Annotated in this window: 56 protein-coding genes (2 of these 56 only partly in view); 29 read left to right on the plus strand and 27 right to left on the minus strand. The window is 63.4% G+C overall.

What is annotated here, in order from left to right; translation table 11 throughout:
* The 5 genes in view from ACP16H_RS16945 to ACP16H_RS16965 are tightly spaced (at most 9 nt apart) and all read left to right on the plus strand, a layout consistent with a single transcriptional unit that may run on beyond the window.
* A protein-coding gene (locus ACP16H_RS16945; protein ID WP_425073434.1) for a sugar ABC transporter ATP-binding protein crosses the window boundary here: on the plus strand, positions 1-385 show its final stretch. Its footprint begins 1,100 nt before the window's first position; the window shows 385 of its 1,485 coding nt (coding positions 1,101-1,485); the start codon falls outside the window, past its left edge; the stop codon is at positions 383-385.
* Positions 386-394: 9 nt separating this feature from the next.
* A complete protein-coding gene (locus tag ACP16H_RS16950; RefSeq protein WP_425073435.1) occupies positions 395-1,378 on the plus strand; it encodes an ABC transporter permease in 984 nt (327 codons plus the stop codon).
* A complete protein-coding gene (locus ACP16H_RS16955; protein WP_425073436.1) occupies positions 1,375-2,358 on the plus strand; it encodes an ABC transporter permease in 984 nt (327 codons plus the stop codon). The genes ACP16H_RS16950 and ACP16H_RS16955 overlap by 4 nt, the downstream gene beginning before the upstream one ends.
* Positions 2,358-2,672, plus strand: coding sequence for an L-rhamnose mutarotase (rhaM, locus tag ACP16H_RS16960; protein ID WP_425073437.1), 315 nt, complete (start codon positions 2,358-2,360; stop codon positions 2,670-2,672). The genes ACP16H_RS16955 and rhaM overlap by 1 nt, the downstream gene beginning before the upstream one ends.
* Positions 2,669-4,057: an FGGY-family carbohydrate kinase gene (locus ACP16H_RS16965; RefSeq protein WP_425073438.1), complete on the plus strand. Its 1,389-nt coding sequence runs from the start codon at positions 2,669-2,671 to the stop codon at positions 4,055-4,057. The genes rhaM and ACP16H_RS16965 overlap by 4 nt, the downstream gene beginning before the upstream one ends.
* Positions 4,058-4,087: 30 nt before the next feature.
* Here ACP16H_RS16965 and ACP16H_RS16970 read toward each other — a convergent pair whose 3' ends face one another.
* From ACP16H_RS16970 to ACP16H_RS16985, 4 genes are all read right to left on the minus strand, one after another.
* Complete coding sequence (locus ACP16H_RS16970) at positions 4,088-4,279, minus strand: hypothetical protein (RefSeq protein WP_425073439.1); 192 nt, start codon at positions 4,277-4,279, stop codon at positions 4,088-4,090.
* Between the two features lie 102 nt (positions 4,280-4,381).
* On the minus strand, positions 4,382-5,056 hold the full coding sequence (locus ACP16H_RS16975) for a DUF1045 domain-containing protein (RefSeq protein WP_425073440.1): 675 nt from the start codon (positions 5,054-5,056) through the stop codon (positions 4,382-4,384).
* Positions 5,057-5,086: 30 nt separating this feature from the next.
* Positions 5,087-6,082 carry an NAD(P)H-dependent flavin oxidoreductase gene (locus ACP16H_RS16980; RefSeq protein WP_425073441.1) on the minus strand — a complete coding sequence of 332 codons (996 nt, stop codon included), beginning with the start codon at positions 6,080-6,082 and terminating at the stop codon, positions 5,087-5,089.
* Positions 6,083-6,456: 374 nt separating this feature from the next.
* The gene (locus ACP16H_RS16985) at positions 6,457-6,906 is read right to left on the minus strand and encodes a MarR family winged helix-turn-helix transcriptional regulator (RefSeq protein WP_425073442.1); all 450 of its coding nucleotides are present in this window, start codon (positions 6,904-6,906) and stop codon (positions 6,457-6,459) included.
* Between the two features lie 180 nt (positions 6,907-7,086).
* Between ACP16H_RS16985 and ACP16H_RS16990 the strand changes: the two genes are divergently transcribed.
* Together ACP16H_RS16990 and ACP16H_RS16995 are read left to right on the plus strand one after the other, a co-directional pair.
* Positions 7,087-7,893 (plus strand): enoyl-CoA hydratase/isomerase family protein, encoded by an 807-nt coding sequence (locus ACP16H_RS16990; RefSeq protein WP_425073443.1) that lies wholly within the window; start codon positions 7,087-7,089, stop codon positions 7,891-7,893.
* Complete coding sequence (locus ACP16H_RS16995) at positions 7,894-9,267, plus strand: hypothetical protein (protein ID WP_425073444.1); 1,374 nt, start codon at positions 7,894-7,896, stop codon at positions 9,265-9,267.
* Between the two features lie 199 nt (positions 9,268-9,466).
* Here ACP16H_RS16995 and repC read toward each other — a convergent pair whose 3' ends face one another.
* The 10 genes from repC to ACP16H_RS17045 all read right to left on the minus strand — a co-directional run bounded on the left by repC (position 9,467) and on the right by ACP16H_RS17045 (position 20,594).
* Positions 9,467-10,639 carry a plasmid replication protein RepC gene (gene repC / locus ACP16H_RS17000; RefSeq protein ID WP_425073445.1) on the minus strand — a complete coding sequence of 391 codons (1,173 nt, stop codon included), beginning with the start codon at positions 10,637-10,639 and terminating at the stop codon, positions 9,467-9,469.
* 181 nt (positions 10,640-10,820) lie between these two features.
* Complete coding sequence (gene repB, locus ACP16H_RS17005; protein ID WP_425073446.1) at positions 10,821-11,774, minus strand: plasmid partitioning protein RepB; 954 nt, start codon at positions 11,772-11,774, stop codon at positions 10,821-10,823.
* Positions 11,774-12,952: a plasmid partitioning protein RepA gene (repA, locus tag ACP16H_RS17010; RefSeq protein ID WP_425073447.1), complete on the minus strand. Its 1,179-nt coding sequence runs from the start codon at positions 12,950-12,952 to the stop codon at positions 11,774-11,776. Before repA ends, repB begins: the two co-directional genes overlap by 1 nt.
* Positions 12,953-13,280: 328 nt before the next feature.
* Complete coding sequence (locus ACP16H_RS17015) at positions 13,281-14,051, minus strand: SDR family NAD(P)-dependent oxidoreductase (protein ID WP_425073448.1); 771 nt, start codon at positions 14,049-14,051, stop codon at positions 13,281-13,283.
* Positions 14,038-14,775: an ABC transporter ATP-binding protein gene (locus ACP16H_RS17020; RefSeq protein ID WP_425073449.1), complete on the minus strand. Its 738-nt coding sequence runs from the start codon at positions 14,773-14,775 to the stop codon at positions 14,038-14,040. The genes ACP16H_RS17015 and ACP16H_RS17020 overlap by 14 nt, the downstream gene beginning before the upstream one ends.
* On the minus strand, positions 14,776-15,480 hold the full coding sequence (locus tag ACP16H_RS17025; RefSeq protein ID WP_425073450.1) for an ABC transporter ATP-binding protein: 705 nt from the start codon (positions 15,478-15,480) through the stop codon (positions 14,776-14,778).
* Positions 15,464-16,483: a branched-chain amino acid ABC transporter permease gene (locus ACP16H_RS17030; RefSeq protein WP_425073451.1), complete on the minus strand. Its 1,020-nt coding sequence runs from the start codon at positions 16,481-16,483 to the stop codon at positions 15,464-15,466. Before ACP16H_RS17030 ends, ACP16H_RS17025 begins: the two co-directional genes overlap by 17 nt.
* Positions 16,480-17,466, minus strand: a complete 987-nt coding sequence (locus ACP16H_RS17035; protein ID WP_425073452.1) for a branched-chain amino acid ABC transporter permease — start codon at positions 17,464-17,466, stop codon at positions 16,480-16,482. The genes ACP16H_RS17030 and ACP16H_RS17035 overlap by 4 nt, the downstream gene beginning before the upstream one ends.
* A gap of 69 nt (positions 17,467-17,535) precedes the next feature.
* Positions 17,536-18,783 carry an ABC transporter substrate-binding protein gene (locus ACP16H_RS17040; RefSeq protein ID WP_425073453.1) on the minus strand — a complete coding sequence of 416 codons (1,248 nt, stop codon included), beginning with the start codon at positions 18,781-18,783 and terminating at the stop codon, positions 17,536-17,538.
* A 218-nt stretch (positions 18,784-19,001) separates the two neighbouring features.
* Positions 19,002-20,594, minus strand: a complete 1,593-nt coding sequence (locus tag ACP16H_RS17045) for a GMC family oxidoreductase (protein ID WP_425073454.1) — start codon at positions 20,592-20,594, stop codon at positions 19,002-19,004.
* Positions 20,595-20,791: 197 nt separating this feature from the next.
* Here ACP16H_RS17045 and ACP16H_RS17050 point away from each other — a divergent pair, with 197 nt between their 5' ends.
* The 9 genes from ACP16H_RS17050 (at position 20,792) to ACP16H_RS17090 (ending at position 31,811) form a co-directional block, all read left to right on the plus strand.
* Complete coding sequence (locus ACP16H_RS17050; RefSeq protein WP_425073455.1) at positions 20,792-22,213, plus strand: AfsR/SARP family transcriptional regulator; 1,422 nt, start codon at positions 20,792-20,794, stop codon at positions 22,211-22,213.
* A 284-nt stretch (positions 22,214-22,497) separates the two neighbouring features.
* Positions 22,498-23,037: a toxin-activating lysine-acyltransferase gene (locus ACP16H_RS17055; protein WP_425073456.1), complete on the plus strand. Its 540-nt coding sequence runs from the start codon at positions 22,498-22,500 to the stop codon at positions 23,035-23,037.
* A 3-nt stretch (positions 23,038-23,040) separates the two neighbouring features.
* The gene (locus tag ACP16H_RS17060) at positions 23,041-23,925 is read left to right on the plus strand and encodes an alpha/beta fold hydrolase (RefSeq protein ID WP_425073457.1); all 885 of its coding nucleotides are present in this window, start codon (positions 23,041-23,043) and stop codon (positions 23,923-23,925) included.
* 110 nt (positions 23,926-24,035) lie between these two features.
* Complete coding sequence (locus tag ACP16H_RS17065) at positions 24,036-24,647, plus strand: glutathione S-transferase family protein (protein WP_425073458.1); 612 nt, start codon at positions 24,036-24,038, stop codon at positions 24,645-24,647.
* Positions 24,648-24,871: 224 nt separating this feature from the next.
* Positions 24,872-25,093 (plus strand): SH3 domain-containing protein, encoded by a 222-nt coding sequence (locus ACP16H_RS17070; RefSeq protein ID WP_425073459.1) that lies wholly within the window; start codon positions 24,872-24,874, stop codon positions 25,091-25,093.
* A gap of 117 nt (positions 25,094-25,210) precedes the next feature.
* A complete protein-coding gene (locus ACP16H_RS17075; protein WP_425073460.1) occupies positions 25,211-26,398 on the plus strand; it encodes an efflux RND transporter periplasmic adaptor subunit in 1,188 nt (395 codons plus the stop codon).
* A gap of 3 nt (positions 26,399-26,401) precedes the next feature.
* Positions 26,402-29,494, plus strand: coding sequence for an efflux RND transporter permease subunit (locus ACP16H_RS17080; RefSeq protein ID WP_425073461.1), 3,093 nt, complete (start codon positions 26,402-26,404; stop codon positions 29,492-29,494).
* An 89-nt stretch (positions 29,495-29,583) separates the two neighbouring features.
* Complete coding sequence (locus tag ACP16H_RS17085) at positions 29,584-29,913, plus strand: hypothetical protein (protein ID WP_425073462.1); 330 nt, start codon at positions 29,584-29,586, stop codon at positions 29,911-29,913.
* 8 nt (positions 29,914-29,921) lie between these two features.
* Positions 29,922-31,811 (plus strand): pyrroloquinoline quinone-dependent dehydrogenase, encoded by a 1,890-nt coding sequence (locus ACP16H_RS17090; protein WP_425073463.1) that lies wholly within the window; start codon positions 29,922-29,924, stop codon positions 31,809-31,811.
* Here ACP16H_RS17090 and ACP16H_RS17095 read toward each other — a convergent pair.
* Together ACP16H_RS17095 and ACP16H_RS17100 are read right to left on the minus strand one after the other, a co-directional pair.
* A complete protein-coding gene (locus ACP16H_RS17095; RefSeq protein WP_425073464.1) occupies positions 31,793-32,746 on the minus strand; it encodes an aminotransferase class IV in 954 nt (317 codons plus the stop codon). The two genes, ACP16H_RS17090 and ACP16H_RS17095, sit on opposite strands and share 19 nt — an antisense overlap.
* Positions 32,743-33,465: an HAD family hydrolase gene (locus ACP16H_RS17100; protein WP_425073465.1), complete on the minus strand. Its 723-nt coding sequence runs from the start codon at positions 33,463-33,465 to the stop codon at positions 32,743-32,745. Before ACP16H_RS17100 ends, ACP16H_RS17095 begins: the two co-directional genes overlap by 4 nt.
* A 194-nt stretch (positions 33,466-33,659) precedes the next feature.
* On the opposite strand from ACP16H_RS17100, the gene ACP16H_RS17105 reads away from it, so the two are divergent.
* From ACP16H_RS17105 to ACP16H_RS17130, 6 genes are all read left to right on the plus strand, one after another.
* Complete coding sequence (locus tag ACP16H_RS17105) at positions 33,660-33,857, plus strand: hypothetical protein (RefSeq protein ID WP_425073466.1); 198 nt, start codon at positions 33,660-33,662, stop codon at positions 33,855-33,857.
* Positions 33,858-33,984: 127 nt separating this feature from the next.
* Complete coding sequence (locus tag ACP16H_RS17110) at positions 33,985-34,767, plus strand: hypothetical protein (RefSeq protein WP_425073467.1); 783 nt, start codon at positions 33,985-33,987, stop codon at positions 34,765-34,767.
* Between the two features lie 83 nt (positions 34,768-34,850).
* Entirely contained in the window at positions 34,851-35,324 is a 474-nt protein-coding gene (locus ACP16H_RS17115; RefSeq protein WP_425073468.1) for a MarR family winged helix-turn-helix transcriptional regulator, read from the plus strand.
* A gap of 75 nt (positions 35,325-35,399) precedes the next feature.
* Complete coding sequence (locus ACP16H_RS17120; RefSeq protein ID WP_425073469.1) at positions 35,400-36,575, plus strand: cytochrome P450; 1,176 nt, start codon at positions 35,400-35,402, stop codon at positions 36,573-36,575.
* A 175-nt stretch (positions 36,576-36,750) separates the two neighbouring features.
* Entirely contained in the window at positions 36,751-38,910 is a 2,160-nt protein-coding gene (locus ACP16H_RS17125; RefSeq protein ID WP_425073470.1) for a malate synthase G, read from the plus strand.
* Positions 38,911-39,076: 166 nt separating this feature from the next.
* A complete protein-coding gene (locus ACP16H_RS17130) occupies positions 39,077-39,907 on the plus strand; it encodes a bifunctional allantoicase/(S)-ureidoglycine aminohydrolase (protein ID WP_425073471.1) in 831 nt (276 codons plus the stop codon).
* 119 nt (positions 39,908-40,026) lie between these two features.
* On the opposite strand, the gene ACP16H_RS17135 is transcribed toward ACP16H_RS17130, so the two are convergent.
* Entirely contained in the window at positions 40,027-41,442 is a 1,416-nt protein-coding gene (locus ACP16H_RS17135) for a uracil-xanthine permease family protein (RefSeq protein ID WP_425073472.1), read from the minus strand.
* A gap of 57 nt (positions 41,443-41,499) precedes the next feature.
* Entirely contained in the window at positions 41,500-42,912 is a 1,413-nt protein-coding gene (puuE, locus tag ACP16H_RS17140; protein ID WP_425073473.1) for an allantoinase PuuE, read from the minus strand.
* Positions 42,913-43,058: 146 nt separating this feature from the next.
* Between puuE and uraH the strand changes: the two genes are divergently transcribed.
* Positions 43,059-43,412 carry a hydroxyisourate hydrolase gene (uraH, locus tag ACP16H_RS17145; protein WP_425073474.1) on the plus strand — a complete coding sequence of 118 codons (354 nt, stop codon included), beginning with the start codon at positions 43,059-43,061 and terminating at the stop codon, positions 43,410-43,412.
* Here uraH and ACP16H_RS17150 read toward each other — a convergent pair.
* Entirely contained in the window at positions 43,397-44,326 is a 930-nt protein-coding gene (locus ACP16H_RS17150) for a LysR family transcriptional regulator (protein WP_425073475.1), read from the minus strand. The two genes, uraH and ACP16H_RS17150, sit on opposite strands and share 16 nt — an antisense overlap.
* 98 nt (positions 44,327-44,424) lie before the next feature.
* Between ACP16H_RS17150 and ACP16H_RS17155 the strand changes: the two genes are divergently transcribed.
* Positions 44,425-45,675 carry a urate hydroxylase PuuD gene (locus ACP16H_RS17155; RefSeq protein ID WP_425073476.1) on the plus strand — a complete coding sequence of 417 codons (1,251 nt, stop codon included), beginning with the start codon at positions 44,425-44,427 and terminating at the stop codon, positions 45,673-45,675.
* 96 nt (positions 45,676-45,771) lie between these two features.
* On the opposite strand, the gene ACP16H_RS17160 is transcribed toward ACP16H_RS17155, so the two are convergent.
* The 8 genes from ACP16H_RS17160 to ACP16H_RS17195 all read right to left on the minus strand — a co-directional run bounded on the left by ACP16H_RS17160 (position 45,772) and on the right by ACP16H_RS17195 (position 52,865).
* Positions 45,772-47,016: a flavin-dependent oxidoreductase gene (locus ACP16H_RS17160; RefSeq protein WP_425073477.1), complete on the minus strand. Its 1,245-nt coding sequence runs from the start codon at positions 47,014-47,016 to the stop codon at positions 45,772-45,774.
* A gap of 4 nt (positions 47,017-47,020) precedes the next feature.
* Complete coding sequence (locus ACP16H_RS17165) at positions 47,021-47,467, minus strand: cupin domain-containing protein (RefSeq protein ID WP_425073478.1); 447 nt, start codon at positions 47,465-47,467, stop codon at positions 47,021-47,023.
* A 23-nt stretch (positions 47,468-47,490) separates the two neighbouring features.
* Positions 47,491-48,177, minus strand: coding sequence for an ABC transporter ATP-binding protein (locus ACP16H_RS17170; RefSeq protein WP_425073479.1), 687 nt, complete (start codon positions 48,175-48,177; stop codon positions 47,491-47,493).
* On the minus strand, positions 48,177-48,929 hold the full coding sequence (locus tag ACP16H_RS17175; protein ID WP_425073480.1) for an ABC transporter ATP-binding protein: 753 nt from the start codon (positions 48,927-48,929) through the stop codon (positions 48,177-48,179). The genes ACP16H_RS17170 and ACP16H_RS17175 overlap by 1 nt, the downstream gene beginning before the upstream one ends.
* Positions 48,926-49,915, minus strand: a complete 990-nt coding sequence (locus tag ACP16H_RS17180; protein WP_425073481.1) for a branched-chain amino acid ABC transporter permease — start codon at positions 49,913-49,915, stop codon at positions 48,926-48,928. Before ACP16H_RS17180 ends, ACP16H_RS17175 begins: the two co-directional genes overlap by 4 nt.
* Positions 49,912-50,832: a branched-chain amino acid ABC transporter permease gene (locus ACP16H_RS17185; RefSeq protein ID WP_425073482.1), complete on the minus strand. Its 921-nt coding sequence runs from the start codon at positions 50,830-50,832 to the stop codon at positions 49,912-49,914. Before ACP16H_RS17185 ends, ACP16H_RS17180 begins: the two co-directional genes overlap by 4 nt.
* 29 nt (positions 50,833-50,861) lie before the next feature.
* Positions 50,862-52,049 carry an ABC transporter substrate-binding protein gene (locus ACP16H_RS17190; RefSeq protein ID WP_425073483.1) on the minus strand — a complete coding sequence of 396 codons (1,188 nt, stop codon included), beginning with the start codon at positions 52,047-52,049 and terminating at the stop codon, positions 50,862-50,864.
* Positions 52,050-52,184: 135 nt separating this feature from the next.
* Positions 52,185-52,865 carry an alpha/beta hydrolase gene (locus ACP16H_RS17195; protein ID WP_425073484.1) on the minus strand — a complete coding sequence of 227 codons (681 nt, stop codon included), beginning with the start codon at positions 52,863-52,865 and terminating at the stop codon, positions 52,185-52,187.
* Positions 52,866-53,313: 448 nt separating this feature from the next.
* Here ACP16H_RS17195 and ACP16H_RS17200 point away from each other — a divergent pair, with 448 nt between their 5' ends.
* The 5 genes from ACP16H_RS17200 to ACP16H_RS17220 all read left to right on the plus strand — a co-directional run.
* Positions 53,314-53,781, plus strand: coding sequence for a MarR family winged helix-turn-helix transcriptional regulator (locus ACP16H_RS17200; protein WP_425073510.1), 468 nt, complete (start codon positions 53,314-53,316; stop codon positions 53,779-53,781).
* Positions 53,778-54,575 carry an enoyl-CoA hydratase family protein gene (locus tag ACP16H_RS17205; protein ID WP_425073485.1) on the plus strand — a complete coding sequence of 266 codons (798 nt, stop codon included), beginning with the start codon at positions 53,778-53,780 and terminating at the stop codon, positions 54,573-54,575. The genes ACP16H_RS17200 and ACP16H_RS17205 overlap by 4 nt, the downstream gene beginning before the upstream one ends.
* Position 54,576: 1 nt before the next feature.
* A complete protein-coding gene (locus ACP16H_RS17210; RefSeq protein WP_425073486.1) occupies positions 54,577-55,728 on the plus strand; it encodes an acyl-CoA dehydrogenase family protein in 1,152 nt (383 codons plus the stop codon).
* Positions 55,729-55,820: 92 nt separating this feature from the next.
* On the plus strand, positions 55,821-56,270 hold the full coding sequence (locus ACP16H_RS17215; RefSeq protein WP_425073487.1) for a cupin domain-containing protein: 450 nt from the start codon (positions 55,821-55,823) through the stop codon (positions 56,268-56,270).
* On the plus strand, positions 56,267-56,785 hold the 5' portion of the coding sequence (locus ACP16H_RS17220; RefSeq protein ID WP_425073488.1) for an AMP-binding protein. The gene runs 1,101 nt beyond the window's last position; 519 of the gene's 1,620 nt are visible here — the first part of the coding sequence; the start codon lies at positions 56,267-56,269; the stop codon falls past the right edge of the window. Before ACP16H_RS17215 ends, ACP16H_RS17220 begins: the two co-directional genes overlap by 4 nt.

Raw genomic sequence — 56,785 nt, forward strand, 5'->3', positions numbered from 1 at the left:
GATGTCCAAGGAATTCGCGCTGGCGCGGGAGTATGTCGAGCGGCTCGACCTGCGCGCTGCTTCGCTTGACACCGCCGTGGGCGGCCTCTCCGGCGGCAACCAGCAGAAGGTTGTCATAGCAAAGTGGCTGGCGATCCAACCCAAGGTCATCGTCCTAGACGAACCGACCAAGGGCATCGACATCGCTTCTAAGGCCGCCGTCCATAGTTTCATGGCTGAACTCGCCGCGCAGGGCTTGGCGGTCATCATGGTCAGCTCGGAAATACCCGAGGTGCTGGGTATGTCCGACCGCGTCATCGTCATGCGCGAGGGGCGGATCGCCGCCGAACTGTCGGGCCCGGACATGACTCCCGAAACCCTTGTCCGCCACGCCGCCGGCATCTGAGGTAAGCCCATGTTTCACCGCCTTACCTCCTCTCGCGAGGTCCTCTTGTCGGGGGCAATCGCCGTGCTGCTGGCGCTGGTCGCCACGCGTTTTCCCAGCTTCGTCGCCCCCTCGAACCTCGCAGACGTATTCAACGACACCTCGCCCCTGATCCTGCTGGCCATTGGCCAGATGATCGTGATCCTGACCAAGTGCATCGACCTTTCGGTCGCTGCGAACCTCGCGCTGACTGGCATGGTCACCGCGATGATCAACGTGGCTTACCCCGGCGTCCCGGTCGCCGTGATCCTGCTCGTGGCCATTTCCCTCGGCACGCTGATGGGGATGCTCAATGGCCTGCTGGTTTGGAAGCGGACCATTCCGCCTATCGTGGTGACACTGGGCACCATGACCATCTTTCGGGGTATCATCTTCCTGATCTCGGACGGCAAGTGGGTGAACAGCCACGAGATGAGCAACGCTTTCAAGGCCTTTCCGCGCGCCGAAATCCTCGGCCTGCCGACCCTTAGTTGGGTGGCCATCCTGACGGTCATCGCCTTTTCCGTCGTATTGACCCGGACGACGCTGGGCCGAGCCTTCTACGCGGTGGGAGGCAACCCGCACGCGGCGACCTACACTGGCCTGGAAGTTGGGCGCACGCAATTCTGGGCCTTCACCATCTCGGGGGCGCTTGCCGGGCTTACGGGTTACCTCTGGGTCTCGCGCTATGCCGTGGCCTATGTGGACATCGCCGGCGGGTTCGAACTGGACGTGGTCGCGGCCTGCGTGATCGGCGGCATCTCCATCGCGGGCGGCATCGGCACCGTCGGCGGGGCCGTGTTGGGCGCACTGTTCCTCGGTGTCATCAAGAACGCCCTGCCGGTGGTCAACATCTCGCCCTTCTGGCAGCTCGCAATCTCCGGTGCTGCGATCATCATCGCAGTAGCCGTCAACGCCCGTGCCTCGCGCACCAAGGGCCGGATCATCCTCAAATCGGCGGAGCACGCGGCATGACCGACATCACAAGGACCATCCCCGACCGCCTGCGGTCCCCGATGGAGGCGCGGCTGAAAAGCTGGGAAAGCCTGCTGCCTCTGGTCGCCGTGGCGATCTTCATCGCCAGCAGCTTTGCCTCGCCTTACTTCCTGAATGCCTGGAATCTGTCGGACGCGACCTTCAATTTTACCGAGAAAGCGATGATCGCCTTCGCCATGGCACTGCTCATCATCGCCGGCGAAATCGACCTGAGCGTCGCCGCGATCATCGCCTTGGCCTCTACCGCCATGGGTGCCGCCGTTCAACTGGGCGCGGGCACCACTACTCTGGTGCTGATCGGGCTGGCCACGGGGCTGGCCTGCGGAGCGTTCAACGCGGTGCTGGTCACTGTCATGGGCTTGCCATCCATCGTCGTGACCATCGGCACCATGAGCCTTTTTCGCGGAATCAGCTACATCATCCTCGGTGACCAAGTCTGCAAGGGCTACCCTTCGGACTTCGCGTTCTTCGGGCAGGGCTACGTGTTCTGGGTGATCTCCTTCGAACTCGTGCTTTTTGCGACGATGTGGGTGATCTACGGCGTTCTCCTGCACAAGACCAACTTTGGCCGGGCGGTCTATGCTATCGGAAACAATCCAACCGCCGCACTGTTCTCGGGTATCCGGGTAGCGCGTATGAAGTTCATCCTGTTTCTTCTGACCGGGCTCATGGCCGGCGTAGCTGCGATCTGCCTGACCTCGCGTCTGGGCTCGACCCGCCCCTCCGTCGCAGTAGGTTGGGAGCTGGAAGTCGTCACCATGGTGGTGCTGGGCGGCGTAAACATCCTCGGCGGATCGGGATCCATCCCCGGCGTGGTGATCGCCGCCTTCGTGATGGGACTGGTGACCTTTGGTCTGGGCCTTCTGAACGTCCCGGGGATCGTCATGTCCATCGTCATCGGCGCACTGCTGATCGGGGTCATCGCCCTGCCCCGCCTCTGGTCCCTGTGGAGACATTGATGCAAAAACATGCCTTCAGGATGCGGCTCAACCCCGGCTGCGAAGCCGAATACCGCAAACGCCACGACGAAATCTGGCCCGAATTGGAGGCGCTGCTGAAAGGCGTTGGGATCTCGGACTACTCCATCCACCTCGACCGCGAGACGGGCATCCTGTTCGGCGTGCTCTGGCGTACCGACGATCAAAGCATGGACACCCTGCCTGCGACAGAGATCATGCAACGCTGGTGGGCGCATATGGCGGACATCATGGACACCCACCCCGACAACGAACCTGTGGCTGTTCCTCTGGAAGCGGTGTTTCACCTGCCATGACAAACACCACCGGGCACGTGGCTGTCATCGACATCGGCAAGACCGACGCTAAACTGGCGCTGGTCGCGCTGTCCGACCTGTCCGAGATCGCGGTCAGGATAAGGCCCAACCACGTCCTGACCGCGCCACCCTATCCTCATTTCGACACCGAGCAGATCTGGGAATTCTTGCTGGATGCTCTGACAAAGTTCCACGCGGCATACGGAATCGACGGGATTTCGGTGACCGCGCACGGAGCCTGCGCGGCACTTCTGGGAACCGACGGCGGCCTGGCAACCCCTATCCTGGACTATGAACACGACGGCCCGGACGGGGTTGCGCAGGACTACGACGCCCTGCGTCCCACGTTTGACCAGACCCGCTCGCCCCGACTTGCCATGGGCCTGAACCTCGGGGCGCAGTTGTACTGGCTATTCCGCAATGATCCGACGCTTCTGGACCGCACCGCGACCATCGTCACCTATCCGCAATACTGGGGGCATCGCCTGACCGGGGTGGCCGCGACGGACATGACCTCTCTGGGGTGCCACACAGACCTGTGGAACCCGCACGAAGGCCGGTTCTCTGCGCTGGTCGAGCGGCTGGGGATCACTGATCGCATCGCACCCGCGCGCAGGCCCGGTGAGGTGATCGGCCCGATCCTGCCGGCCATCGCCGCGCGCACCGGCTTGCGTCCCGAGACACCCGTTCTGTGTGGCATCCACCATTCCAACGCCTCGCTGTTGCCGCATGTCCTTGGCAACAGGCCACCCTACTCCTTGGTGTCGACCGGGACATGGGTCATCGCCATGGCAATCGGCGGCCAGCCCGTGGCGCCCGACCCCGCGCGCGACATGCTGATCAACGTCAATGCCCTTGGCCAGCCTGTGTCCTCCGCACGCTTCTTGGGAGGCCGAGAACACGACCTGATCGCGGGTGATCGCTCCACCGAGGTGTCAGAAGAAATCCTGCGCGCGGTGTTGGTGGATGGCCCAATGCTGCTCCCAGCCGTTGAACCGGGCTCCGGCCCGTTTCGCGGGCGGCAGGCGCGCTGGATCGGTACGGAACCGGCTGCAGGCAGCCCCGAGCGCTACGCTGCGCTCGCCCTGTACCTCGCGCTTGTGACCGAGGTCTGCCTGAGCGGCATCGGCCACCAAGGCCGGATTATTGTCGAAGGTCCCTTTGCCGCGAACCGCCCCTATTTGCGGATGCGTGTCGCGGCTACTGGATGTGCGGTCTCGACCTCGCGGAGCGCGACGGGCACCAGCCAAGGCGCGGCCCAGCTCTGGCGCGGCGCAGCGCTGAAGAGCCCCGAGGCAGAGCTGCCCTTTGACCCCATGAAAGACGCGTTTATCGCATACGGTGTCCGATGGACGCAGCACGTGAACGAGAAGGCCACGGCATAGCGCAGTCCCTGCACTGCGGACCCTGTGCTCTCAGCCACGCGCTACCCGGTCGAACACGCCACACTGGCGGTCGGTGTCGATCAGCCAGCCCTCCGGCCCGCATATATCATCGGGCAGCAACGCGCCAGACAGGCGCACGCCCCAGCAGACCAGCCGCTCAACGAGCAGCAGCAGCGTCATAAAAGCGGCCAACCCGGCCAGTGCGTAAAGAAGTCCCAGCATGGCGTCCCCCCGGACGTTGCGAAACCCGCCGATGCTCCGGCGCGGCAGTTCCTCCGCTTTATCAAACAGATTCGTACAACAATTCCGTGACAAAGCTGGCCCTCAGCCGGTCAGGGCAAACCGCTCCAGCAGTTCGAACCGCCCGTCCGCACGTTCCCCGCACAGGCAAATGTCCTCGACCAAGAAGGGCGTGGGAAGGTCCGGCAGATGCGCACGGATCGCCGCCTCAATCGCGCCGGCCCGAGCCCTGGCAGCGCTGCCGGTCAACGTCAGGTGAAAACGGAACTGGTCCAGCACGTAAGGATAGCCCCAGCGTTGCAGATGGGCCTCCTGCGCGGCGTTCAACACGCCCTTACGTCTCTTTGCCATCTCGGCCTCGGTAGGAAGGGCGCGGAATCCGTCCAACGCGGTTACGCAGGTCGCGGCGACCCGCGCAATATCGTCCCCCTCCCCGGTGGGCGTCAACGCAAACCACCGCCCCAACTGCGTCAGGGTCAGCCCCTCGCTTCTGGCCCCCGCCGTGCAGGCCGCTAGTGACGCCACCGCCTCTCGCAACCCCTCGACAGAACAACCGGCCGCAAGCCGGAACGGCGCTTTCAGTGTGCCGTGAAAGCCGTATTTTTGCGGACCACGCGTTAAGTCCGCCATCCCTTCGATTTCGGGCTGGACGCACTCGCGGGCCGCTTGCGCATCCCAACCCAGCCATTGGGCGCCGAAGGTTGCCAGCGCACTGGGGCGCGGCATGTAGTAGACGGCATAGCGGGAGTGCTGTGACATGACCTCTCCGATTTCTTCAATCGTCCTTCTTCACGCGCCCCAATTCACCCCTGCCACCTGCGCATCGAGACGTTGCTTGGCAGCGCGGAACTCCGCTTCCAGCTGCGCGACACGTCGTTCCACGCTGGTGATCTCGCGCACCGCGCCGATGCCCTGCCCTGCTCCCCAGATCTCGGACCATTTCTTCGGGCGGTGCTTCTCGCGGTCCTCCGAAAAGCTCATCCTCGACGGATCGGAAACGTCGAGGTTCATTGGATCGAGGCCAGCCGCGACGATGGACGGCTTCAGATAGTTGCCATGCACACCGGTGAAGGCGTTGGAATACAGGATGTCCTCTGCGCTGCATTCCGTCACCATTTGCTTGTATCGGGCGACAGCATTGGCCTCCTCGGTGGCGATGAAGGCCGATCCGGCATAGCCGCCATCGGCGCCCATGGCGAGAGCGGCAAGCAGCGAGTCCCCCTCCGAGATGGCACCGGACAGCAACAGCGGCCCGTCGAACCAATTGCGGATCTCGCGGATCAGGGCCAGCGGTGACTGGGCGCCCGCGTGGCCACCAGCCCCGGCGGCCACGGCGATCAGGCCGTCGGCACCCTTTTCGATGGCCTTCTTGGCAAAGGTATTGTGGATCACGTCGTGGAACACCACACCACCGCAGGAATGCGCGGCCTCGTTCACGTCCGGTCGGGCGCCGAGCGACGTGATCCAGATCGGCACCTTGTGTTGCATGCAGATCTCGATGTGCTTTTCCAGCTGTTGGTTCGACTTGTGCACAATATGGTTCACGGCATAGGGCGCGGCAGGCTGGTCGGGGTTCGCCTGATTGTGGCGATCCAGTTCATCGCCGATCCGCGTCAGCCACATATCCAACGACTGGCCGTCCTTCTCGCGCGCATTGAGCGCAGGAAACGACCCAACGATGCCGGCCTTGCACTGGGCAATCACCAGTTCGGGTGTCGAGACAATGAACATGGGGCTGCCGACCAGCGGCAGACGCATGCGCTTCATGACATCGGGGAGACCCATTGTGGTCCTTTCCTTGCGTATAGCGCCGTCAAACCGTCACGCCCTTGGTAGAAATGTCATCATGAGCCGCGCAGCGACGCAAGAGAGCGGCTCAATCATGGGCCTTTCGCAAGCATCGCAATCCCCGAACCGGTGGTGTGCAAGAACCCAAGTTTGCGCACGCCAATGTGCAAAGACCAATTTCCGGTAGCGCACACGTGCAGAGTCCGGCGCAAGGCGGGCCAGGGCATTGGGGTACATCATGTCCAGCACGATGGATCGGCGCCCCTTCTCAAAGAAAATCTGTCGGTGCAGACAGCTTCCCGAAGTTAGCGGCCGAGCCATAATGCTTCCTTTTTTGCGGCGGGAAATGTCGTCTCGTCTGTAGACTGGCCCTACGTGATGCTACGTTTAAGGTTCGCGCGCATCTGGTTCAGCACCTTCAGTGCGACTTCCAGTTCTGCCGGATCGACGCCCGCGTTGGCAATCGTATCAACCCGGCTCTGAGTGCTGGCGATGGTTTTGAACAGGGCGCAGGCCTTTTCCGTGGGGAAAAGGCGTTTGCTGCGACGGTCGTCAGGGTCTGCCTGACGAGTGACGAAACCTCGCGCCTCCAGGCGGTCGATCAACTTCGATGTGGTCACGGTAGCAATGTCCAAGCGCTCCGCGAGATCGGCCTGCCTCAATCCGTTCTCGGCGATGAGATGCATGATGGCCAATCCTTGCGACATGGTGATGTCATGCGGGCGCAAAAGGCTGTCAAATACGATGCCGCGAAACCGGGCGATATCCTGAAAGATGGGACCACTTCGGTCGGCGGCGTCCTGCGATCCGTTCTTGACCATCTCTCCCCCCTCACTGTTTACCGCAGCAGCAATCAAGTTTCCGCCTCCGGCGGCAATCCTAGGCGTCAGATTTTATTTATCTTGCTTACTATAAGCAAGATAAATACATCTTCTGTAATTTTGAAATTCAACACGCGCGGCCCCCAAGGCGAAAGGCGCGGCGAGATGGGGAGAACCGCCTTGACCGAGAGAACCGAGGCTCTGCGCCTGACCCGAGACGGCGGCATAGCCCTTATCGAGATGACCAGGCCGCAACAGCGCAACCCGCTGAATGCCGAGCTGAAGCTCGCCTTGGACGAAACCCTGCGCGGTCTCGAGGGTGACCGAAACTTGACGGCAGTGATCCTGACTGGATCGGGAGGCGTCTTCAGCGGTGGTGGCGACCTCAAGGCAATGGCGCGTGAACATGCCACTGGCGAATATGACGGCGCCGAGGATTACCTCGACCGGATGCGGCATACCCACGGCTGGCTACGCGTGCTACGCAACCTGCCGGTGCCGGTCATCGCGGCAGTGGATGGCCCCGCAGCAGGGGCTGGTCTGGCCATGGCGCTGGCTTGCGACCTCGTCCTGATCACCGAGCGGGCCAAGTTTTCCTGCGCCTTCTGCAAGGTGGGACTAGTTCCGGATGTGGGCTTGTTCCACGCCCTGCCCCGCGCGGTCGGACTGCAACGGGCCCGCGAATTGATGTACACTGGACGTACTGTCGAGGCCGAAGAAGCCTTGCGCATAGGTCTCGCACTGGAGATCGTGCCTCATGAACAGCTATTGACGCGCGCACAGGATATGGCGCGTCAGATGGAACAGGGCTCTCGCTCTGCATTTTCCCTTACAAAGGACATCCTGAGCCGGTCCTTGGACACCGATGCGGAAACGCTTCTCTCGCTGGAAATGCAGGCTCAGGCAATTCTTCTGGCCAGCCGCTACAACCAGGACGCTGTCACCCGGTTCGCCAATAAGGAACCTTTGCGCTTCAACTTTATCTGAGTGCTGTCCGCCAGTTTCCTCCTGTTGGCCTGTGTTGGCGCGGTCGGCGAAATCTTCGCCGATGCGGTCCCCCTTCGCATCATGGAAGCCATCGGGCTGGTGGGCTTTATCGTCCTCGAAGCGCGTGGCATGTCCAAGGTTGCACTGATCTTGGCGACGCTTTGTATCGCACTGCCAATGTGGGAATTGTCTCAGGGCAATTTCGATCTTGCGCTGGCGGGGCGAGCGGTAGACCGGGCCGCCTTCTTCGCCTTCTTCCTCACCTCTCTGGCGTTCCTGCAATTCGCAGCTGCTCGGTCGCCCTTGATTATGCGTTCGGGTGCAATCCTCGTTTATCAGCCCCCTGGGCGTCGTTACCTGGTGCTGACATTCGGGGCGTCGTTCTTCGGCATACTCTTGAACTTTTCGACGCTTGGCCTGCTTGGAACGATGATCGCCAAAGGCACTGAAGGTGGTGCTGATGCCGAGGCGCGGCGCATTGCAGGAATACGGCGGCGCCGCATGACGCTGGCAATGCTGCGAGGGTTCTCATCGCTGCCCATGTGGTCGCCGATCACCGTGACCATGGCGCTCATCACCGCGGCTATTCCAGCCGTGAACTATCTGCAAATCGCCATACATTCAGCACCGCTGGCCGCCATGATCCTTCTACTGGGCTGGGGGATCGACCGATTCAGCTTTCCCCGTCGCGCGCTGCCAGGCTTGCCGGAAACGCCGTCGTTACTGGGCCTGCTGCCACTTCTGGGCATCGTTGCGTTGGTGCCCTCTCTGGCGTTTTTGGTGTCCCGTTTGGTCGGAGTCAGCCTGATACAGTCACTTTTGCTGATCATACCCTGGATCTCACTGGGCTGGCTCGTCATCCAGAAGCCCGATCATGGCGTCGCCTTCGCCTTTCGCAAAAGCCTTATGGAGCTTTCAGGCGAGATGCTGCCGAACCTTCCGTCAATGCGATCAGAGATTGGTTTGTTCGCGTGCTCCGCCTTTCTTGGCGTATTGGTCCTGCCGCTCATCGACACCGACGCTTTGGGGCAAATCGTTACATTGGCAGGGTTGTCGGGCGGGATGGTCCTGGTACTCGCCATGTGGCTGGCCTTTGCCCTGTCCATCGTTGGGGTCAGTCCGATCATCTCGGTTACGATCCTTGCAGGCACCCTGCCCCAGTTGTCCGGACTGGCGATCAACCCGGTCTCTGTTGCCGTTGCCATGGTGGCCACATGGTCCATTGTGGTCAATGTAACGCCCTTCTCCGCCTCTGTTCGACTTTCAGCGCGGATGATCGACGAGGACCCAGCAAAAGTGGGTCTGCGGTGGAACATGCCCTATGGTCTGGCAGCCTTGGCTGTGGTGTCGGTTTTCCTGCTCTGGACGACTTGATCTTGAGTGAAGTGGACGCAGCGCCGTTCGACGGGTTCCGGTGGTGAGCATATTCACCTATTGGCTTCATGGCTCTGCAGACTGGTAAGCGCTGCCGTCGTCTGCACGGTTTTTTCTTTCTCAGATGAGTTTAACAGCTGTTAAGTCTGATTTCTGCCCGCATTGAGTGCCTACCGACAAGCGCTGCCGTTCAAAGATCTTATGACCTCAACAGCGCGGCGATCATGGGGCCGCTGGTGAACTGCCCAAGCACAGCCTTGCGTACCAAGACGCGAAGGTAAGCGCCTGGCGAGCGGATCACATCAAACCTTTCAAGCATGGCGGCCAAAACGATAGCCGCTTGTTCCCGACCCAATGCGCGTTGGGCATTGGCCCAAACCTCCGAAGACAAACCAAGTGCCGGTGCCAGGTGTGAGGCTACATCTACCAGATCCCGATAGCACCTTATCTCGTCATTGCTGAATGACTTGATTTGGGGGCAGGCGGCCAAAATCACATGTAACGGGTAAACAAGCGCTTCCGGTTTCTCCGGGACACTGTCTCCATTGAATTTCTCTCTGGTGATTGAAGGCGCCGCTACTGCTTCTTCAGAGCAATTTAGGTCTTTGTCTGAATTCTGAAGGTGCTGCTCATTTCGGGACTCACTGGTGCTCATATCAGCCATCTCCAACAACAAGCGCCGCGCCAGTTCCATGGCGGAGACGACTTGCTCACGGATTGCGTTAAGAGCTGCCAGATCGTTGCGGCGCTTCAACGCACGCGCGGTCAACATCAGGACGTCTGAGACTTCCCCCCAATCCGTCACATCCTCCTCAATGTTTTCAGCGCAGGTCAGCGCGGCCAACAGATCGCGTCGCATCAACGAAATCGCTTCTCGTAGATCCCGTGCCTCTGCCTCCTCACGGCGCACAGCCTGAGCGGCGTCGGTGATTTCGCTCCATCTCGCCAACAAAGGCGACAGGTCGAATCCGAAAGCCACGGTCTCCCCGACAGTGGGTCGGGCGTAGCGCTTTCCGTTCGGGCTGTCCTGTCGCCGTAGGAAACCGCTTCGGATCAATGCCGCCAGATGCCGCCGCATAGTGGAGCACGCCATCCCGTGCAGCCGCTCGCATATGGCCTTGTTGGACGGAAAAACGATCAACGCCTTGCCGGGGATCAGGTCGTCCTCGGGGTGAAAGCTCAGAAGCGCCTGCAACACGGACAAGGCGCGTTCGCCGAGGTCAAAGACTTGCCGAGACTTGCTCAGTTCCCGCAGGATAAGCCACTTGCTGACAGGCACCAGCGGGGCAGGGGAGGGAACCTCCTGCGACAGCGCGCAAAAATCCGACAGGCGCATGGCGCCCGCAAAGGTCGAAACAGGTCTGTAATGCATGATACCGGTCACGCAGGCGCAAATGAACAGGCCCCACAAGCAGATTAAGCTTGTGAGGAAAGCAGGTGCTCGCTATAACCGGAGGTGCAAAAACAGGTTGGCGAGCGTCAGCTTTCTAACAGAAGGGTCTCGGAGGGTAACTTCCGGGACCTTTTCTTTTGGCCGTGGTCTTTCGTGCCCTTCAGTGCTCCCTTTCTGTCGTGGTTTCTTCCAAAGAGCGCGTCCAGCGCCCGTGCAGTTCACTCAGCAGGGCAGGGGCATTGGCCTCCAACCAACCGATGAAGTTCTTGTCTTCGGCGCGTAGGTCCAGCGTCAATCGCTTGGCGGAGGTCTTTACCTGCGCGGTGCCGACGCCTTTAATGACCTGTCGTGCGTCAGGCCTCTTTTCGCGCGGTGGGGCAGGGGAGGCAGTATCGCCGCCGCTGCGTTCCTGCGCCACGCCCAATACGGCCAGGAAAACTGTGTCCGAAGCTTCGGAGCCGGACAATCCTAGGGTATCCACTTGCGCGGCCGCATCCAACAGATCGTCCGCCTGACCATTCGCCACGGCCCGTTTCAACTCTTCCCAGCGTGGCCGCCCGATGCCGGGCGCTGCGCCGATTGCCTGGATCAGCGGCTGCCCGACCACGCGGACGACGCTCAACATCTGGGAAACGCCCGCTTCCGTAAGGTTCAGAATGTCGGCCACGCCCCTGTTGGTGCGTTCGTTACCGGCCAAATGATCGCCGTCGAGCAGGGCTGCCGCCACCAAGGCACGCTCGATGAAGGACAAATCGCGCCGTGCCTGGTTCTCTATCAACTGATCCCGCAGGGATTGGCCGTCGTCCAAGTCGGTTACGATGGCCCGGACCTTCAGACCCAGTTGTCGACATGCCTCCAGACGCCGCCGCCCATAAATCAGGGCATATCGCTCCCCGACAGGCCGCAACAGGATCGGCACCCGCTGGCCGTTCTTCTCGATCGACTGTTTCAGATCCTCGACTTCGAGTGCAAGCCGGTCCTCCAGCCGCCCATCAGTGTCTATCTCCGAAGGGTCGACCTCTGCAATGCCACCGCGCAAGCGCCTGTTTTCGCGTACATCCGGCGCGTTGTACAAAGTGCTCAGGGCCGGGTTCAGTTTCGCCTTGCGTGCCATCAACGCCCCCAAGTGGTCTGGATCAGTTGGGATATTTCGTCGTTGACCGCGTTCATCGCCTCGACAGCGCGGTCATATGTGGTGCGGGTGAAATCCTTGCGGTCCACTTCATAAAGGGTCTGCTTCGTCAGACCGGCATCTGCAATGGCAGTAGATTCCACCATTTGATTGGTCAGCACCGACCGCCCGAACAGGGAGCGGATAAAGGTAATCATCTCCGTTTGGGGCGCATCACCGACCTTGTAACGTGTAGGCAGAAACTTCAGCCACTCATAGCGCAGGTTGGCGCCCGCATCGCGGATTACCCCCAGCAGGTCCGAGGTCATGCGCAGGAACTGCGACATGGACATGAGATCCAGCATTTGCGGATGAACCGTCACCAGCACCCCGGTCGAGGCCGACAGCGCCGACATTGTCAGGAATCCCAGCTGCGGCGGGCAGTCGATCACCACGACGTCGTAGTCGCCGTCAACCTCATCCAGCGCATCGCGCACCCGGCTGAAGAACGACCGCGCGCCGCCGTTCTGGATGGCTGCCGGGGTCTCGTGCTCGAATTCCATCAATTCGAGGTTTCCCGGGATCAGGTCCAGCCCCCGAATATAGGTTTTTCGGATGACATCTTTGATCGACGCCGGCTCGTCATAGCGCACCACGTCATACAGCGTGCCGCCTTCCATCAGGTCAATCTCGGGCTGGATGCCGTGCAAGGCCGACATCGACGCCTGCGGGTCGAGGTCGATGGCCAGCACCCGGTAACCCTTGAGCGCCAGCCTCTGCGCCAGATGAGCCGACGTTGTCGTCTTGCCCGAGCCACCTTTGAAGTTCACCACGGAGACGACCTGAAGAGCGTCGCCATCGCGCCGCCCTGGCACATAGCTCGTACCCCGATTTGTGCGCGATTGCAGGGCCTCGCGGATTTCCCAGATGTCGTCCAGCGTATAGCGTCTGTGGTTTCCCGCCGTGGTGTCGACCTCGGGGATCTTGCCTTCGCGGTGCAGTTTCCGAAGATAGGTGTCGTCGATGCCGAGCAGGTCCGCCGCTTCGCCCGATGACAAGCTGCGCATCACTTTCTGGGCATTGGGCGGAAAATGTGCTGCTCTTTGCGCGTGCAGGTTGGCCGCGAGCAGTTCCGCAAAATGCCCGATCGCAAGATCAAGGTCCTGTTCCATATGTACCATGTGCCCGCCGTCACTGCCGCTTTATACGTGGTCGCGGTTTTTATGATCTACCGCGCTATTTTTCGAGACTATTGCCCGCCCTCCCGGATTCGTGCAAGTGTTTTCCACAGGCCAATTCAAGGTTTGTTCATCACACTTCCGTCTCGAAATCAGCTGAAAGGCGAGGGTCCAAGGCCGGATCACCCGATCAAACCACCCCCGCGTCCCGATCCAGGCACTTCAACCAACGGTGGAGAATTACGGCATAACCCGCTGAATTTAAATGCCTTACGTTTGAGAAATGGACCCAACCTCCACTGTTTTCAGAATACTTGTACTGCCGACGCGTCTAGCGAGCGGTATAACCGCCATCAACGTCGACGACGCTGCCGGTCATGAACAGCGCCGCGTCGCTGAGAAGGAAAAGCACGGCCTCCGCCACTTCATGAGCCAAGCCAAGGCGATTCACAGGGTGTCGCTGCGCAAGCGCGGCCAGCTGCTCGGGCGTGCGTTCCGACAACAAGGGCGTCTCGACATAGCCCGGTGCTACGGCGTTTACGCGGATGCGTTGTTCGGCGTAGTCCAGTGCAGCCGCTTTGGTCAGTCCGATGACACCGTGTTTCGCCGCGACATAGCCCGCGCGTTGCCCGGACCCCACGCGGCCGAAAATCGACGACACATTCACCACGCTTCCCCCGCCGCGTTCCAGCATCGCCGGAATCTCGGCCTTCATGCAGTTGAACACCCCGGTCAGGTTCACGCCGATCTGCCTGTGCCATTCCCCGTGCGGCAGGTCGGCGAGTGCGAAATGCGGTGTGGCCACGCCCGCGTTGTTCACCGCCAGATCCAGCCCGCCGAACAGCGCGCGCGCCCGCGCGACCGTTGCCGCCACGGCGTCGAAATCCGTCACATCCAGCACACAGGCCTCGGCCCGGCATCCGGCGTTGGCAATCGCCGCTGCCACATTGCCCGCCGCCTGTCCGTCGATGTCGGTGACCATGACACGGGCCCCCCGGGCGCCCAGCAGGCGCGCTGTCTCGGCCCCGATGCCAGAGCCCGCGCCGGTCACCAGTGCGACCTTCCCGTCAAAGGGCAGGGGCATCGCCTCACGCTCCGACATGTGCGCGGTCCTGAGCGGCGTCGATACCGAAATAGGCCTCGTCCAGAAGGATGCGGTTGCGCAGCAGCGTCTCCGCGCGGCCCGAATACCGCATCCGCCCGCCGCGCAGCACGACCGCGTCGTCGGCCACCCCCAGCGCCATGTCGGTGAACTGCTCGATCAGCAGGATGCCGGTGCCACGCGCCTTCAGCGCCTCGACAAAGCGCATCAGCCGTTTGACCACCAGCGGCGCGAGGCCCAGCGACATCTCGTCGATCAACACAAAGCGCGGTCGGCTCATCAATGCGTGGGCCAGCGCGACCATCTGCTGTTGCCCACCGGACATGGTGCCCGCCAGTTGCCCTTTGCGCTCGGCCAGTTCTGGGAACAGTGCGTAGGTATCGGCGAGGGTGTCCTCCAGCCGGTCGCGCAGCAGCGACCCGGCGGCGCGCAGGTTGTCGTCCACGCTGAGGCGGGTCAGCACGCGATGGCCCTCCGGCACCGCCGCGACGCCCGCCGCGCGGATCACGTTCGGCGCCAGCCCGGTCAGCGCCTTGCCGTCCAGCGTCATCGCGCCACCGGCCACCGGCATCATGCCCGCCATCGCCAGCACCAGTTCCGACTTGCCCGCGCCATTCGCGCCCAGCACCGCCGTCACCGTGCCGGGGTGCAGCGTCAGCGACACGTCGGACACCACCGCGCGCGAGCCGTCGCGCACCGTCAATCCCTTGAGTTCCAAAGCCATTCAGACCTCCTCCGTGCCAAGGTAGGCGGCCTTGACCTTTGGGTCGGACAGCACCGCGTCGGTCGGGCCAAAGGCGATGCGCCGCCCGAAATCCAGCACCAGCGTGTCTGTGCAGACGCGCCGGATCAGCTCGACGTCATGGTCGATCACCAGCACCTGCGCGCCGGTCTCGGCGTGGATGGCCAGCAGCAGGTCGCCAAGCAGGGCAGTTTCCTCCATCGGCAGGCCGCCGCCGGGCTCGTCGAACATGATGAGCTTTGGCTGCCCGACAAGGCACTTAGCAATATCCGCCAGCCGCCGTTCAAAGGTGTTCAGCCGCGCGGCAGACTCGTCGGCGCGCCCGGCCAGCCCGACGAGGTCGAGCATCCGCAACGCCTCGGGCCGGCCCTGGCCCCGGGCGTGATCCAGCTGCACCAGAACGTTGTCACAGACGGTCAGGTCCTCGGCGATCTCTTCCTTCTGGAACGACCGGCGCAGGCCCCAGCGGGCGCGGCGGTGCGGCGCGAGGCGCAGCAGGTCCTGCCCCTCCATCGCGACGCGCCCCGCCACAGGCCGCACAAACCCCGAGATCACGTTCATAAGTGTCGTCTTGCCCGCGCCGTTCGGCCCGATGATGCCGCTCACCGGGGCAGTGAACTGCGCCGACACGGAGTCCAGCGCGACCACGCCGCCAAAGCGGACCGTCACGTCAGATACGTCGAACATCGCCCACCTCCTGTTCCGCAGTCGCAGCGGGTTTGCGGCGCAGGCTGCCGAACAACCCCATCACCTGCCCGGCGATCCCGTCCGGCGCGGTGATGACCGCATGCAGCAGCCCCGCGCCGAAGATGACAAAGGACAGGTCGGCATCGACGCCCCAGTTGTTCAGCAAGGCAGGGAGGATACGGTAGAGCGCGGCTCCGATCACGGCGCCCAGCCAGTACCGCGACCCGCCCACCACGGCGAGCGCAAAGAGCATAACGCTTTCGCCCGCCCGGAACGTGCCATCGTCCAGCAGCCCAAGGCTGCCGGCCAGAAGCGCCCCGGCGGCCCCCGCCAGCAGGCCCGAGATCCCGAAGGCCCATGTCTTGTAGAGGGTCACGTTCACGCCCGCCGCCATGGCCGCCGCCTCGGACCGGCGGATCAGCGCCCAGGCACGGCCGGGTGCCAAGCGGCGATGCGCCTCGATCAGCAGGAAGCCCAGCACGGCGCAAAGGATGACGTAGCGCAGGTAGGCCTCCTGGCTGACGGCCAGCACCGGGCGCGGCATGGGTGTGGTCGACCCGATCGCCACGCCCCAGAAACCTTCTCCGCCGTTGGGGAACTGGTAGGTGGCAAAGACGATCTCGATCCCCGCCGCGGCCATCAGCGTCACCAAGGCGAGGTACAGCCCGCGCATCCGCAGCGCGGGCAGGGTCAGCAGCCAGCCGAACGCCATGGTCACCAGCGCCGCAAGGATCAGGTTCACCTCGAAGGGCAACCCGAACGCGTAATGCAGCCGCAGCATCACCCAGCCGCCCACGCCCATCAGGCCGACCTGCGTCAGGCTCACCATGCCAAGGCGCGCGTACATGAAGGACACCCCCGCCAGCGCCAGCACGAAGCACCCCGTCGAGATGAAGACCGACAGCCACAGTTGCCCCGCCAGCATCGGCAGAAAGACAAAGGCCAGCGCCGCCAACCCCAGCCCCGCAGCGCCCGAGGGCGTCACCCGGAACAGCCCCGTCATTCCCGGCCTCCAAACGTCAGTTGCGTGCCGCGCTGGTTCCACAGCAGCACCAGCACCGCGATGACAAAGGGTGCGATGGGCCGCACACCCTTGAGCAGCGGCGAGAAGGTCAGCATGGACTCGATCACCCCGATGGCCAGCCCGCCCAGCAACACGAGGCCGCGGCTCTCCAGCCTGCCACAGATCGCGGCGGCGGCGGAGGGGATGACCATGAAGGTGATGACAGAGGCGTCGAGCCGGATCAGGTCCGCGAACATCAGCCCGGTAAAGCCCGCGATGACACCGGCGATGCCCCAAGCGATAGTCTCGACCCGCAGGATCGGAATGCCGATCAGGGCGGACAGCTCGCGGTCATTGGCAAGGCTGCGCATCTGCAAGCCGACCGTGGTCCGCGCGAGGTACAGCCAGATGCCCACCACCAGCCCGACCGAGGTCAGCAGCACCAGCGCCCGCGTCGCGGTAACCTTCATGCCCAGCACCTCGAACCGCATGGCGTCCGTGGGTAGCGACAGCGTGCGCGGCGTGTCGATCCAGGCCCAGGCCACCAGCCCCAGCACGATCAGCGCGTAACCCAGCGTGGCCACGGCCTTGACCACGGGATCGCGCCAGGCCAGCCCCGGAGCGATAAAGCGCCCGTAGAACAGGGTGATCGCGGTGGCGAGGGCGATGCAGACCAGCCAGGTCAGCGGCGGCCAGACGCCCCATTCGCCCAGTTGCCAGGCCGTCATGGCCCCCGCTGCGCCAGCCGCCCCCGCCGACAGGTTCAGCACCCCCGTCGCACGGTAAAGCACCACCATGCCGATGCCCCCCAAGGCGTAAAGCGAGCCGACCGCCAAGCCGGCCACAAGGAACCGCCCCACCATGGAAAACTTCATGCCCCAGCCCAGCCAGACCACGAGGCCCACCACCAGCGCGGCGACCATCAGCCCGTTCAACAGCTTGCCCCAGGGGATACCCGCGCGGGCGACACCTGCCTCTGCCACGATCTCAATCCTTTGTCTTGAAACGGAAAGGCGCGGCAAGGTCACCCCCGCCGGGCACAGCCTTGCGCCTCAGCGCAGGCCCATTTCCGCTTCCAGCGCCTTGTGCTTGTCGAAATACGGCGCGTCGTATTCGAAACACTCGCGCACGATCTCGTAGCCCTCGGCCACGATCTTCAAGATGTAGCCCGCGTGGTTCGGCATGTGGAAATCCGCGTCGCCCACGTAGTACGGCCCGCACATCAGGTCGCTTTCCTTGCCCTTGATGGCACGGATCGCGTCGGCGACCTTGGCGCGGTCATCCACGTCGGCGGGGTCCATCTCCAGCAGGGTCTCGGTAAAGAACTTGGCGGACAGGTAGCCCGCTTGGCTGAAGGTGTCGCGCGGGTCTTCGTCGCGGGCGTAGCCGTCCATGACCTTGATCCAGTTCTGCGCATCCGGGCCGTTCACGCTGAAGGGCGCGAGTTCCGCCGAAACATAGACATGACCGTCCCAGTAGTCGGACAGCTGGTCGGGGATCGCCAGATCATAGAGCGGGGTCGGCGCGATCCAGTTGAAATCGTCGCGCAGGTCCTGCTCCTCGGCGGCCTTCAGGATCGCCAGCGCCAGACCGGCGGGCTGGTTGATGAGGATGGTGTCCGCACCGCTGGACATCGCCTCCAGCAGGACCGAATTCACGTCCGGCGCGGCCGGGTTCAGCAGCGCCATGGACCCGTCGCCGCCATTGGCCTTCATGTAGTCGATGGAGGCCTGGCAGGACCAGATGCCGTTGTTGGGGATGTTCAGGCCGATGCAGGCGACATTCGTCGCGCCCAGCTCCTCGCGGGCATAGATCACCGCGCCAAGGTTGGAGGGCAGGGGGCCTTGGTTGGTCGACACTATGTTCGGCGTCTCGAAGCATTCCGAGATTGCGCAGGCCGAGGCCATGACCATGATGCCCGCGTCCTCGTAGGTCTTGGCGTTCACGCCCATCTCGATGAAGGACCCGTTGCCGACCAGCGCCACCGATGCCGTGTCGTTGACCAGCTTGGCGGCGGCCTGCGCGGCGGCCTCGGGGTTCCACTGGTCGTTCTCGACGCGGTAGTCGATGGGCCGCCCGTGGATGCCGCCATTGGCGTTCACGCGGGCGAAATAGGCCGCCGCCGAATCCGTCGCCGCCGAGAAATCGCCCGGTGCGGCGTTGCCGTGGATGCCGCCCACGATGATCGGCTCGCCCGAGGCGGCCTGACCGGTGTTCGCACCACATTCCTGCGCCATGGCAGGGGCGGCCAGCGTTAGCCCGGCAAGGGCCGAGACGATGGCAAAAGTCTTGTTGGTCATGTGTATCCTCCCGGTTTTATTGGTATGTCCCGCGACCACGGCCCTGCCGGGATCACGTTTCGTCCGATGCGTCGTGGCGACGGTCCAAGGGTCGGGTCCCACCATTGGCTCCCCGGTAAAGCTGTCGGCTGACGTTCGCGCGAATTCCTCCACCAGCGCTCCTCCAAGCGCAGAATCAGCGTAGGTCGCCGTTCTTTGGTTTTTATTTGGCTTATTGCTCATGCGGTCCCTCGCGCGTCCTCTCGGATCATGTCGGCCGCCTTTTCACCGATCATGATGGCGGGGGCGTTGGTGTTGCCGCTGACGAGCGTCGGCATGATCGAGGCATCGACCACGCGCAGCCCCTGCACCCCGTGGACCCGCAGTCGCGCATCGACGACGCGGCCCATCGCGCAGGTGCCCACGGGGTGATAGACCGTGCGGGCCTGCGCGCGGATATGGGCGCGCAGGCCGTCGTCATCGGTGACCGCCGCCCCGGGCAGGATCTCGGACAGGCCATGGCGGGCCAGCGGCGGCTGGCGCAGGATCTCACGCGCCAGTTTCACCCCGCGCAGCAGGCGCTCCATATCGGTGTCCGCCGTCAGCAGGCCAAGGTCGATCTCCGGCGCGCCATCCGGGCGCCTCCGCGTCACCGATCCTCGGCTGTCGGGGCGCAGAACGCAGGTGTGCAGCGACACGCCATGCCCGTATTCAACGATCCTGCCCAGGTGGCTTTTGCGCGCCGGTATGAAGTGGAATTGCAGGTCGGGGCGCGGCTCCGACGGCTGGCTGCGGACGAATCCACCCGCCTCCACCATGTTGGACGAGAACATGCCCTTGCGCTCCACGAGGTATTTCAGCGTGTCCAGCGCACGGGCGGGCAGGGCGCTGACCGACACCCCCCACGGCGTGCGCGAGGTGCTGCGACAGATCACCATGACGTCCACGTGATCCTGAAGGTTTGCACCGACTCCGGGCAGGTCGTTATGCAGGTCGGTGAAGGCGCTGACCTGCGCCCCTGGCCCGATGCCCGAGCGCAGCAGCAGGTCGGGCGACCCGAATGCCCCGGCGCTAAGAATAACCTCGCCCCGCGCGCGCACCTCCTGCGGCTGACTGTCCTGCGTGTAGGCCACACCCACAGCCCGCTTGCCGTCCAGGATGACACGGGACACCTCGGCCCCGGTGACGACCCTCAGGTTGGCGCGCTCGCGGATCGGCGTGAGAAAGGCCGCCCCCGTGGCATGGCGCCGCCCGTCCTTCTGGGTCACCTGGTAGATGCCCACACCCTCGGGTTCGGGCGTGTTGAAGTCCGGACAGGGGCGCAACTGCATCTGTCCCGCAGCGTCGAGAAAGTCGTGATCCGCCGCGTTGGGTGATCCAAGGTCCGAGACCCACAACGGCCCATCGGTGCCATGAACCGCTGTATCGATGCCGGGGCGCTGGTTTGCCTCGGAGCGTCGAAAGTAGGGCAGCACATCGTCGTACCCCCATCCGGTGCAGCCGGCCTGCGCCCAGGCGTCGTAATCGGCGCGGTGGCCGCGAATGTAGATCATGCCGTTGATCGCCGAGGACCCGCCCAGCACGCGCCCGCGCGGGATGCTGACCACCCGCCCGTCCAGCGCCGTCTGGGGTGTCGAGGTGAGCCCCCATGTGTGGCGCGGGTCCTTGGACAGGAAGGCGACGCCAAGGGGCACATGCACCAGCGGACTGCTGTCGCGGCCCCCGGCTTCGAGCAGGCAGACGCGGGTCTTCAGTTCTTCGGTCAGGCGATGCGCCAGGACCGCACCGGACGATCCCGCGCCCACGATCACATAATCGAACTCTGCCGTCATGCCACAGCTATCCCATTCGCCCGACAGGCGTTTTTGCATTTCAGATTGCCGGATATCCCCCCGCCTCGCGTGGCGCGGTCTCAGGGGTCTGGCTCCTTCCACGGCCCTCTGCGGGGCCATGCGACTCAGGCTAGACTTGTGCGTTTGGTTTTTGTTTGGCAGGGTTCCGCGCCAACAGAGCAAGGGGACATCAGCGGATGGAGACGGTCCTGAACGGCGCGCTGTTTCATGCGCGGACCGACCCGGCGTTCACCACGCAGGCGCTGGCCGCATGGTCGCGGCCGCTGCTGATGACCGCCGATCCGGCGCTGTTGCCGGGCATCGCCGACCGCTTGCCGCATGTCGCCACGCTTCCGCTGACGCCGGAGGCCGCGACGGACCGGATCCTTGCCGAGCTTGCCCAGACCCTTTCTGCACAGCCGCAGGCCGACTGCCTGATCGTCGACATGGGCTGGGCGATGAACGCGCTTTGGGGCGGGGCGACCATCGAGCGTTGGGGCGCGATCGCCGACACGGCGGCCGAGCGGCACGGCCTGCCGGTCCTGTCGCTGTACGACCGCGAACTGCTGGTCGAGGACCAGCTGGCTGCCGTGTTCCGCGCGCACCGCGTGTTCGTCGCGCCGTCCGGTGTGCATGACAATCCGCACTGGCTGCCGCCCCGGCTGCTGGCCAAAGCGCCGCTGGACGAACAGCTGTCCTTCCTGCTGGGGCGCGTCGTGCCGGAGTTCGCGGACCAGCCTTTTCAACAGTCTCGCCGCCCCGATCTGGCGCGTGGGGCCAGCCCCGCCTGGGTTCCGTCGCAGCACCGCGCCGTCGCCGCCGAGGCCAGCGCGGACCGTTGGCACATCCACTGTCTCGGGCCGCTTAAGGTCTACGTGGCGGGCGGGCGCGAGATCGACTGGACCCTTCCCGGTGCCGCGCCACGGAAATCGCGCGCCCTCTTTGCCTATCTCCTGTCGCGGGGCGACACGGGGTGCCACGCGGACCAGCTGTGCGAATTCCTCTGGCCTGACAATCTGTCCGAGGATGTGAAGCGCGCCCGACTGCGTCACGCCGTGTCGATGCTGCGCAAGACGCTGGGGGGCGGGAATACGGTGCTGCGCGACCGAGACTCCTACCGCCTGAATGTCCCGCGCGGCAGCTGGATCGACATCCGCGCCTTCGAGCAGCTGTGCCGTCGCGGGTTGTCCCTGTTCAAGTCCGGCGATCTGGAGGCCGCGATCCGCGTCTACGAAGGGGCCGAGCGGCTCTATCGCGGCGACCTGTTCGAGGACGTGGGGCTGGACTACGTCACCTCGGAATACGACGACTGGTGCCTGCCAAAGCGCGTTTGGCTGCATGACATGGCGGTGAAGCTGCATCACGACATGGCGCGCGTCCTGCGTGAACTCGGGCGGCTGCGCCCCGCGCTGGATCACGCGCAGGCGGCGCTGCGTCTGGACCCTTCGAGCGAGAGCGCGACCATCGAGGCCATGACCATCTTCGCCGCGCAGGGCCGGTTCGAAGCCATCGAGAGGCAGGTACAGCAGTACCACAAGGCCAATAGCGAACATGGCGACTGCGATACCGAGGGCAGGGTCGAGGCCAAGGCCCGCGCGCTGCTGCGCGACCAGACATGAAACTCGGCTTACTTGAACAGCCCGCGATGATCTCGGTCCAATTTTCAGTGTTGTGGAATCCGCTGTCACTCGACCGACTTACGCAAGCAATCCAAACATGCAGTAGGCAGGAAATTGCATGACGCTTGCCGAAAAGCATTCGGGGTCCGCCTGTCCGGCGGGACAGACGGCGGACGCACGGCGCCATGATCGAAGCGGTCCGGTTCGGCCGGTAATTTGCATATTCGCATTGCGTGGCGGGTTTTTACCCCTGATAGTTTCTCCATTCCACAAGGAGATTTTTCATGACCGATACCTCGCAGGATGCAGCAACCCCAGAGATCGACCCGGCCGTTCTGGCCAAGCTGAATGAGCTGCGCAGCCACGTACGCCAGACCTACGGTCACGTTGTCATGGCAATGATGGCGCTGCCGCGTTACCGTCACCAGACCTTGGCGGATCTGCAGCATCTGGTCCTTGATCCGCTGGTCCATGACCGCATCGCAATCGCCTACTCCAGAAAGGCCGAGGGCGATGTCCAGCCCGACGTTGCCGGAATGGCGATCTGGGCAAGCGTGTCCGAGGAGGTCGATGCCAAGATCCGAGAGCAGATAAAGGGAGGCGCGTTTCCAATCCGCCTCAAGCAGAACGAATGGAACTCCGGTGACATCAACTGGTTGCTCGACATCCTGTCGACGGATCGCAAGACGACCGGGTCGGTGCTTGCCAACTTCAAGCAAGTGGTAAAGGACGGTGAGCTGCGCCTGCACCCCTTGGTCGGAAAGTTGATCGAACCCGAGATGTTGGAAAAGATCAGCCGCAAGCCGGAGCCGGTCGAAGACTGACAGATGAGCGATGTGATACAGGTTGCAAGCCCCTGTGCGTGGGAGGTCGACGGTCTGACCTATCGCGGTCTCGCATGGGGCCCAAGGGACGGACGTCCGGTGCTGGCATTGCACGGCTGGATGGATCACGCCGACAGCTTTGGCGTGATCGCACCCTTGCTGACGGGTTGCCATGTCGTCGCCCTCGACCTGAGCGGGCAGGGCATGAGCGATCATCGGGTCGCGCATGCCAGTTACAATCTTTGGGACGACCTCCCGCAGATTGCCAGCATACTGGAGCTGCTTGGCTGGGACCGTTGCGTTATGATGGGGCATTCGCGCGGGGCCAATATCGCGACATTGTTTGCGGCGGCACAGCCCGATCGGGTGAACGCACTGGTGGCGCTTGATTCTCTGGTGCCTGAACCGAGCGACCTCACCATCGTCGAAACCCTGTCCGCCTTTGTTACGCAGACAAAGCGCCAGATGGCACGACCGCCACGATCATTTGCCAGCCGCGAGGAATATCTGGAACGCAGAGCGGCGCAGGGAAATGCGACTGCGGTTTCCGAACGTCTGGCGGACAGAGCACTGATGGAAACATCCGATGGCTTCATCCTGCGCGGAGATCCGCGGCTGTTCGCCAGTTCGGCAGTGAAACTCGATCAAAAGGACGTCGAGGACGTTCTGGCAGCCTTAAGCTGTCCGGTCCTGAATGTCTGGGCGCGCCACGGGATCAAGAGCACTCGCGCGAAAATTCTGGCCACCGCCCGGCTGGCCGAGGAGCGGGTGGCTGACTACCGCAGCCTGGACATCGACGGCGACCATCACTTCCACATGGCGCCTGACGCAGCGGCACATATTGCCGACACCATCCTCGAGTTTTTGGGTCACAATAGTACGGCATAGAATGCGGATTCTAACGCGTTTCGACATGTTTCCGCGACCTGATTCACATTTTGCGATTGACGTCGGGATCGACCAGAGCAACCTGTGAGCGAGCAATCAGGACAGTAGATATGGCCCTCCACCTTTACGGACACCCCGACTCCGGCCACGCGTGCAAGGTCGCGCTGGCGCTGTCATTGGCGGAACTGGATCACCGGGTGACCCGGATCGACATTTGGGCCGCCCCGGAGACGCGCCCCGCGGAATTCCTTGCCATCAGCCCATTTGCGGAAGTGCCGGTTCTGGTTCTTGACGGCGCTCCGATATTTCAGAGTGGCGCAATCCTCATGGAGATCGCCCAAAAGTTCGGAGTTCTGGGCGGAGACACCTTCGAAGGCCGGCGTCGCGGGCGCGAAATCCTCATGTGGGAAGCCAACCGGATCGGCATGTGTCTCCCGCAATTGAAGGAAGCCCGCCGACCGGGAAGCGATGGCCTGCCAGTGGACGTTGTGACGTGGCTGACCAACCGATACAATACGGATTGCGCGAACTTCGCCCGACTGAAGCGAGACGCGCCATTCCTGCACGGCGACACGCCCGGCATCGGTGACTGTGCCGTATGGGGCTACTGCCAATGGTTGGCCGAGGCAGGTGTCGACGCGACGCCAGCCCTTGCGGACTGGCTGGCAAACATGCGCGCCCTGCCTGCGATGAAGTCACCGACCGCGTTTTTCCCGGACTGACCCGCCAAGCGCGACGGCGTTCATTCCTGCCGGCTGCCCGACAGCCCGCCACCAATGAGCGATGCCCCGCCACGTCAGGTGACTGCCAACGTTCCTTTCTCTCCCGTAGCGCGCTAGGCTGGAACTGAGGCAGACGACAGGAGAAAACAATGCGCAAGGCTAGAACTCCGGCGCTTATGGCAACTTGTTTGGGAATCATCCTTGCAGGTCCGGCAGCCGCCTGGATGGACAAGTACGAAGTGTTCGGCGTCGAAGAGGACGACATGCTGAAGATGCGGTCGGGTCCGGGCACCGGGTTTACGGTCATCGTGGGGTTGCCCAACAAGGCGGTGGTGCGGGTGATGAACTGCGAACGCACAGGGGCGACGAAGTGGTGCAAGGTGGCGCTGGATGTGGCACCCGGCCTCAAAGGGTATGTTTCCGAGGCATATATCCGAAAATATTGAGCGCCAACGCCGCGTTGTGCGCCGCTGCGGTGCAGCATGTGCGGAGATGCGCGACGGAAGCGGGCAAGGGGCGCGTTATGTATCAAATACATGCCGCGCCCTAGCCAAGAGATTTCCATGCCGCTTCCCGCCGTTCGCCTGATGACGATTGTCCAGATTTTACTGGTTTCCCTCTGCACTTCGCCCGTCGCAACGGGGGCCCTGGCCCAGCCGATGCCGGGGCAGGCGGGTCCGACCGAGGTCGGCGTGGTGACCTTGGAAGAGGCCAGCGTGCCATTTTCGGTGACCCTGCCGGGTCGCGCGGTCGCCAGTGCGCAGACAGATATCCGGCCACGCGTCGGCGGCATGATAGAAGAGATCGCCTACGAGCCGGGCAGCCGCGTCGAGGCGGGCGACGTCTTGTTCCGGCTCGAGGCCGCCACCTACGAGGCAGCCCTTGCGGCAGCCCAGGCTCAGAAAACCGGCGCCGAAGTGGCCGTCAGTACAGCCGAAGCCACCGTCAGCCGTTATGCGCGACTGGAGGGCACCGGCGTGACAACCGGTGATCTGCAAACGGCGCAGGCAAGTCTGGCGCAGGCGCAGGCAACGCTCAGCGCAGCCGAGGCAGACCTTCAGACGGCACAGTTGAATCTTGACAGGGTGACGATCCGCAGCCCGATTGCCGGCATCGTCGGCGTCAGCGCGGTCTCCATCGGGGCCATTGTCACGGCCAACCAAGCCGATGCGCTGACCACTGTCACTGCGACGGACCCGATCTACGTCGATGTGGCCGAAAGCTCGGCCCGGATCATGCGCGTGCGGGCTCAGTTGAGCAGCGGGGCCCTGCAGCCGGGTGATCGCCTCGAGGCGGTTCTGACGCTGGAGAACGGGGCGACGTATTCCGATACGGGCGCCTTGGTGACCCCGGGTCTGGAGGTGTCAACCACCACCGGCGCGGTGGACATGCGCTTTCAGTTCGACAACCCTGACCGGATGATCCTGCCCGGCCAATTTCTGCGGGTGCAGATCACCATCGGCCAGCGGCGGGCCGTATTGGTCCCCCAGCGCGCTACGGAACGGCAGTCGGACGGATTGTTGACAGTCTATGTCGCCGAGGATGGTGTCGCCCGTCAGGTGACCCTGAGCACGTCGGGGACCTATCAGAATGCCTGGATCGTCACCGATGGCGTGGTGGCCGGTCAGGCCGTCATCGTCGACGGGCTGACGAACCTGCGTGGCGGTGCAGAAGTCCGTCCCGTTCCGGTGACGATCAACGCGCAGGGCGTTGTCGAGGACCTCTCCGAGACTCCGGCAGTAGGTCAGTAAGCCATGGCACAGTTCTTCATTCACCGCCCGGTTTTCGCCTGGGTGCTGGCCATCGTGACCATGCTCGCCGGGCTCTTCGCTTTCACTCAGTTGCCCGTGTCACAATACCCGGACATTGCGCCGACGACGGTGCGGGTCTCGGCCAGCTACTCGGGTGCCACTGCGACAGCGGTCGAGAATTCCGTGACCTCGGTCATCGAAGACGCCATGACCGGCATCGACGGTGTGCTTTACATGGAAAGCACCTCGCGCGAGGGACGCTCGTCGATTTCACTGACCTTTGACGAAAGCATCGACCCGATTGACGCTCAGAACAACGTGCAGTCACAGGTCAGCCAGGTCGAGGGTCGCCTGCCGGACGCGGTGCAATCCTCCGGCGTGTCCGTTTCGCGGTCGACCTCTTCGATCCTGATGGTGGGCGCTATCGTATCACCGGACGGGCGCTACTCCACGATCGAGTTGGGTGACATCCTCGACAACCAGATCTCCGGTCCGGTGCAGCGCACGGATGGGGTCGGGGGCATCAACGTCTTTGGCTCAGGCTATGCCTTGCGTGTCTGGCTCGATCCCCTCAGCCTGTATGAATACCAGCTGACGCCAGCAGACGTGACAAGCGCCATCGCGGCCCAGAACACTACGATCTCCGTCGGGTCCCTGGGCGACTTGCCGGTGATCGAAGGCCAACAGTTCACCGCGACGATCACGGCACAAAGCCAGCTGACCTCGGTCGAAGAGTTCGAAGGCATCCTTCTGAAGTCCGCCGAAGATGGCGCGCAGGTGACATTGGGCGATGTGGCACGGATCGAGATCGGGCAGGAAAGCTATGGCACGAACTCGCGCTTCAACGGGGTGAATGCTGCGGGCTTTGGCGTGAACCTCGCCACGGGGGCCAATGCCGTGGACACGGCTGCAGCGGTGCGGGCCACGCTGGACGGGCTGACCGCCTCGCTCCGCGATGGGGTCGAGATCGAATACGCCTACGACACCTCGCCCTTTGTCAAGCTGTCCATCGAGAAGGTCTATCACACATTGGCCGAGGCGGTGGTGCTGGTCTTCCTCGTGATCCTGATCTTCCTGCAAAAATGGCGCGCAACACTGATACCGATCATCGCCGTGCCCGTGGTGCTGGCGGGCACCTTCGCGACGTTGGCGCTGCTGGGCTACAGCATAAACACGTTGACCATGTTCGCCATGGTGCTGGCCATCGGCCTGCTGGTGGACGACGCCATCGTGGTTGTGGAAAATGTCGAACGGGTGATGCAGGAAGACGGCCTTGGCGCGATGGAGGCGACGGAAAAGGGGATGCGCCAGATCACCGGGGCGGTGGTTGGCATCGCGCTGGTCCTGTCGGCGGTGTTCCTGCCCATGGCGTTTTTTGGCGGGTCTACCGGCGTGATCTACCGACAGTTTTCGGTGACGATCATCTCGGCCATGGTCCTGTCGGCGCTTGTCGCGCTGATCCTGACGCCCGCGCTGACCGCGTCGATGTTGCGGCCCGGTCACGGCGAGGGAATCGCGCCCGCGCGGTGGTTCAATGCAGGGTTTGAACGGGTGACAAATGGGTATGCCCGGACGGTCGGTGCGCTGGGGAAGGTCTCGCTGCTGGCGCTGGCGATCATTGCGGCACTGGGTGTCTGCGCCGGACTGATGGTGCAACGCCTTCCGTCCTCCTTCCTGCCGCAAGAAGATCAGGGCGTTCTGATGGCCATGGTGAACCTGTCAGAAGGCACGACGACGGCGCAGACCGCTCAGGTGGTCGAGCAGATCGAAACCTATTTGCGCACCGAGGAAAGCGAGGCCGTGGAAAGCAGTTTTGCCACCTTGGGCTTCGGCTTTGGCGGGTCCGGGCAGAACATGGCGATGATCTTCGTCAAGCTGCGGGATTTCGAGGACCGGGACTCGCAGGACGCCGCCGCATCGGCGGTGGTCGGGCGGGCAACGGCAAGGTTCGGCAACCTGCGTGCTGGCCGCGTGATGTTCTCGCAGCCGCCGTCGATCCCCGGGCTGGGCAACACCTCCGGGTTCTCCATGTACCTCGTGGACTATGGCAACACCGGCGGCGAGGCGCTGCGTGCAGCGGCGAGCGCACTGGAACAGACTGCCACGGCGGACGGGCGTTTTTCCAACATTCGCGCGTCGGGTATCGACAGCGAGGCCGTGCTGCGCATCGACATCGACCAGCAGAAAGCCGAGAGCTTCGGCGTGTCGGTTTCTGCGGTCAATTCCGCGCTCTCGACGATCTTTGCGGGCTCCAACGTGAACGACTTCGACATGAACGGTTCCCTGCGGCCGGTGATCGTACAGGGCGAGGCCGCAAACCGAATGCAGCCGGAGGATATCGAGCAGTGGTACGCTGTAAACAGTTCGGGCGAGATGGTGAGTTACGCCAGCTTCATGACGACGCACTGGGTGTCCACGACGCCGTCGCTGGCGCGGATCGACGGGGTCTCGGCGATCTCCATCAGCGGAAGCCCGGCAGCGGGCGTGTCTTCAGGAGCCGCCATGGATGCCATCGCCGAGCTGGCCGCTGACCTGCCGGGGGGATACGGCGTGGCATGGACGGGCCTCAGCTATCAAGAGCAGCAGTCTGGAAATCAGGCCCCCTTCCTCTATGCCCTGTCGGCGTTGGTGGTCTTTCTGTCCCTGGCTGCGCTTTATGAAAGCTGGACGATCCCAGTTGCGGTCATGCTGTCCGTACCGGTCGGTATCGCAGGTGCCTTGGCCTTTGCCCTGATCTTCGGGCAATCGAACGACGTCTATTTCAAGGTGGGCATCCTCACCACAATCGGTCTGGCAGCCAAGAACGCCATCCTGATCGTCGAATTCGCCCGCGATCTGGAAGTTGCAGGACGCAGCGCCTTCGATGCTGCGGTCGAGGCCGCCCGGATGCGCCTGAGGCCGATCCTGATGACGTCGCTGGCCTTCATGTTCGGGGTCCTGCCCCTTGCCATCGCCAGCGGGGCAGGGGCAAAGGCTCAGAATGCCATCGGCATCGCGGTTCTGGGCGGCATGACCTCGGCAACGCTCATCGGGATTTTCATTGTGCCGGCCTGTTATGTGCTGGTGCGCCGGATTTCTGGCGGGAAACTAAGCTGACAGGCCCGAACCTCGGCAATCGACGCCCGTCGGGTGGGAACCTTTCCCATACGACAGGCGTTTTCCTTTGAAAAATCAAAGGATTTGCCATGACTTTATCCCGCTCTCCGGGTTTGGTGGCGTTCACGGCGGCCGCCGCCCTGGCTCTGTGTATCGCCATATATAACTTCGTCGCCGACGTCGGCATCGCTGGCACGCCCGGCGCAGGGCTTGCGGTCTTCGGCACTTTTGCGCTTGCGGGCGCCGGTCTGCTACTGATCGCAAGGAATCTGCCCGCCTGGGCGCAGAAAGTCTTCTACGTCCTCATCGGTCTTGGGCTGTTGGGCACGATGCTCGCTGCATGGTTCCTGCATGCCTGGCTCGTGCTGGCCCTCCTCGTGGTGGCCGCCTTTGCCTTTGTCATTTCCTTCTTCCTGTGAGGTTTCCCGTGACTTTCATCCGCACACTCGCCCTGACGACGGTTCTGCCGCTGTCTGCCATGGCACAGGACGCCGACTGGACAGGCTTTCACGGCAATCTCGCCAGCCAGAAGTTTTCGCCCCTGACCCAGATCACGCCGGATAACGTCGACCAGTTGGAGCGCGCGTGGGAAATCCACACCGGCGACCTGTCCCTTGGTGATGGCGACCTGCCAAAGACCATCTGGTCTGCGACACCCATCTACGCAAACGACACGCTGTACCTCGGGACGCCCTTCTACCGTATCCTCGCGCTCGATCCCGCGACGGGAGAGCAGAAATGGACGTTCGATACGAAGTCGACCCTTGAGGCCCTGACACAGCCGGGCCTGAAGAACCGTGGCGTGACCTATTGGGAAGCCGAAGAACCGACAGGTCAGGCCTGTGACAAGGCGGTTTACATCGGCACCATGGATGCGCGCCTGTTCGCGGTGGATGCGGAGAGCGGCGAACCCTGCGCCGCCTTCGCCGACAACGGCCAGCTGGACGTCAACCAATGGAACACCACCAACGATCGCTGGCCCCTGTCGCTGCTGCAACCGCCCACCGCCTACAAGGACAAGCTGTTCATCGGTTGGGCTGGCAAGGACTGGGAATTTGCCGAAGCGCCTCCCGGCACGGTCTTCGCCGTCGACGCCCGCACGGGCGAGCTTGACTGGACAGTGGAGTTCATCCCCGAAGAGATCCGGGCAAGGACCGGCACCTCCAACGTCTGGACCGCGATGACCGTCGACGAAGAACGCGGCATCCTCTACCTGCCGGTGTCCTCGCCTTCGCCGAACTACTGGGGTGGCAATCGGACCGAGGACATTCCCATGGCAACTTCGGTCACGGCGGTTGATACCGAGACCGGCAATATCCTCTGGTCGCGCCAACTGGTTCACCACGACATCTGGGACTACGATACCAATGCGGCACCGACGCTTGTCGATCTGACGGTGAACGGCGAACAGGTGCCCGCACTGGTGCAGACCTCGAAGCAAGGGATGCTCTACGTCCTGAATCGCGAAACCGGCGAGCCGATCTTTGATTGGGAAGAGCGCCCGGTCCCCGCCTCCACAGCCCAGGGCGAGCAGGCTGCGCCGACCCAACCCTTCGTCACCACGCCGGAGCCGCCGAACAGTTCGACCGAATGGCCCGGCGTCTGGCCGCTGGCGGACATCCTGTCCTTTGGGTATTGCTCGCGCAAAGCGGCGCAGCTTGAATACAAGGGCCTCTATACCCCGCCCTCGGAATCCGGGGCGCTGATCTATCCCGGCACGGCGGGCGGCATGCAGTGGGGCGGCGGGGCGGTGAACCCGGAAACCGGGCTCTATTACGTAAACACCTCGCGCGTTGTGCAGATCCTCGAACTTCTGCCGCGCGAGGAATACGAACAGGTCGCAGGCGGGGCCGGGAACGAAAGCGGCTTCTACCCGCAACAGGGTGCGCCCTACGGGTTCGAGCTGACCAACTTCGTGACACCCACGCTGGGCATTCCCTGCTGGAAACCGCCTTTCGGGACGCTGAACGCCTACGATTTGAACACCGGTGAAAAGATGTGGGAAACCCCCTTTGGCGCGGTGCAGCAATGGGGCTTCTACATGCCCGAAGGCTGGGGCACGCCGAACATCGGTGGACCAGCGCTGACGGCATCCGGCCTTCTGTTCATCGGCGCGTCGATGGACGACCGCGTGCGCGCCATTGACGCCGCCAGCGGCAAGGTCTTGTGGTCCGACCTGCTTGAGGCTCCCGTTGTGGCCAACCCGGCAGTGTTCGAACACGAGGGCGCGCAATACGTGGTTTTCGTCTCGGGCGGGAATACGATCCTGAAACCCGAGGTCTCGGATCAGGTCGTCGCCTACAGGCTGCCGCGCTGACGGGCGGTCTTTTGCGCTGAGACCGTGCGCTGTACCAGATCCTTGTACAGCGCGCGGATGCGGGCGGTCACGGGACTGTCTCCGCTGCCGATGGTCTTGCCGTCGATGCTTGCCACGCGTGTCTGCGCGCCGAAGGTGCCGGTCAGAAAGGCCTCGTCGGCGCTGTAAGCCTCGTAAAGCGAGAAGTTCTTCTGAAAGATGGGGATGCCCTCTTCGCGGCACAGCGCAATGACATTGGCCCGCGTGACGCCGTTCATGCAGTAATCTCCGGTCGAGGTCCAAACCTCGCCCCGACGCACGATGAAGAAGTTGCAGGCATTCGTCGTGTTCACAAAGCCATTCGGGTCCAGCATCAATCCTTCGTCCGCACCCGCTGCCTCCGCCTGAAGGCAGGCAATCACGCAGTTGAGTTTTGAGTGGCTGTTGAACTTCGGGTCCTGTGCATGGGGCAGCCCGCGCACCTGCGGCACGCTGGCAAGATGGATGCCCCGCGACAGGCCCGTCGCGGGGACAGAGTGCTCCACGATGGCGACGATGGTTGGCCCCCAGCGCGACAGCGAGGGGTGCTGGAAAGGCTTCGCCTTGCGTCCGCGCGTGACCATCAGGCGGCAGTGCGCATCACCGGTCATGCCGTTTGCCGCTGCGGTTTCGTCCAGAAGGGCGCGGATCTCTTCGCGTGTCTTCCCGATGTCGAGGTCGACCGCCTTGCATGAGCCAAACAGCCGATCCATGTGGGCATCGAAGAACGCCCATTCGCCGTTGTACAGCCGCATGCCCTCCCACATACCGTCCCCCAGCAGAAAGCCGGAGTCGTAGACCGATACGACGGCCTGATCCTTTGGCACCAACCGCCCGTTGACGTGGATCAGGATGTGATCGTTGCGCGGGTCGTGTTCGCTGTCATGCGTTGTTTGGCCCGAAGTCAGGTCGATCATGCGGTCAGCGCCTCCGCGCGCATCTCTTTGTAGCAGGGCAGGGCGGCATCGTGGATCGCCTGCAAGGCCGGGGGCAGGTCGGGCAATGGCCCCTCAGCTCCGGCAAACCCGGTGGACCGGTGCACGGCATCGTACCAGTGGGCAGCCCAGACCCCGTCACCGGGATGGCCTCCGGCAGGCCAGGACAGCATGGCCGGGTCAAAATCAATCCCCAGCCGCGCGCACAGGGCCCGCAGCATCACCTCAGGCGCACGGCGGATATCGGCACTGTCCACCACCGTCACTGGCAACCCCATGGCCTTGACCTGCGCAAAGATCTCGACCTGCTGGACAAAACCGATGTCCTCCAGCGTCGCCCGTTCGCGTTTCTGGTCGTAACTCGCCAGCACACGTGAGGGGTGACGGATCAGGAAGACGTGACGCACCTGCGTAAACCAGTCCCGCGGCACGCCGGGGATCATGTGGTGGGTCATGTGCTTCTGGTAGAACAAAGGCTTGTCCGCCGCCCCGCCACACAGCCGCGCGACGCGGGCCGGGTCGGTTTCACCTGCGGCGATGATCTCCTCGCGCATGGGATGGTCGAGGCCCGTCATTCTCAGGTAGGCCGCGTAGAACGGTTCGTCCCACACTGCGCAATCGGCCCGCGCGCCAAAGCTGTACATCATGGCTGTGGACAGGTTGCGCGGACCCGACCACATCGCAATGTTTCCGATCTGCATGCTGGCTCCCACGAGGTTCACGCGGATGGTGACCCTGAAACCGTCCGTGCGCAAGACGCCGGAAATAGGGCAGCCAAAGGGGCGGAATTTCCAATTATTAGCACACGATAAAGCATGTTTTGTCACGGGAGCGCCAGATTTGCCACGCACCCTTTGGGCGAAATGCACTCTGACAGACAGACCCGGAGGAACTCATGCCGGTAGACTTCACCATTATCCTGATCGCTTTCGCGGGATGTTCGGCACTGCTTTTGCGCTACGTCCTTGCTCTTGTCCTTCCCGAGGACAGCCGCCTGAACCGCCTGCTGGACGGGTACGGCCAGGACCGCCGCCCAGCGGCATCCGCCTGGCGCAGCGCCCTCGAAGCGCAACGGATGGCAGGCGCCGACTGATCCCGAACCTTGCCGATTTGCCATGCTCCCGGAACGTCTTTCTGTGGCGGCATGGCAAGGATTGAAACCGCCCGACGCTTGCGGTTCTGATGGGCCTCCGAGGCAGAATCAGAGCGGAGCTTGAACCGTGGAGCATCAGATCATCACGGGCGGAACCCGTGTCGGCAGCACGGCCGAATTGCGTGTGATCGCGGCAACCAGCACGCGGCTTCCGATGGGCCCGCGCCCGTCCGACCGTGAGGACAGTCGCCGCCGTAGCCGTTACCTCCTGATTGCACATCCGCGGAAGGGCCTTGTGCTTGTGGACAGCGGTGTTGGTCCCTCGATGATCCCGACAAGGGGACGCGGTCTCACGCCGATCGGCTTGCTCAGCCCTTGGGATCTGTTGGCCTCCATCGAGGTTTCGCCGATCCATCTGACCGCTGCTGTCGTGACCGGACCAGAAGAAGACCGGCTGTGCAACCTTGCACGGTTGCCCGCCGGAGTTCCGGTGTTTTGCGATGATCGCCTGCGCCGCAAGGCGACGTCGGGCGGCGTGGTCTCTCGCGTGTCGCGCAATCCTGCGGCCTTGCTGGGACGGGCCGAGGCAAGCTTGCAATCGCTGCATGTCCTGCCGCGCGTGTCGTGGCTTGGGGTCGAGGGGCATGACCTCTTCGGAGACGGATCCTGCCTGTTGATACCTCTTGATGACCGGCCCACCGGCAGCCTCGCCTTGCTGATGCCGCAGGTCGAGCGTATCGCGCACCCTCTGGTTTATCTGACCCGTCCCGATCTGCAGATAACAGCGGAGAACGGACGCCGCGCTCTGGAGACCATGCCGCCGACGATCCGCCGTCTCATGAAGCTGGATTGCCGTGTTCTGCATTCCGCTGATCCGGCTCCAACGGAAATAGATGTCATCGAGATCTGACGCAAAACTCTTCACAGGTAAATACTTTACGAGGAAACTGTTTCTGCCTATCGTCGGCCTGACCATGGCCTTGGGAGGGGCGCGTGAGCGAAGCATTGGCTGAAACAGACGAAGTGTTGTCGTTGGGAGAGTTGGAGAAATCCATCGGTTTCCTCCTGCGCATCTCGCAGCTGCGCAGCTACGAACGGTTCTACGCGGCCTTCGCGGAAAGCGATCTCAGACCCGGAGAGTTCTCGGTTCTCTGGGTGATCCGGCGCAATCCCGGTGTGCGGCAGGGGCTGGTGGCCGAAACGCTCGGGATCAAGCCTGCCCAAATGACGAAGATGATCCGCCGGATCGAGGATCAGGGCCGTATTCGCAGGGTCATTCCTGACGATGACCGGCGCTCCGTACGGTTGTTCCTGACCGAGGACGGCGAGGCCTTTACCTCCGCTCACCGCGAAAAGTTCTTCGGTCAGGATGATTACCATCGTCACGGGATGACCGAGAAAGATGCGCGCGAATTGGCGCGTTTGCTGCAAAACTACAGTGGATTTCGACGGCCGGCACCTGAGTAAGGCGGCCGGACAGACAAGGACCGCGCCCACGCAAAGCCAGGGAGGGCAGGGTGCGGACAAGGGGAGAGAAACAACATGCCTTTGGCACCGGTAGACACAGACATCACGATCGACCAGCTGACCTGGGATCCATACCCGATCTACAAGCGCCTGCGCGCCGAGGCCCCCGTCACGCGGGTGGAGTCGGTGAAGCGCACGCTTCTGACAAAGGCCGACGACTGCCGCGCCGCAAAGGACAATCCGGTTCTGTTCAGTTCTAACGACCCGTCGACGCCGATGGAGAAGGCCTTCGAGGCGCATACCCTGATGCGCAAGGACGGCGAGGAACACATGCGCGAGCGCATGGCCATGATGCCGACCTTTTCCGCGCGGAACCTGAAAACCATCTGGGCACCGTCATACGAGGCGCATGCAAAGGCTTATCTCGATCGCCTGCCTCGCGACGAGGTGGTGGACCTCTTCCCGCTTCTGGCCGGGCCGCTGGCCTCGCGTATCCTGGCCGAGGTGCTGGGGATTCCCGACGCCACCGATGACGAGATGCAACACTGGTCGCAGGCATTGATTGATGGCGCGGGCAACTTCGGGTGGTTCGACGAACCCTTTGAACGGGTGGCTCAGGCCAACGTCGTGATGAACCGCTGCATCGAGGGTAACGTGGCGCGGCTGAAGGCCGAGCCGGACCAATCCGCGCTGTCGGTCATGATAAACGCCGAGGACCCGATCGCCTGGAGCCAGATCGTCGCCAACATCAAGATCGCCATTGGCGGCGGCATCAACGAACCACGGGACGCACTGCTGACGATCATCTACGGGTTGCTCACCAACCCCGACCAGTTCGAGGAGGTCAAGCGCACCGGCGATTGGTCCGCCGCCTTCGAGGAGGGCGTGCGTTGGGTCGCGCCGATCCAAGCCTCGTCCCGGCTGGCAACCGAAGACACGGAGATTCGCGGCATCACCATCCCCAAGGGCGAAGTGGTCATGACCATTCAGGCCTCGGCCAACCACGATGAGGACAGGTTCGACCGGGGTGACCTTTTCAACGTCTTCCGGGAAAAGAACGTCCATCAGAGCTTTGGCAGCGGGCCACATCACTGCATGGGCACTCACCTGTCCCGGCTGATGGTGGGCAAAATCCTTTTGCCGATGCTGTTCGAACGCTTCCCGAACATGGAACTGCCCGATCCCTCAGCGGTGAAGTTCAAGGGCTTCGGGTTCCGCGGCCCGCTCAGCCTTCCCGTCCGCCTGAACTGAGGCTATTCTCCGGATCTTCCTGAAAATCCGAAAGCGCCTTCTTGGAATTGCCTTGGAATGGCAGGGCAATTCCGCATGCCTGTTGCGGCTGCATTCTGATATGGAGGGTCAAACGGAATTGTGCACATCGGCATACCGGGCCTGACCCAGCCATGTGACCGGACAGGAGAGACCCATGCCCCAGACGCCCTTTGACAATACCCGTGAGGATCGTGCCGGACTTCAGGTGGCGGCGGGTCTTGCACATTTCATCGAGGCGGAGGTGCTTCCGGGGACCGGGATCGCGGCAGATGACCTCTGGCAAGGTCTGTCGGCGCTGGTCCATGACTTTGGCCCAAAGAACCGCGCCCTGCTGGACAAGCGCGCCACCATTCAGGGTCAGATCGACGACTGGCACCGCGCGCATCGCGACGCGCCGCATGACCGCGAGGCCTACAAGGCATTTCTGGAAGAGATCGGCTACATCGTTGCCGAGGGCGGGGATTTCACCATCCAGACCACCAATGTCGACCCCGAGATCGCCAGCGTCCCCGGCCCGCAGCTGGTGGTTCCCGTGACCAACGCGCGTTTCGTGCTGAACGCCGCCAACGCCCGCTGGGGCAGCTTCTACGACTGCCTTTATGGCACCGACGCCATGGGGCCGGTGCCGTCCGGTGCCTTTGACGACGGGCGCGGCGCGCGCGTCGTGGCCCGCGCGGCGGTCTTCCTCGACGAGGTGTTCCCGCTGGTCCAGACCAGCCATGCCACCGCGCGGCGCTACCGCGTGGTGGACGGCGTGCTGGAGGTCGACGGCGCGGGCCTGCGCGACCCGCGCGCCTTTGTCGGCTACCGGGGTAGGGCGGACGTGCCTGACGCGATCCTCTTGCGCAACAACGGCTTGCACGTGGAACTGGTGTTCGACGGCAACCACCCGATCGGGCGCGTCTCGGCCTCCGGCCTTGCGGACGTGGTGCTGGAATCGGCGGTGTCGGCGATCATCGATTGCGAGGATTCCGTTGCCTGCGTCGATGCTGAGGACAAGACCCACGCCTATCGCAACTGGCTGGGCCTGATGAAGGGCGACCTGACCGACACCTTCGAAAAGGGCGGCCGTCAGATGACCCGCCGCCTGAACGCTGACCGCAATTTCGTCGCGCCCAATGGCAAACCGCTGGCGCTGAAGGGCCGCGCGCTGCTGCTGGTGCGCAATGTCGGCCACCTCATGACCAACCCGGCGATCCTCGACCGCGACGGGGCCGAAATTTTCGAAGGGCTGATGGACGCCATGTTCACCGTCCTGATCGCCCTGCACGACCTGAAAAAGACGGACGGCAACCGCAACTCGGTCAAGGGTTCGGTCTACGTGGTCAAACCCAAGATGCACGGCCCGGAGGAAGTGGCGTTCTCCGACGCGATCTTTACCCACGTCGAAAAAGTGCTGGGCCTGCCCCAATACACCGTGAAACTCGGCATCATGGACGAGGAGCGCCGAACCTCGGTCAACCTCAAGGAATGCATCCGCGCTGCGCAGCATCGCGTGTGCTTCATCAACACCGGCTTCCTCGACCGCACGGGCGATGAAATCCACACCTCGATGGAGGCGGGGCCGTTCTCGCGCAAGGACTTCATCAAGCGCAAGTCGTGGATCACGGCTTACGAAAACCAGAACGTCGATATCGGCCTCGAATGCGGCCTGTCGGGCAAGGCGCAGATCGGCAAGGGCATGTGGGCGATCCCCGACAAGATGGCCGCCATGCTGGAGCAGAAGATCGAACATCCGCGCGCCGGGGCCACCTGTGCATGGGTGCCGTCGCCCACCGCCGCGACCCTGCACGCCACGCATTACCACAAGGTCGACGTGCTGGCGGTGCAGGCCGCCTTGGCCAAGGGCGGACGCCGCGCTTATGTCGACGCGCTGCTGGACATCCCGCTGGCGGCCTACCGCAAGTGGACCCCTGCGCAAATCCGCCGCGAGGTCGAGAACAACGCGCAGGGCATCCTCGGCTATGTGGTGCGCTGGATCGATCAGGGGGTGGGATGTTCCAAGGTGCCGGACATCAACGATGTCGGCCTGATGGAGGACCGCGCCACCTGCCGGATTTCCGCGCAGCACATCGCCAACTGGCTGCATCACGGCGTCGTGGACCGGCAGGAGGTCAGCCAGATCATGCAGCAGATGGCCGAGGTGGTGGACCGTCAGAACAAGTCCGATCCGGCCTATCGTCCCATGGCTCCGGATTTCGACGGCATCGCCTACAAGGCCGCCTGCGACCTCGTGTTCGAGGGCCGCGAGCAGCCGTCGGGCTATACCGAGCCGGTGCTGCACGCGCGACGGCTGGAATTGAAGGCACGCTGACCGCCGGGTCGCGATTTCTTTGAAAGAAATCGCCCCGGACTCTTTTCAAGAGTCCGGCCCGCACCCGATTGTCAAATGCAGCCTTGAACTGCTCACCGTTTCCCGGGGGTTTCCCAAACAATCCCTCGGCGCCATAGTCGCGGCACATGCCTGCACAGGAGGCCTCATGTCACCGACCTACTACGCCCCCCACGGCGGTCATCCCGGCCAGGACCAGCTGCTGACTGGCCGTGCGATCTTTACCGAGGCCTACGCCGTCATCCCGCGCGGCGTGATGCGTGACATCGTCACCAGCTTCCTGCCGGGGTGGGAAGGGACACGCCTCTGGGTCATCGCGCGCCCGCTGTCCGGCTTTGCGGAGACCTTCAGCCAGTACATCATGGAGGTGCAGCCGGGCGGCGGTTCTGATGCGCCCGAAAGCGACCCCGAAGCGCAGGGCGTGCTGTTCCTCACGGAAGGCACCGCCGGACTGACCGTCAATGGTCAGACCCATACCCTGACACCCGGCGGCTACGCCTACCTGCCGCCCTCCAGCGGCTGGACCCTGCGAAACCCCGGCCCCGATACCTTGCGCTTTCACTGGATCCGAAAGGCCTACCAGCCCGCCCTGGGCCTCGACGCGCCGGAGGTGCTGATCCTGAATGAACAGGACATCGCGCCGAACGTCATGCCCGACACCAACGGCGCATGGGCCACGACACGCTTTGTCGACCCGAATGACCTGCGGCATGACATGCATGTGACCATCGTGACCTTCCAGCCGGGCGGGGTGATCCCTTTCCTCGAAACCCACGTCATGGAACACGGGCTGTACGTTCTTGAGGGCAAGGCGGTCTACAAGCTGAACGATGACTGGGTCGAGGTCGAGGCGGGCGATTTCATGTGGCTGCGCGCGTTCTGCCCGCAAGCCTGCTATGCAGGCGGACCGGGGCCGTTCCGCTACCTTCTGTACAAGGACGTGAACCGCCACATGCCGCTGCGGCCGTTCGGTCGGTAAAGCCCTCAGACACTACGTTCAAAGGCGGCCCTCGCAGGCCGCCTTTTCCTTTGTCCTCGCAATAGCAAAGGGCGGCGTGCCGGAACACGCCGCCCCTGTCGGTGTCGCAAGAAGCAGGATCACTCGCCCGGCAGGCTGCCCGCCCCGTGACCCGCCATGCCGCCCGAGACCTCCTCGGTGGCCTCATCCGCCAGTTCCTCCGGCAGGATCAGGTTCAACACGATGGCGATGACCGCGGCGGGCAGGATACCAGAGGTGGCCAGCACCTTCAGCGTCGAGGGCAGATATTGCAGCGCATCGGGTTCCAGCTGGAGGCCCAGACCCAATGACAGCGCGATGGCAAAGATCACCATGTTGCGACGGTTCCAGGCCACGTCCGACAGCATCGAGATGCCGGCCGCGACCACCATGCCGAACATGACGATGACGCCGCCGCCCAGAACTTCGATCGGCACGGACGAAATGATGGCCCCAACCTTGGGCATCAGCCCGCAAAGGATCAGGAAAATGCCGCCGATGGTCACCACATGACGGCTCATGACGCCGGTCATGGCGATCAGCCCGACGTTCTGGCTGAACGACGTGTTGGGCAGCGCGCCGAACAGGCCGGAAATCGCGGTCCCCAGACCATCGGCGAAAGTTGCTCCCTGGATCTCCTTGTCGGTGGCTTCACGGCCTGCGCCGCCCTTGGTGATGCCCGACACGTCACCCACGGTTTCCACCGCAGACACCACACCCATCAGGCAGAAACCAATGATGGCAGCGGTCGAGAACTCCAGCCCGAAGTGCAGCGGGTTCGGCAGGGCAAAGGGTGCGGCGCGCCCGACGTTGGCAAGGTTCACTTCGCCCAGGGCAAAGGCCAGGGCATAGCCTGCAAGCAGCCCGACCAGCACCGCCGAGACCGACAGCATGCCGCGTGCGTAGAACTTCAGGCCCAGCGTCACGACGATCACCGTCCCCGCCATCAGCCAGTTGACACCCGAGCCGTAGGCCGGGGTCCCGATGGCCGGAACACCGCCCGCCGCGTATTGGATGCCGACCTTGACCAGCGCGAGGCCGATCATCGTCACCACAAGGCCGGTGACCAGCGGCGGCAGCGCAAAACGCAGCTTGCCGATGAACAGGCCCAGCGTCGCATGGAACAGGCCACCGACGAGGATACCGCCCATCAGAACCGCAACCGCATCGACGCCCTTACCAGCGACGAGAGGGATCATGATCGGGATGAAGGCAAAAGACGTCCCCTGCACGATCGGCAGACGCGCGCCCACCGGACCGAAGCCGATGGTCTGAAACAGCGTCGCGATGCCTGCAAAGAACATCGACATCTGGATCATGTAGATCATCTGCGGAAAATCGGGCGAATTGGACCCGAACCCGAAACCCGCCGCGCCGCAGACGATGATGGCGGGCGTGACGTTCGAGACGAACATCGCCAGCACGTGCTGGATCCCCAAGGGGACCGCCTTGATCAGCGGCGGGGTATAATTCGGATCGCGGAGTTGCTCCGGTGTTCCGATGGATGCATCAGCCATTGTTGTTTCCCTCCCTGTGATGCGTTGCGCGCCGCCTCCTCCTGCGGTGCATTTATCTCAGCGTCCGAGCTTTTCGATCAGGCGCAGTTCCGCGATGCGTTCGACCTGTCGGCAGGCCTCGGCAAATTCCGTGATACGGTCATTGCGCAGCCGCCGTTCAAAGGCCGCGAGGATCGTGGCCTTCGTATTGTCCCGCACCGCGATGATGAACGGAAAGCCAAAGCGCTCCGTGTATTCGGTATTCAAGCGTGTGAAAGTCTCGCGCTCGTCGTCGGTCAGCATGTCCAGACCGGCCCCGGCCTGTTCGGCGGTGCTCTCGGCGGTCAACCGGCCCGCGGCGGCCAGCTTTCCGGCCAGGTCGGGGTGCGCGGTCAGAACGCCCAGACGCTGCTGTTCGCTGGCGGACCGGAACACGCGCGCCAAGGCATTGTGCAGCCCGATGGCGTCGTCGTGATGCGTCCCCAATTCCCGGTCATACGCGCCTTCCGCGATCCAGGGGCTGTGTTCAAAGATGCCGCCGAATTCCGCCACGAAAGTCTCGCGATCCATCTGCGAGGGACGAAGACCCGTCGCGGGTGGATTTTCGCGTGTCCAATGGTCGGCAATCTGCGCGCGGGTGGCAAACCAGACTCCGTCATGAGCGCGCATGTGGTCCAACGCCCGTTTCAGCGCCATCGCGCGACCGGGGCGGCCCACCAACCGGCAGTGCAGGCCAATAGACAGCATCTTGGGCGCGCCTGCCGCACCCTCGGCATAGAGCATGTCAAAGCTGTCTTTCAGATATCCTTCGAACTGCGCGCCATCGGTGAACCCGGCCTGAATGGCAAAGCGCATGTCGTTGCAATCCATCGTGTAGGGCACGATCAGTTGGTCCTTGCCGCCCGCCTGAACCCAATACGGCAGATCATCGGCATAGCTGTCGGCAATATAGGCGAAATCGCCCTCGGTGGCCGCCAGTTCGACCGTGTTCATGGAACACCGGCCCGTGTACCAGCCGCGCGGCGGTTCCCCCACGACCTCGGTGTGCAACCGGATCGCCTCGCGGATCTGGGCGCGCTCTTTCTCGGGCGGCATGTCCTTGTGCTCCACCCACTTCAGGCCATGCGACGCGATCTCCCACCCGGCTTCCTTCATCGCCTTCACCTGGCGCGGTGCGCGGGCGAGGGCGGTTGCCACGCCGTAAACCGTAACGGGCGTGTCCTTCAGCAGCGCATGGACACGCCAGAAACCGGCACGGCTGCCGTATTCATAGATCGTCTCCATGTTCCAATGCCGTTGCCCCGGCCAAGGCTGCGCTCCGGTTATCTCGGACAGGAAGGCCTCCGACGCCGCATCGCCATGCAGCACGTTGTTCTCTCCGCCTTCTTCGTAGTTCAGCACGATCTGCACGGCGATCTTTGCCCCACCCGGCCAGTTTGCCTGCGGCAGGTCAGGTCCATATCCGGCCATGTCTCGTGGGTATCGCTGCATTTATCGGCACTCCGTTTTGGCAGCTTGGTAAACCAGAAAATGCGCGAGTATTTTCAAAAAAAGCAATAAGCACCTGTACCAACTGTGGCTTTGTCAACAAAGCCGGGGCACAGCTAAATGACATGACCCAGCATCGGAGAGCGCAAATGACCGGATACCTCACGACCCATGTTCTGGACACCGCGCGCGGCTGCCCGGCCCAGGGCCTGAAGATCGAGCTGTTCCGCATCGACGGCGAAACACGCACACATCTCAAGACCCTGACGACCAATGACGATGGTCGCACCGATGAACAAATCCTGCCGGCAACCGAGTTCGCGACTGGCGACTACGAACTGGTGTTCCACGCCGGTGCCTATCTTGACGCCACAGGCACTCCGCCGGAAACTCCGCGCTTTCTGAGTGTGATCCCGATCCGCTTCGGCATGTCCGAGGCGTCGCACTACCATGTGCCGCTGCTGCTGTCGCCCTTCGGCTATTCTACCTATCGCGGCAGCTGAACCGGCGCGTCCGGCCGGAACGTGCCCGCGATCCGGTCTATGACGAACTCCATGAAAATGCGTGACTTCGGGTCTTGCCTGCGGCGATGCGTGAACAGGCAGGCCATCTGGATCGGCTCGGGCGGCGTCGCCTCGGCCACCGGAACCAAGGCACCGGAGCGCAGGTGTTCCGACACCTCGAACACCGGCTTCAGCACCACGCCCTGGCCCGCCAAGGCCCAGTCCGTCAGAACATCGCCGTCATCGCACTCGAACCGTCCCTTCACGGCAAAACGGCGCGGGCCGTCCTCCGTCATCAAACGCCACTGGAACTCTGCCGCGCCGGGAAAGCGCAGGTTCAGGCAGTCGTGCTTTTCAGAGATCAGCGCATCGCCGTCCGCAGGCTTGCCACGCCGCGCTATGTAATCGGGTGATGCACACAAGACGCGATCGACGTCCGCAATCTTGCGCATCCGCAAATTGCTGTCTTCCGGTTGGCCAAGGAAAAAGGCCAGGTCCAGCCCCTCGGTCGTCAAGTCGACCTTGCGGTCGGACAGACGCAGACGGACGCTGACGTCCGGATACTCTGCCAGAAATGGCGGCACCTGTGGCGCGATCAGTCGCCGCCCGACGCCAAGAGGCGCGGCGACATACAGGGACCCCTTCAGGTTCTCGGTGACATTGATGATCTGCGCCTCGGCACTGTCCACCGCCTCGAGGATCTCCGTCGCGCCCCGGTAAAACGACTTGCCATGCTCTGTGGGCGTCAGGCTGCGCGTCGTGCGCTGGAACAACCGAACACCGAGATGGTCCTCCAGCTGCGAAATCCGCGAGGAGGTGACCGCCGACGAGATGCGCAGATCCCGCCCTGCTGCGGACATGCTGCCCAATTCGTAGACACGAACAAAGGTGCGGATGTTGTCGAAGTAGGACATTGTTCGGAAATTTTTGAAGCTGCTTGGTCTTCCCTGCAAATAGCAGGCAAAATCGCTCTCGGCTACTGTCGCTGAGACAGCGGAAAAGCGAGGGACACATGTTCGAACTGGCCATCATCTGGGAATGGATCGCCTTCAGCGTGCGGTGGCTGCACGTCATCACCGCCATGGCCTGGATCGGGGCGTCCTTCTATTTCATCGCGCTCGACCTGATGCTGAAGCCCAACGCCGCCCTTCCCGAAGGAGCCTATGGCGAGGAATGGGAGGTCCACGGCGGCGGTTTCTACCACACGGTGAAATACCTCGTCGCCCCGGCGCGGATGCCCGAGCACCTGACCTGGCACAAGTGGCAGAGCTACACGACCTGGCTGTCCGGCGCGGCGCTGTTGATGATCGTCTACTGGGTGGGTGGAGAGTTGTTCCTGCTCGACCCGACCAAGGCCGAGCTGGCGCTCTGGCAGGGCATCCTGATTTCCGGGGCGTCGCTGACGATCGGCTGGCTGCTTTATGACCAGCTGTGCAAATCTCCGCTGGGCGAGAACCCGACGCTGCTGATGCTGATCCTATTTGCGATCCTCGTGGCAATGAGCTGGGGGTACAATCAGGTCTTCACCGGGCGCGCCGCGCTGCTGCACCTGGGCGCCTTCACCGCCACCATCATGACGGCGAACGTGTTCTTCCAGATCATGCCGAACCAGCGCATCGTCGTGGCCGACCTCAAGGCCGGGCGGAAACCGGATGCCAAGTATGGCAAGATCGCCAAGCTGCGCTCGACCCACAACAACTACCTGACGCTGCCCGTCGTCTTCCTGATGTTGTCGAACCACTACCCGCTGGCCTTTGCCACGCCCTATTCTTGGGTGATCGCCTGCCTTGTCTTCCTGACCGGCGTGACGATCCGGCACTACTTCAACACCATGCACAAGACCGGGAAGGGCCCGCACTGGACCTGGGCCGCGACGGTGCTCATCATGCTGGTCATCGCCTGGCTCTCCTCCGTTCAAGGTGGCGAGACATACGAGGAAAGCGAGGCCCGCGCGCTTTCGCCCTACGAACAACGTTTTGTCAGCGCCGAAAGCTTTGAAGATGCCTATTACGCCGTCGTCGGCAATTGCTCCATGTGCCACGCGCGGGAACCGGGCTGGGACGGCGTACCCCGCGCGCCCAAAGGCGTGCTGCTGGAGACTGTGGCCGATGTCGCCCGCCATGCGGACCAGATCTACATGCAGGCAGGGCGCACCCACGCCATGCCGCCCCCCAATGCCATCCAGATGGACCCCGACGCCCGCCGCCAGATCGTTGCCTGGTATCGTCAGGTCACCCTCGAAGAGCAGCCGGACGAAGGCTGACCGCGCTTGCACCGGCATCGGCAGCGATGGTGCCGGGCGAAAGATGGTGCCGGGACCTGCGCGAAACCACGGACATCGATGTGGTCTCGCACGATGCTATCTGGTGCCTGACAGCCTGACCCGTGCGTAGCCCGCCATCGTGGCATAGCCACCCACAATCGCCTTGCGGTCCTCGTGGGACAGCACGCTGTCGATTGACCTGAACCCCGCCGGAGCCAGCCGCTCGACCTCGTCGATCACCCTTTCCGGGCCACCGATGCGGTTGGTGTGCACCACCTCCGCCGTCTTCGGAAGGCGTTCCTTTTCGTATTGCCACAGCGCGGCACGCGGGTGTTCCGCCATGGCCAGCTGATCCGCCAGATATCGCGCATCAAGAATCGCCTGTGACGCCCCGTTCGATCCCACCGGGTACATGGGGTGGGCCGCATCGCCCAGCAGCGTGACGCGTCCGAAGGTCCAGCGCGGCAGCGGATCGCGATCCGCCATCGGATATTCAAAGATCGTGTCGGTTGCCTTCACCAGCGCGCCGATGTCCATGCCCGGCACGCTGAACCGCAGCGCGTGGGGCAGAACCTCGGAAAGCGGCGCCTTGCGCGACCAGCTGTCCGGCGGCGGCGTCGAGACGGCGGGGTCTTTGATCCGCACGTTCACCACCCAGTTCATCAGCTGTTTGCCCTTGGCCGCCGGGGCAATGGGGTACAGCACCAGCTTGCCGCCGAGGCCGCCGCCGATGGCCATGCTCTCGCCGTCTTCCCAGACCGGCCAGTCGGTCGCGCCGCGCCACATGACCACGCCCTGCCAGGACGGCGCGCCCTCGTTGGGGTAGAAATGCCGGCGCCCCGCGGAATGGATGCCATCGGCGCAGATCAGCACCTCGGCACGGTGCGAGATGGCATCGCCTCCCAGCACACTGTCGGTGAAATGTGCCGTTACGCCGCCGTCGTCCTGGATGAATCCGGCCAGCCTGCGCCCGACATGAACGGCCTTGTGCCCAAGCCGGTCAACGACCGCATCATGGATGACCTTCTGCAGCCGCCCGCGGTGGATCGAGAACTGCGGTACGTCGTGACCTGCGTGCATCCCGCGCAATTCGGACCAGACTTCCTGCCCCCTCTTGGTGAGGTAGGTCAGCTTGCGCGTACGTACGCCGACCTTGTCCAATGCGTCCAGCAGCCCCAACGCCGCCAGTTCACGGATCGCATGGGGCAGCACATTGATGCCGACGCCCACTTCGCGCACCTCTCGGGCCGCTTCGTAAATTTCGACCGGGATGCCGCGGGCATGCAGCATCAACGCCGTCGTCAACCCGCCAATGCCTGCTCCGGCAATCAGGACCGTCATGGACTTACGCCTCCTCGGGGGGCAGGAAATCGACCTCGTGCTTGGCCGAGACGGCGACCACGTCCGCCGGGTTGGCATCGGGGCCGAGGTTGTGCAGCGCCCAGAACAGGTCGAACAGCTTTCGCGTGGGCGCCACCCAGAAGAGGCATTTGATGGTGTGCTGCGTCTTGTTGTAGATGCCGTGCGGGATGCCCTTGGGCAGGCGGATCAGGTCGCCCGGCTCGGCATAGGTCTCCACCCCGTTGAGCAACACGTCAAAGCGCCCTTCGAGCACGTAGATGAATTCATCCTGAGTCGGGTGGATATGCGGCGGCACAAAGGTGCCCTTTGGCAGGGTCGCGTGCCAGGCCATCGACGCGTCAGAGCGCTGCTTTGGCACATAGGTCTGGCCAAGGATGTTCCAGGTGATCTCTTCGATGCCGCTGTTGGATTTCGTTACGCCAGGTATCATAGGGTATCCTCCGTGGAAGGGATTCAGACGTGAAGGAAACGGTCCTTCACCTCGGGGGTGGCGAGAATTTCCGGGGTTGTTCCGGTCCATGCGACGCGGCCCTTTTCGATGACGACGTGACGGTCGGCAAATCGCGCCAGCGCGTCCACGTTCTTGTCGATCACGAGGATCGCCTCACCTTCGGCCTTCAGCCGCTCGAGGCACCGCCAGATGTCGGCGCGCACCAGCGGGGCAAGACCCTCGGTCGCTTCGTCCAGCACGACCAGACGCGGGTTGGTCATCAAGGCGCGTCCGATGGCAAGCATCTGTTGCTCGCCGCCGGACAGCTGGTTGCCCATGTTGCGGCGGCGTTCCTTCAGACGCGGAAAAAGATCGTATATGCCGTTCAGGGTCCACTTGCCGGGACGGGCCGTCGCGCGCAGGTTTTCCTCGACCGTCAGGGTCGGGAAGATCTGCCGCCCCTCGGGGACGTAGCCCAGTCCTGCCTGCGCGATGCGATGCGGACCAGCCCCGGTCAGGTCCTCGCCGCCAATGGATACCCGCCCGCCGCGCGGTTTCAGCAGGCCAAAGATGGTCTTGACCGTGGTCGTCTTACCCATGCCATTGCGTCCCAGCAGCGTGACCACCTCGCCGGGATTCACGCTCAGGGAAATGCCGAACAGCACCTGGCTTTCGCCGTAGCCGCCTTCGAGGTCCGTGACATCCAGCATCAGGCGATCTCCTCTCTTTCACCGAGGTAGGCCGCGCGCACCTGTGGGTCAGAACGGATTTCGTCCGGGGTTCCGGTGGCGATGATACGACCGTAGACCAGCACCGAAACACGATCCGCCAGGGCAAAGACCGCATCCATGTCGTGTTCGATCAGCACCATGGTGATGCGCCCCTTCAGACGAGCAATGTTCTCCACGAAGCCCTCGGCGTCCTCGCCACCGACACCCGCGAGCGGTTCGTCCAGCAACAGGACCTTCGGCTCTGTCGCCAGCGCGATGGCCAGCTCCAGTCGCCGATGCTCGCCGTGTGACAGTGATTTCGCCTGAACCAAGGCGCGGTGATCCAGCCCCGCCTCGCGCAGCGCGGTCATGGCGGTCGCGTTCAGGGTCTCTTCGCCGGACACCGCGCCAAAAAAGCGGAAGGATGACCCGTGTCGCGCCTGAACCGCCAGTGCAACGTTCTCCAGTGCCGTAAAGCTCGGCAGGACAGAGGTGATCTGGAACGACCGCGCCAGTCCCAGTCGCACGCGCTCGGGCATGGGGACATGCGTTATATCGCGATCTCCCAGCCGGACGCTGCCACTGTCCGACCCAAGCTGGCCGGAAAGTTGCGCAATGAGGGTGGTCTTGCCCGCTCCATTCGGGCCGATGATGGCATGGATCTCGCCGGGGGCGACGTCGAGCGAGACGTGGTCCGTGACCTTCAGCGCCCCGTAATGCTTGCACAGATCGGTGACGGTGAGTCCGGTCATTCCTTGCCCCTCCCGATGCCAAGGCGGCGCAGCATCCCGGTGATGCCGTCCGACGAGAACAGCACCATCAGCACGAGGAACAGGCCGAAGAACAGCTTCCAGTGTTCCGACAGGATGCCGAGCCATTCCTCCAGCAACAGCGCCGCGACGGCCCCGGCGATCGGCCCAGCCAGTGTGCCGGTGCCGCCAAGGACAACCATGACGATCAACTCGCCTGACTTGTGCCAAGACATGAAGGCCGGAGACACGAACTGCGCCTGGTTGGCCAGAAGCACGCCCGCGATGGCGGTGATGCAGCCGGAAATGACAAAGGCCGTCAATTGGTAGCGGAACGGCGTGAAACCGATGGCTTCCATCCGGGTCGGGTTTTCGCGGATGCCGGTCAGAACGCGGCCGAACCGGGAGCCGACGATGCGGTGGCACAGGATGAAAAGGCCGATCAGCAGCGCAAGGGTCGTGTAGTAAAGCCCGATGTCAGAGCCGAGCAGATCCATGCCCAGCACGGTAGACCGCTGGACCAATGCAACGCCATCGTCTCCGCCATAGGCTGACAGCGAGATAAAGAAGAAAAAGGCCATCTGCCCGAAGGCAAGCGTGATCATGATGAAATAGACCCCGCGCGTGCGCAGCGAAATCGCCCCGGTAACAAAGGCAAAGACCGCAGCCATCGCGATGGCCGCCAGCATCTGCAACACCAGGTCATGCACACCGAAACTGGCAAGGATTGCCACGGCATAGGTGCCAAGCCCGAGGTAAGCCGCATGACCAAAGCTGACCATCGCGCCAAAGCCAAGCACGAGGTCCAGCGCCATCGCGGCAATGGCGTAGGCCAGGATACGGGTGCCGATCAGCAGGTAAAAGGGATCGTCCAGCGCAAGCGCCAGCGGTGGCATCATCGCGAAGAGTGCGAACAGCAGCAGCGCGGCCTTCACGCGACCGGACAGGGACGGGCGCGCCTTGGGCAGGGAAAGGGTCGTATCGCTCATGCGGGATTTCTTCCAAACAGGCCGGCTGGCCGGGCGAACAGGATCACGGCCATCAGGATGTAGATCAGCATGGGTGCCAGCACGCGGCCCACTTGTCCCGCCACCGACGGGTCGAGCACCGAGCGCAGCAGGATCGGCCCAAAGACACCGCCCAGCGTGTCGACCACGGCGACCAGCAGCGCACCGAGGAACGCCCCCTTGATCGAGCCGATTCCGCCGATCACGACGACGACGAAGGTCAGGATCAGAACGCTTTCACCCATGCCGGTGTCCACCGACAGGATCGGTGCCACGAGCGCCCCGGCCAGACACGCCAGCGTCGCGCCCAGAGTGAAGACAATCGCGAACAGCCGGTTGATATCGACCCCCAGCGCCGACACCGTGTCGCGATGCGTGGCCCCGGCCCGCAGCAACATGCCGACGCGGGTATAGTTCACCATGATGAACAGCCCCAGCGCCACAGCCAGACCGGCCACGATGATCGCGATCCGGTAGACCGGGTATTTCAGTGGCCCCATCAGAGGCACGGCGCCGGACAGAAGCTCGGGCATCGGCACCGACAGCGGCGAGACGCCCCAGATCATCTTGACCGCCTCACTGGCGATCATGACCAGACCGAAGGTCGCCAGCACCTGATCCAGATGGGACCGCGCGTAAAGTCTTCGCATCACCACCCGTTCAAGGACCAGCCCCACGACCACCGCCGCGGGTAGCGTCAGAGCCAGCCCCCACCAGAAACTCCCGGTGGCGGCGGCAAAGGTGGCGACCAGATAGGCCCCCACCATGTAAAGCACCCCGTGGGCGAGGTTGATTACGTCCATGATGCCGAAGACCAGCGTCAAGCCCGCAGCGATCAGGAACAGCAGGACACCCAGCTGCACCCCGTTGAGGAGTTGCAGGACAAACAGGTTCATCATGGACGTGATCCTCCTTCAGGCCCTTGGGATCACATCTTGCACTGGGCGGCGTAGTTATCGACGTAGTCGTCAAAGATCTTCTCCTTGATCGACGTGCCGTACATGCCGTCTTCGCGCTTCACCGCCTCGACGAGGTAGAAGTCCTGAATCGGGAAGTTGTTTGACCCGAACGAGAAATCACCGCGCGGGCTGTCGAAATCCGCCTCATGAATCGCCGCGCGCAGGGCATCGCGGTCGGTCAGGTCGCCGCCAAGCTTGCGCACCGCGCTGTCGATCAGCTGTGCCGCGTCATAGGCCTGCATGGCATAGGTGCCGGGAACCGCGCCGTACTTGGCAATGTAGCCGTCGACGAATTCCTTGTTGGCGGCATTGTCCATGTCCGGCGCCCAGTTCGCACCGCCCAGCATGCCCACGGCGGCGTCCTGCGTCGCGGGCAAGGTGGTTTCATCGACGGTGAACGCCGACAGGAACGGGATACCGCTCAGGCCAGCTTGCGCATATTGCTTCACCAGGTTCACGCCCATGCCGCCGGGCATGAAGGTAAACACCGCATCGGGCTGGAACGCGGCGATCTGCGCCAGTTCCGACGAGAAATCCAGCTGGCCAAGCTCGGTGTAGATCTCACCTGCGGTGCCGCCGGTGTAGCTGTGCTTGAACCCCGCCTGGCTGTCCTTGCCGGCCTGGTAGTTGGGCGTCATCAGGAACACGTTCTGATAGCCCATCTTCTCGGCATAGGCGCCCATGACCTCGTGGTTCTGGTCGTTCTGGTAGGACGTGGTGAAGAAGTTTGGGTTGCAGGCCTCACCCGCGAGGGTGGAGGTGCCCGCGTTGGTCGAGATCAGCACGGTCCCGGTAGAGGTGACCGGCTGCACGATGGCCATCAGGATGTTGGAGAAGATCGGGCCGACGACGAAATCGACATTGTCACGCACGACCAGTTCGCGCGCCTTCTCGGCGGCGAGTTCGGGCTTGCCCTCATCGTCGATGACGATGATCTCGGTCTTCATGCCGCCGATGTCGCCGATCTTCTCGGCGGCCAGCAGAAAGCCGTCGCGGGCCTGCGTCCCAAGCGCGGCGGGCGGGCCGGACAGCGTGTAGACGAGGCCGATTTTCAGCACGTCGTCATTGGCGGAGGCCGGAACGTCCTGAGCCATTGCCGCAGAGGCGAGGCCGGAAGCCAGCAAAGTCGAAGCAAGCAGTCGGGTGGTCTGGTTCATGATGAACTCCCTGGTTGAGGTCAGCGGCTTTTGCCGTCTGGTTGGGCGCAGGGGCTGGTGACCCCTTGGCCGGTTCGTTTTGGTGCAAGGTCCATTGAGCCGGGCAATGCCCTGCATATGCAACCTGTTTTCGGATCATTTCCCGGTGGATTTTGCCTCCACCGCATCCAGCACGGTGCTCAACATCGCCCCATGCGTGTCCATTAGCCCATCAATCACGTTGAAGTGGTGGCGATCCGGCTCCACCACGTCCTCCGTCAGGCATCCAAGCCCATGCCAGATGTTCGACAACAGCGCGGATTGGCGGAGAAATTCATGCCGCTCGCCACCGCCGACCCAGGTCGTCAACGCCACGCCGGCCAGCGGCTCTTTCAGCGCCGGGCTGTTGGCGGCGGCACTCTCGGGAGTCATCCGCAACTGCTCATTGCGCGCGGTACGCAGCAAGGGTCGCAAGTCGTGCAGGCCCGAGATCGAAAGAACATGCCGAAGCCGCTGCCTCACTCCGGCGGGCAGGGGCGAGTCCACACACATCATTGACGTGACAAGGTGCCCTCCCGCCGAATGGCCCGAAAGCACGATGGGCCCCCCGACTTCTGCTGCGGCGGCAGTGATTGCTGTGCCGACCTGCGCGGTGATCTCCTCGATGCTGACATCGGGACACAGGTCATAAGACGGCATCGCCACCGCCCACCCCCGCGCAACGGGTCCGGCGGCCAGATGCGACCACCAGGATTTGTCCAGGGCAACCCAGTAACCACCGTGGACAAACACGAAAAGCCCGCGTGGCTCACCCTCTGGCAGGAACAGGTCGAACACGTGCCGCGCTCCTTTGCCGTAGGGCAGGTCAATCCTTGCACGCGCCGTGGCGCGAAACGCGGCCGAAGGGGCGCCCCAAGCGGCAGGATACCCGGATCCACCGGGAATGTTGCGCCCGTTTTCATAAGCGTCATCCCAGTCCGGCACGGTAAATCCTACCATCGGAATCCCCTTCACAGTCCTGATTTATATGGCGTTTTGGCGTTTCCGCCACAGCCAGAAAACCTGTTTCGCACCTTCACGTTACGAGCCTCTAAATTTATTTCAAGCTAAAAACTTTTTTGCTTGAAATAAAAATTGGCGCTGCATAGCCTTTCATCAACGCCCCCCGAAACCCGGCCCCGAACAGGCCGCTATCGCGCCGGAGAGACGTGTGACCCCAAGACTTCCAAACCCTGAAACGGCGTCCGACGTGGCAACGCTGCCCGCCTCCAAGGAACGGCTGCGCATGTGGCTGCGAATGCTGAAATCGACGCGGCAGGTCGAGGCGCAGCTGCGCGAAAGGCTGCGGGTCGAGTTCAACTCCACCCTGCCGCGCTTCGACGTGATGGCCGCGCTGGCACGTTACGCGGACGGCCTGCGCATGTCCGAACTGTCCGGCGTGCTGCGGGTGTCGAACGGCAATGTCACCGGCATCGTCGACCGCCTCGCCGAAGAGGGCGTCGTGGTCCGGGTGCAGGTGCCGGGGGACCGCCGCGCCTCGCTCGTCCGCATGACCAAGAAGGGGCAGGAAGTCTTTGCCGCTCAGGCTGCCGCGCACGAGGCCTGGATCGACGAACTGCTCGGCGCCTTCACCGCGGAAGAGGCGCGCGCCTTCTCGGATCATTTCGACACTCTGGAGAAAGCCCCGGACGAGGCAGATGCAAACGGGCCAGTTTCAAGCGCGCCAAAAATAAACGGGGAGGAACCCAAATGACTGAACCCACGCATTTCCGCTGCCGGGTTGAGAACGGCATCGCCGTGCTGCACCTGGACCGCCCCGACCGCAAGAACCCGCTGACCTTCGACAGCTACGCCGAACTGCGCGACTGGTTCCGGGCGCTGGCTTATGACGATGCGGTCAAGGCCGTTGTTTTTGCCTCCAACGGCGGGAATTTTTCCTCGGGCGGTGACGTGCACGACATCATCGGACCGCTGACCCGCATGAACATGAAGGAACTGCTGCAATTCACCCGCATGACCGGCGATCTGGTCAAGGCGATGCTGAACTGCGGCAAACCGATCATCGCCGCTGTCGATGGCGTCTGTGTCGGTGCCGGAGCCATCATCGCCATGGCCTCGGACCTTCGCATCGCGACGCCGGAGGCCAAATGCGCCTTCCTGTTTACCCGCGTAGGTCTGGCAGGCTGCGACATGGGCGCCTGCGCCATGCTGCCCCGGATCATCGGGCAAGGTCGGGCGAACGAACTGCTCTACACCGGGCGCAGCATGTCGGCGGACGAGGGCGAGCGGTGGGGCTTCTGGAACCGCCTCGTCGCGCCCGACGCGCTGGAATCCGAAGCGATCCAATGGGCGACCAAGATCGCCGAAGGCCCGAACTTTGGTCACATGATGACCAAGACCATGCTGCAACAGGAATGGTCCATGACCCTCGATCAGGCCATCGAGGCCGAGGCGCAGGCGCAGGCCATTTGCATGCAGACCGAGGATTTCAAACGCGCCTACCGGGCCTTCGTCGCGAAGGAACGCCCGGTGTTCGAGGGGAACTGACATGGCTGACCGCAGCTTTCTCGACTGGCCCTTTCTGGACCCGCATCACAAGGCCCACGCCCTCGCGCTGGACGACTGGGCGGGGCGGATGGACCCCATCGACCACCACGACACCGACGCCGCCTGCCGTGCGCTGGTGGCAAAACTGGGCGCGGATGGCTGGCTGAACCCCTCTGCCATCGACCCCGCGAACCCCGCGCCCCTCGACGTGCGCACCCTCTGCCTGACGCGCGAGACGCTGGCGCGCCACGATGGACTGGCAGATTTCGCCTTTGCCATGCAGGGGCTGGGGACGGGGGCAATCTCGCTGTTCGGCACACCCGCGCAACAGGCCGAATGGCTGCCCCTGACCCGCGCGGGCAAGGCGATCTCCGCCTTTGCCCTGACCGAACCGCAGTCCGGATCGGACGTGGCCAATTCCACAATGACCGCCCGCGACGACGGCGACGCATGGGTGCTGGACGGCGAGAAGACGTGGATTTCCAACGGCGGCATCGCCGATGTCTACACCCTGTTCGCCCGGACCGGAGAAGCGCCGGGCGCCAAGGGCCTGTCCGCCTTTGTCCTGCCCGCCGACACGCCGGGGCTGGAGATCGCCGAACGCCTCGACACCATCGCGCCGCACCCGCTGGCGACGCTGCGCTTTACCGGCGCGCGGCTGGCGAAATCGGCGCTGCTGGGGCAGCCGGGGCAGGGGTTCAAGATCGCCATGGCCGTGCTCGACGTCTTCCGCACCACCGTTGCCGCCGCCGCGCTGGGTTTCGCCCGCCGCGCGCTGGACGAGGCCGTGACTCGCGTCACCACCCGTCAGGTTCAGGGGGCGCCGCTGTCTGACCTTCAACTGGTTCAGGGGCATATCTCGGACATGGCCTTGCGGGTCGATGCCAGCGCGCTGCTGGTCTACCGCGCCGCCTGGGCCAAGGACCAAGGCGCCCCCCGCGTCAGCCGCGAGGCCGCCATGGCGAAACTCTTCTCCACCGACGAGGCGCAGAAGGTCATAGACGCCGCCGTCCAGTTGCATGGCGGCGACGGCGTCCGCTCCGGCGCGACGGTCGAACGCCTCTACCGCGAAATCCGCGCCCTGCGCATCTACGAAGGTGCGTCGGACGTCCAGAAGGTCATCATCGCCCGCCAGGTTCTGGCCGGGGCGTGACCTCTTGCGGCCCGCGCCACAGCAGGCCGCCAACCCAAAAGACGACCGCCGAAAACGTGCGGCATCCCTCCACCCCCAACAGGAGTAAACCCATGAAAGACCTCGAAAAAGGCATCACGGAAAACGGGTCCGGCTATGACGGAGTCGTCTGGAACATCCTCGGCCAGACCTATTACCCCAAGGCCGTCTGCGAGACGACCTTTGCGTTTGAAACCAACTCCGAGCCGGGCCAGTTCGTGCCCGTGCACATCCACCCGACGCAGGATGAATTCATCCTCGTGCAGGAGGGCGAGCTGGACCTGAAACTCGACGGCGTCTGGACCAAGGCCCGCGCCGGGGATCTGGTGCGTATGCCGCGCGGCATCCCGCATGGCTATTTCAACAAGTCGGACAAGCCCTGCCGCGCGCTGTTCTGGGTCTCTCCCATGGGCCAGCTGCGCGACCTCTTCGAGGCGCTGCACGATCAGACCGACATCGGCCGCATCGTGGAACTCTCCGCCCAGCACGAGGTCGACTTCCTGCCGGAGGAGGCCAACGCATGATCGCGCTCGGCCCTTCGGCCCATGTCGACACCTACACCCGCGACAACCTGCCTCCGCCCGATCAATGGCCGGAGCTGCTGCTGGACGGCTTCGACTACCCCGAGCATCTGAATGCCGGGGTGGAGCTGACCGACGCCATGGTCGAGAAGGGCTTTGGCGACCATACCGCTCTGATCGGCAACGGGCGGCGGCGCACCTACAAGGAGCTGGCCGATTGGACCAACCGGCTGGCGCATGTGATGGTCGAGGACCTGGGCGTCAAACCGGGCAACCGTGTCCTGATCCGCTCGGCCAACAACCCCGCCATGGTCGCCGTCTGGCTGGCCGCGACAAAGGCGGGCGCGGTGGTGGTCAACACGATGCCGCTGCTGCGCGCCGGAGAGCTGACCGCCATCGTCGACAAGGCCCGCATCCAGTTCGCCTTTTGTGACACGCGGCTGATGGACGAGATGACCGCCTGCGCGAAAACCTCCGAGTGGCTGGAAAAGGTCGTGGGCTTCGACGGCACCTCGAAC

The sequence above is a fragment of the Sagittula sp. S175 genome (assembly GCF_049800975.1).
GTDB lineage: Bacteria > Pseudomonadota > Alphaproteobacteria > Rhodobacterales > Rhodobacteraceae > Sagittula.

Coding starts and splice junctions, on each gene's coding strand:
- ACP16H_RS17180 (WP_425073481.1), bottom strand. CDS start 49,915: ATGAGCGATACGACCCTTTCCCTGCCCAAGGCGCGCCCGTCCCTGTCC.
- ACP16H_RS17130 (WP_425073471.1), top strand. CDS start 39,077: ATGTCACCGACCTACTACGCCCCCCACGGCGGTCATCCCGGCCAGGAC.
- ACP16H_RS16985 (WP_425073442.1), bottom strand. CDS start 6,906: ATGGTCAAGAACGGATCGCAGGACGCCGCCGACCGAAGTGGTCCCATC.
- uraH (WP_425073474.1), top strand. CDS start 43,059: ATGACCGGATACCTCACGACCCATGTTCTGGACACCGCGCGCGGCTGC.
- ACP16H_RS17060 (WP_425073457.1), top strand. CDS start 23,041: ATGAGCGATGTGATACAGGTTGCAAGCCCCTGTGCGTGGGAGGTCGAC.
- ACP16H_RS17125 (WP_425073470.1), top strand. CDS start 36,751: ATGCCCCAGACGCCCTTTGACAATACCCGTGAGGATCGTGCCGGACTT.
- ACP16H_RS17165 (WP_425073478.1), bottom strand. CDS start 47,467: ATGATACCTGGCGTAACGAAATCCAACAGCGGCATCGAAGAGATCACC.
- puuE (WP_425073473.1), bottom strand. CDS start 42,912: ATGCAGCGATACCCACGAGACATGGCCGGATATGGACCTGACCTGCCG.
- ACP16H_RS17025 (WP_425073450.1), bottom strand. CDS start 15,480: ATGTTCGACGTATCTGACGTGACGGTCCGCTTTGGCGGCGTGGTCGCG.
- ACP16H_RS17045 (WP_425073454.1), bottom strand. CDS start 20,594: ATGACGGCAGAGTTCGATTATGTGATCGTGGGCGCGGGATCGTCCGGT.
- ACP16H_RS17020 (WP_425073449.1), bottom strand. CDS start 14,775: ATGGCTTTGGAACTCAAGGGATTGACGGTGCGCGACGGCTCGCGCGCG.
- repA (WP_425073447.1), bottom strand. CDS start 12,952: ATGGTACATATGGAACAGGACCTTGATCTTGCGATCGGGCATTTTGCG.
- ACP16H_RS17065 (WP_425073458.1), top strand. CDS start 24,036: ATGGCCCTCCACCTTTACGGACACCCCGACTCCGGCCACGCGTGCAAG.
- rhaM (WP_425073437.1), top strand. CDS start 2,358: ATGCAAAAACATGCCTTCAGGATGCGGCTCAACCCCGGCTGCGAAGCC.
- ACP16H_RS17105 (WP_425073466.1), top strand. CDS start 33,660: ATGCCGGTAGACTTCACCATTATCCTGATCGCTTTCGCGGGATGTTCG.
- ACP16H_RS17120 (WP_425073469.1), top strand. CDS start 35,400: ATGCCTTTGGCACCGGTAGACACAGACATCACGATCGACCAGCTGACC.
- ACP16H_RS17210 (WP_425073486.1), top strand. CDS start 54,577: ATGGCTGACCGCAGCTTTCTCGACTGGCCCTTTCTGGACCCGCATCAC.
- ACP16H_RS17170 (WP_425073479.1), bottom strand. CDS start 48,177: ATGCTGGATGTCACGGACCTCGAAGGCGGCTACGGCGAAAGCCAGGTG.
- ACP16H_RS17085 (WP_425073462.1), top strand. CDS start 29,584: ATGACTTTATCCCGCTCTCCGGGTTTGGTGGCGTTCACGGCGGCCGCC.
- repB (WP_425073446.1), bottom strand. CDS start 11,774: ATGGCACGCAAGGCGAAACTGAACCCGGCCCTGAGCACTTTGTACAAC.
- ACP16H_RS17070 (WP_425073459.1), top strand. CDS start 24,872: ATGGACAAGTACGAAGTGTTCGGCGTCGAAGAGGACGACATGCTGAAG.
- ACP16H_RS17160 (WP_425073477.1), bottom strand. CDS start 47,016: ATGACGGTCCTGATTGCCGGAGCAGGCATTGGCGGGTTGACGACGGCG.
- ACP16H_RS16950 (WP_425073435.1), top strand. CDS start 395: ATGTTTCACCGCCTTACCTCCTCTCGCGAGGTCCTCTTGTCGGGGGCA.
- ACP16H_RS17215 (WP_425073487.1), top strand. CDS start 55,821: ATGAAAGACCTCGAAAAAGGCATCACGGAAAACGGGTCCGGCTATGAC.
- ACP16H_RS17205 (WP_425073485.1), top strand. CDS start 53,778: ATGACTGAACCCACGCATTTCCGCTGCCGGGTTGAGAACGGCATCGCC.
- ACP16H_RS17190 (WP_425073483.1), bottom strand. CDS start 52,049: ATGAACCAGACCACCCGACTGCTTGCTTCGACTTTGCTGGCTTCCGGC.
- ACP16H_RS17040 (WP_425073453.1), bottom strand. CDS start 18,783: ATGACCAACAAGACTTTTGCCATCGTCTCGGCCCTTGCCGGGCTAACG.
- ACP16H_RS17050 (WP_425073455.1), top strand. CDS start 20,792: ATGGAGACGGTCCTGAACGGCGCGCTGTTTCATGCGCGGACCGACCCG.
- repC (WP_425073445.1), bottom strand. CDS start 10,639: ATGCATTACAGACCTGTTTCGACCTTTGCGGGCGCCATGCGCCTGTCG.
- ACP16H_RS17155 (WP_425073476.1), top strand. CDS start 44,425: ATGTTCGAACTGGCCATCATCTGGGAATGGATCGCCTTCAGCGTGCGG.
- ACP16H_RS17075 (WP_425073460.1), top strand. CDS start 25,211: ATGCCGCTTCCCGCCGTTCGCCTGATGACGATTGTCCAGATTTTACTG.
- ACP16H_RS16980 (WP_425073441.1), bottom strand. CDS start 6,082: ATGGGTCTCCCCGATGTCATGAAGCGCATGCGTCTGCCGCTGGTCGGC.
- ACP16H_RS17175 (WP_425073480.1), bottom strand. CDS start 48,929: ATGACCGGACTCACCGTCACCGATCTGTGCAAGCATTACGGGGCGCTG.
- ACP16H_RS17200 (WP_425073510.1), top strand. CDS start 53,314: ATGTGGCTGCGAATGCTGAAATCGACGCGGCAGGTCGAGGCGCAGCTG.
- ACP16H_RS16965 (WP_425073438.1), top strand. CDS start 2,669: ATGACAAACACCACCGGGCACGTGGCTGTCATCGACATCGGCAAGACC.
- ACP16H_RS17185 (WP_425073482.1), bottom strand. CDS start 50,832: ATGATGAACCTGTTTGTCCTGCAACTCCTCAACGGGGTGCAGCTGGGT.
- ACP16H_RS17055 (WP_425073456.1), top strand. CDS start 22,498: ATGACCGATACCTCGCAGGATGCAGCAACCCCAGAGATCGACCCGGCC.
- ACP16H_RS17015 (WP_425073448.1), bottom strand. CDS start 14,051: ATGTCGGAGCGTGAGGCGATGCCCCTGCCCTTTGACGGGAAGGTCGCA.
- ACP16H_RS16955 (WP_425073436.1), top strand. CDS start 1,375: ATGACCGACATCACAAGGACCATCCCCGACCGCCTGCGGTCCCCGATG.
- ACP16H_RS16970 (WP_425073439.1), bottom strand. CDS start 4,279: ATGCTGGGACTTCTTTACGCACTGGCCGGGTTGGCCGCTTTTATGACG.
- ACP16H_RS17095 (WP_425073464.1), bottom strand. CDS start 32,746: ATGATCGACCTGACTTCGGGCCAAACAACGCATGACAGCGAACACGAC.
- ACP16H_RS17030 (WP_425073451.1), bottom strand. CDS start 16,483: ATGACGGGGCTGTTCCGGGTGACGCCCTCGGGCGCTGCGGGGCTGGGG.
- ACP16H_RS17150 (WP_425073475.1), bottom strand. CDS start 44,326: ATGTCCTACTTCGACAACATCCGCACCTTTGTTCGTGTCTACGAATTG.
- ACP16H_RS17080 (WP_425073461.1), top strand. CDS start 26,402: ATGGCACAGTTCTTCATTCACCGCCCGGTTTTCGCCTGGGTGCTGGCC.
- ACP16H_RS17100 (WP_425073465.1), bottom strand. CDS start 33,465: ATGCAGATCGGAAACATTGCGATGTGGTCGGGTCCGCGCAACCTGTCC.
- ACP16H_RS16975 (WP_425073440.1), bottom strand. CDS start 5,056: ATGTCACAGCACTCCCGCTATGCCGTCTACTACATGCCGCGCCCCAGT.
- ACP16H_RS17135 (WP_425073472.1), bottom strand. CDS start 41,442: ATGGCTGATGCATCCATCGGAACACCGGAGCAACTCCGCGATCCGAAT.